Below are 56585 nucleotides of genomic sequence, written 5' to 3' on the forward strand. Positions count from 1 at the left end.
CCGGTGACCGGGCCTTCTGCGTGGGCCAGGACCTGAAAGAGCACGTGGGCGGGCTGCTCGCGGCGCGCGAGTCAGGCGCCGGCAAGGACAGCGGGGGCGTCATGAGCACGGTGCGGGAGCACTACAACCCGGCCCTGCGGGCCCTGGCCGGAGCGGCGAAGCCGGTGGTGGCGGCCGTCAACGGTGTCGCGGCCGGGGCCGGCTTCGGCTTCGCGCTCGCCGCGGACTATCGCATCGTCGCCGATACGGCCTCCTTCAACACGTCGTTCGCCGGGGTCGCGCTGACCGCCGACTCGGGCCTGTCCTGGACGCTGCCGCGCATCGTCGGCCCCGGCCGGGCCGCCGACCTGCTGCTCTTCCCGCGCAACCTCACCGCCCAGGAGGCGTACGAACTCGGAATCGCCAACCGCGTCGTCCCCGCCGCCGAGCTGGCCGCCGAGGCCGTGAAGGTGGCCCGCACACTGGCCGAGGGACCGACGCTGGCGTACGCCGCCCTCAAGGAGTCCCTCTCCTACGCTCTGTCCCACTCCCTGGACGAGGCCCTGGAGAAGGAGGACGAGCTGCAGACCCGGGCGGGTGCTTCCGAGGATCACTTGATCGCGGTCCAGGCGTTCATCAACAAGGAGAAGCCGAAGTATCTCGGCCGATAGGGCAGCCGCGATCAACAGGGGCCGGCGGGCGCGGCTCAGTGGCCGCGTGCCACGCAGTCCGCCAGGTGGTCGTCGACCAGCCCGCACGCCTGCATCAGCGCGTACGCCGTGGTCGGGCCCACGAAGCGGATGCCGCGCTTTTTCAGGGCCTTGGAGAGGGCCGTCGACTCGTCGGTGACCGCCGGTACGTCGGCGAGGGTCTTCGGAGCTGGACGGGAGGCGTGGTCCGGCGCGTACGACCAGATCAGCTCGTCCAGCTCTCCGGGGGACCAGTCGGCCAGCACGCGCGCGTTGGCGACCGTCGCCTCGATCTTCGCGCGGTTGCGGATGATGCCCGGGTCGGCGAGGAGCCGCTCCTTGTCGGCGTCCGTGAAGGTGGCGACTTCGGTGATCTTGAAGCCGGCGAAGGCGGTACGGAAGCCCTCGCGGCGGCGCAGGATCGTGATCCAGGACAGGCCCGACTGGAAGGCCTCCAGGCACAGCCGCTCGTACAGCGCGTCGTCGCCATGGACCGGGCGGCCCCACTCCTGGTCGTGGTACGTCACGTAGTCCTCGGTCGACAGGGCCCAGGGGCAGCGCAGCGCTCCGTCGGGTCCCTTCAGAGCCTCGCTCACCGGTGGTCGTCCTCCGTGTGCTGCTCCAGGGAGGCGTCCCGGGACGCTCTCGCTCCGGCCAGCGCGGACTCCAGGTCGGCGATCCGGGCGTCGCGCTCGGCCAGTTCGGCGGCGAGACGGCCGAGGGCGTCGTCCACGTCCGCCATGCGGTAGCCGCGGACGGTCACCGGGAAGCGCAGCATCTCCACGTCGCCGCGATGCAGCGGGCGGTCCAGGGGCAGGGGGTCCACGAAGCGCTCGGGCGGGGCCTCGGGCAGGGCGGTGCCGTCGCCGCCCACCACGGAGAGGGTCACCGCGCCGACGACCACGACGAGGGCGACGACCAGGAACAAGAACATGAACATCGCTGCGGTCCCCCACGCTCTGCTTCCGGCTGCCGCCGGCTGTTGCCGACGCGCTGCGCGTCGACGCGGAAAGTGTCAGGCTCCGATCGTGCCATGCGACTCTGACAGTTAGGGTCGCAGGCGGCCGATCCAGGCCGCGGGACGGCGACCACTGCGAACGACTGGGAGAGGTCACAGGGGATGCTCAGGCTGGGCGGGCGCGAGTTCGACGCGCATGAGCCGGTGATCATGGCGATCGTGAACCGGACCCCCGACTCCTTCTACGACCAGGGGGCCACCTTCCGCGACGAGCCGGCGCTCGCGCGCGTGGAAGAGGCGGTGTCAGAGGGTGCTGCCATCATCGACATCGGTGGGGTCAAGGCCGGTCCCGGGGAGGAGGTGAGCGCCGAGGAGGAGGCGCGACGCACGGTGGGTTTCGTCGCCGAGGTGCGGCGCCGGTTCCCCGGCGTGATCATCAGCGTCGACACCTGGCGGCACGAGGTCGGTGAGGCGGTCTGCGAGGCGGGCGCGGATCTGCTCAACGACGCGTGGGGCGGCGTCGATCCGCGGCTCGCGGAGGTCGCCGGGCGATTCGGGGTGGGGCTGGTGTGTACGCACGCGGGGGGTACGCGGCCTCGTACACGTCCGCATCGGATCGCGTACGACGATGTCATGGCCGACATCCTGCGGGTCACCCTCGGGCTGGCCGAGCGCGCGGTCTCGCTCGGAGTACCGCGGGAGTCCGTGCTCATCGATCCCGGGCACGACTTCGGCAAGAACACGCGGCACAGTCTGGAGGCCACGCGCAGACTCGACGAGATGGTCGCCACGGGGTGGCCCGTGCTGGTCTCCCTCTCCAACAAGGACTTCGTCGGCGAGACCTTGAACAAGCCGGTCAAGGAACGGGTCCTCGGCACCCTCGCCACGACGGCCGTCTCGGCGTGGCTGGGCGCGCGGGTGTACCGCGTCCACGAGGTCGCGGAGACCCGCCAGGTGCTGGACATGGTCGCGTCGATCGCCGGGCACCGGCCGCCGACGGTCGCTCGGCGGGGGTTGGCGTAGTCCTGGCGGGGTGGCGCCGGGGAGGGTTCTTCGCCCCGCCCCTACCTCCCCGCCTCCTTCGACACCAACGCCACCGCCTCGTCCACGTCGTCCGTCAGGTGGAACAGCAGCAGGTCCTTCTCCGACGCCTTCCCCTGGGCGATGAGCGTGTTCGTGAGCCAGTCCACCAGACCGCCCCAGTACTCCGTGCCGAAGAGGACGATGGGGAAGCGCGTGACCTTCTGGGTCTGGACGAGGGTGAGGGCCTCGAAGAGTTCATCGAGGGTGCCGAGGCCGCCGGGCAGGACCACGAAACCCTGCGCGTACTTGACGAACATCATCTTGCGCACGAAGAAGTAGCGGAAGTTGAGGCCGATGTCGACGTAGGGGTTGAGCCCCTGCTCGAAGGGCAGCTCGATGCCGAGCCCGACCGAGATGCCCTTCGCCTCGCAGGCACCCTTGTTGGCGGCCTCCATGGCGCCCGGGCCACCGCCCGTGATGACGGCGAAGCCTGCCTTCACCAGCCCGTAGCCCAGCGCGACCCCGGCCTCGTACTCCGGCGATCCCACCGGCGTACGAGCCGAGCCGAACACACTGATCGCGGCCGGGAGTTCGGCAAGCGTGCCGAAGCCCTCGATGAACTCCGACTGGATGCGCAGCACCCGCCAGGGGTCGGTGTGCACCCAGTCCGAGGGCCCGCCCGCGTCCAGCAGGCGCTGGTCCGTCGTGCTCGCCTGCACCTGGCCACGTCTGCGCAGCACGGGGCCGAGCTGCCGCTCCTCCGGTGGTCGCTTCTTGCCCTCCGGGTCGCCAGTAGCCATGTCCGCTCCCTCCGCTTGCAGGTCGTTCCGCCCCAGCGTAGATCTACGCTGGTTACGGTGGGGGGACGTCGGCATGTCCGACATGAACCGCCCTCAGGTACGGGGCAGGACCTCATGTACGGGTCAGGACGTCAACCAGGCCCGCAGCCGTTCCTCCCCTGCCAGAATCTTCCCCGTTTCGACCCGTTCATCTCGCTTGTGCGCCAAGTGCGGGTTCCCGGGACCGTAGTTGACGGCCGGGACGCCGAGCGCGCTGAAACGGGAGACGTCCGTCCAGCCGTACTTGGGCTGCGGAGTGCCACCGACCGCCTCGATGAACGCGACGGCCGCCGGGTGGGACAGACCGGGCAGCGCCGCCCCGCTGTGGTCGTCGACCACGAACTCCTCGACCCCGCAGTCCGCGAACACCTCGTGCACATGGGCCAGGGCCTCCTCCTCGCTACGGTCGGGCGCGTAACGGAAGTTGACGGCCACCACGCACTCGTCGGGGATGACGTTGCCCGCCACTCCGCCCTCGATCCGGACGGCATTGAGCCCCTCGCGGTACTCAAGACCGTCGATGACCGGATAGCGCGGCTCGTACGAGGCCAGACGGGCGAGGATCGGGGCAGCCGCGTGGATCGCGTTCGAGCCCATCCAGCTGCGCGCCGAGTGGGCGCGCTCGCCGCGCGTCTTCAGCAGCACCCGCAGCGTCCCCTGGCAACCGCCCTCCACCTGCCCGTCCGAGGGCTCCAGCAGTACCGCGAAGTCGCCCTCCAGCCAGTCCGGATGAGCCTCGGCCACATGCTTCAGGCCGTTCAGGTGAGCGGCCACCTCCTCGTTGTCGTAGAAGACGAACGTGAGGTCTCGATTGGGCTCGGGCACGGTGGCCGCGATCCGCAGCTGCACGGCGACACCCGCCTTCATGTCGCAGGTGCCGCAGCCCCACAGCACGCCGTCCTCGTCCAGGCGCGAGGGGACGTTGCCGGCGATCGGCACCGTGTCGATGTGCCCGGCGAGGATGACGCGCTCGGCCCGCCCCAGACTCGTACGGGCGACGACGTTGTTGCCGTACCGGTCGACCGTCAGATGCGGCAGGGCACGCAGCGCGGTCTCGACGGCGTCCGCGAGTGGCTTCTCGCTGCCGCTCTCCGAGGGGAAGTCGACGAGCTGCGCGGTGAGCCGGGCGGCGTCAAGGGTGAGGTCAAGTGGGGTGTCGGCCATGCCGTCGACCCTAAGCGACCCCGGGGAAGTTCAGGCACGCCCCCGTACGGACCTTCCCGGCGGCCGCTTTGAGACAACCCTCCACACCTTGTTGACTAATTGTCCACAGCCCGGCCACCCGACCATCTGTCCTTCGCTACCTTGATGAGCGTGCACGAACCCATCAGTAACGTCCGTCGCCGCCGCCTCCCCCGTTTCGGAACGGCCCTCGCGATGCTGCTCGCCCTCGCGGCGTACCTCACCTTCCAGTACGTCACCGGGGGCACGGGCGCCCCCCGCTGCACGGTCGTCTCGGGCAGAGGCGACGGCGCGTCGTACGAGTACGAGTTCACAGCGGAGCAGGCGGTGAACGCGGCGACGATCTCGGTGGTAGGCACCAACCGCGGCCTGCCCGAGCGAGCCGTCACGATCGCCCTCGCGACGGCGATCCAGGAGTCCGGCCTGCGCAACATCGACCACGGCGACCGGGACTCGCTGGGCCTGTTCCAGCAGCGGCCGTCGCAGGGCTGGGGCACCGAGACGCAGGTCATGGACCCGACGTACGCGGCGAGCGAGTTCTACGAGCACCTGGCCAAGGTGCCGGACTACCCGGAGCTGCCGCTCACCGTCGCCGCCCAGCGCGTGCAGCGCAGCGGCTTCCCGGACGCGTACGCGAAGCACGAAACCGACGCCGCCCTGCTGGCCGCGGCCCTGACGGGGCGCGCGGCGGGCACGCTCACCTGCGAGGGGCGCCCGGAGATGCGGACCGGTGATACGCGGCCCGGCGGCCCGGACGCGGTGCGCGCCGCGCTGGTACGGGACTTCGGGCAGGACATGTTCCAAGAGGCTGGCGTGGAGCGGAAGTTGGGGGCTGAGGCGAGCCCCACACCGTCGGATTCGGCCACCGGCGCGGGCGGTCCCGCGCGCCCCCGCACCATGACCGTCCCCGTCCCCGACGCCCCGGGCGCCAAGGCCGGGGAGCGGCAGCGCGGCTGGGGTCTTGCGCACTGGGCGGTGGCCAACGCCTCCGCGCTGCACATCAAGCGGGTCTCGTACGCGGGCCAGGTCTGGACAGCCGGGAACACCCGGAGCGAGTGGCGCGCGGACGCCTCGAGTTCCCGGAGTTCCACGGGCGAAGTCCGAATCGTCACCGGGCAGTAGTACGGACCCTCACCCGTTGGAGGGAGCCCGTGCGCGCGATGTCCACGGCGCGCACGGGATTTCGTCCGGCCACTCTCGAATCGACCGAATCCCTGGGGAATCAAGGGCCGTAAGGATTCAGCAGACTTTCACACCGGACACCCTTTGTCCGGTTTTATCCGCAGCCGATAATGCGACGCATTGCCAACTCTTTACGTCGGGCCACCGCAACCTTCGCGGACTTCGAGCGGTAGTCACTGCGTCCGAGCCCGGAACGAGCAACCACGACGATCACCGACCAGTTGGGCGACATCCAGTCGGCCACCGCCAGCTCCCGGGCACGGTCGCACACTTCACCGTTTTCTCCCCGTCTAAGGAGCATCATGTCCCTCCCCCTGACCCGTCGGATCGCCCGTACCGCGCTGCTCGTCGCAGCGGGAGCGGCTGCCGGGGTCGGTGCGGCCGGCTCCGCCAGCGCGGCGCCCCAGGTGCCCGCCACCCCCGACCTCGGCGGGGTGTCCTCGCTGGACAACGCGGGCACCACCGTCGACGGTGCCACGCAGACCACCACCGGCCTCGCGAGCGACGCCGGCAACAAGGCCGTCAAGCAGGCGGCGCCCGTCGCGCAGCGCACCGCCGGGGATGTCGCCGGTTCCGCGAGTGACGTGGCCGGTGACGCCACGAAGCCGGGCGGCGCTTCCCTGCCGACCAAGGGCCTCACCCAGGGCGGTCTCCCGGGCGCGGACACGCTGCCGGCCCAGACCCTGCCGGCGCAGAACCTGCCGCTCGCCTGACGCAACGCTCGTACGGCGAAGGGGTCCAGGTGCACACCACCTGGACCCCTTCGCCGTACCTACGATTTCGCCGCCGTACGAGACCTACAAGCGCCCCACGGCCGCCCGCACCCGCTCGTCCGTAGCCGTCAGCGCCACGCGCACGAACCTCTCGCCCGCCGGCCCGTAGAAGTCGCCCGGCGCGACCAGGATGCCCAGCCCGGCCAGGTGGGCCACCGTGTCCCAGCAGGACTCGTCGCGGGTCGCCCAGAGGTACAGGCTCGCCTCACTGTGCTCGATGCGGAAACCGTGCCGCAGCAGGGCCTCGCGAAGGGCGGTACGGCGGGCCGTGTAACGCTCGCGTTGTTCGCGTACGTGGGTGTCGTCGCCCAGGGCGGCGACCACCGCGGCCTGTGTCGGCGCGGGCGTCATCATGCCGCCGTGCTTGCGGATCTCCAGCAGCTCGCCGAGGACGGTCGGGTCACCGGCCAGGAATGCGGCCCGGTAGCCCGCGAGGTTCGACCGCTTCGAGAGCGAGTGGACCGACACGAGCCCCTCGTGCGAGCCGCCGCACACGTCGGGGTGCAGGACCGAGACCGGGTCGGCTTCCCAGCCGAGCTCGAGATAGCACTCGTCGGAGAAGACGAGGATGCCGTGCTCGCGCGCCCAGGCGACGATCCGGGTCAGCTCGTCCTTGGACAGGACGCGGCCGGTGGGGTTCGACGGGGAGTTGAGCCAGAGGAGCTTCAGATCGGTCGGGTCCAGCTCTGTCGGGTCCTCGTACGAGACGTAATCCGCGCGGGCCAGCCTGGCCCCGACCTCGTACGTCGGGTAGGCGAGGCGCGGATAGGCGACCTTGTCTCCGGGGCCGAGGCCCAGCTGGGTCGGCAGCCAGGCCACCAGTTCCTTGGAGCCGACGACCGGCAGGACGCCTCGGTGGGTGAGGCCGCGCGCGCCCAGTCTCCGCTCGCACCAGCCGGTGAGCGCGTCCCGCAGTTCCGGCGTGCCCCACACCGTGGGATAGCCGGGCGAGTCGGCCGCGGCCACCAGAGCTTTCTGGATCAGCTCGGGCACCGGGTCGACCGGGGTGCCGACGGACAGGTCGACGATGCCCTCCGGATGAGCGCGGGCCGTCGCCTTGAAGGGCTCCAGCTTGTCCCAGGGGAAGGTGGGAAGCCGGTCGGAGACTGCGGACACGGGGTTCACTTTCTGCTTGGGCGGCGGAGCGCCGGGCCGCTCGGGCAAACGCCTCGGTCCCGTACGACGATCAAGGTGATCAGGGCGTACGGGACCGAGGCGGCGCGGATGCGGGCGCGCCGTTTACTGGTTCTGCGGCGGCAGCTCTGCGATGAAGGGATGGTCGCGCTCGATCAGGCCGAGCTTGCTGGCGCCGCCGGGCGAGCCGAGTTCGTCGAAGAACTCGACGTTCGCCTTGTAGTAGTCCTTCCACTCTTCGGGAGTGTCGTCCTCGTAGAAGATCGCCTCGACCGGGCATACCGGCTCACAGGCTCCGCAGTCGACGCATTCGTCCGGGTGGATGTACAAGGACCTGGAGCCCTCGTAGATGCAGTCGACCGGGCACTCCTCGATGCACGCCTTGTCCTTGACGTCGACACAAGGCTGCGCGATGACGTAGGTCACGCTGTCGTTCCTCCTCGGTAGGGCGCTGGCGGGCCTCCTCAGGCTCCGCCGCCTGGCGCGCGGGAGCGCGGCGTCGTCGATGCCCGCACCTAGTATCTCCGTTCCCGGGCGTGATCCGAACAGGAGGGTTGTACGGAGCTGTGGATTTCTCCTCGCGTATACGGCTTGAGGTCCGCGTCACCCCTGCTGACGTGGGCAAACGTGTTTCGGTACGGCAGCTGGACGAAGACGCCCCCAAGGGTGAGAGGTTCACCGACACGGTTGGCGTTCTCACATCATGGGACGACGGTGTGCTGCTGATCACACGGCGGTCCGGGGAACGTGTCCGTATTCCGGAATCCTCCCTGGTCGCGGGCAAGGTGGTGCCGTCGGCGCCTGCCCGTCGCCGGGGCCCTTCGGCGTCGTACGAGGAGCTGGCGCGGGTCGCCGCGCGGGGCTGGCAGCCGGTGGAGCGGGAGCGGCTCGGCGACTGGGAGCTGCGGGCAGCCGCCGGATTCACACGGCGGGCCAACTCCGTCCTGCCGCTCGGCGATCCTGGCGTACCGCTCGACGAAGCGCTGTCGCTCGTACGGGACTGGTACGCGGCCCGCGGTCTGCCCGCGTACGTGCAGACCGCGACCGGGGCCGAGGGCACGCAGGAGCTGCTGTGCGCGGAGCTGGAGGGGCGGGGGTGGACGCGTGAGGTGAGCGCCGAGCTGTGGACCGGTGCACTGGCGCCGCTCGGTGATGTGCCGGACCCTGCCCGTCCGGTGGTCCTCTCCCGCACGGCGGACGAGGCGTGGCTGGGCCGCTACCAGCGCAAGGGCATGAGCGATGTGGCCTTGAAGGTGTTGGGATGGGGGTCCCCCCGCTCGAGCGAAGCCGAGAGTGGGGGAGGGCCTTCGGTGTGGTTCGCGACGGTGCCCGGCGCCGATCCGGGTTCGCCGGCGGCGATCGGCCGCTGCGTGGTGGACGGCCGCTGGGCCGGTTTCGCCGCGGTCGAGGTGGATCCGTCGCTCCGCCGCCAGGGCTTGGCCACTATGGTGATGGGCGCCCTGGCCCGCCAGGCCCTGAGCGAGGGCGCCTCGGCGGCGTGGCTCCAGGTGGAGACGGAGAACGCGGGGGCGCGGGCGCTGTACGCGGGGATGGGGTTCGCGGCGCATCACGCGTACCACCACTACCGCGCGCCGGAGGCCCTGGAGAGCGACTCCGGCGGGCGCGCCGGAGCCCGGTAGTGCGGTGAAACTGGTGGAAGCAGCGCGCAGCGGTATCGATCGGCGTGAAAGGGCACGAGGCAGTTATGGGTCCCCCTCATCCTCCTGGGCCGGAGCAGAGTGCCGTATGGCGGCGGCGGTTCGCTGATGAGGCGCGGGCCGAGCGGCCTGATCTGGCGACGCTGTGCCTTCTCATCGGCGCCGAAGCGGACGGGTCCCTGGACGAGGCAGGCATGGACGCCGCTCAGATCGAACTGGACCGGCTGGCCGGGGAGTTGCCGTTCCGGCCGGGCGGGCCACGGGCCTGGGCGACGGCGCTGGCCGAGCATCTCGGCGGGCACCAGGGGTTCCGCGGTACGCCCGGTGACTATCAGCGGCTGGAGTCCTCGCTCCTGCACGCGGTGCTGCGGCGGCGGCGCGGGCTGCCCATCCTGCTCTCGGTGGTGTGGATGGAGGTCGCCCGCAGGGCCGGGGCACCCGTGTACGGGGTCGCCCTGCCGGGCCACTTCGTGGTCGGGTTCGGGGACGCGGAGGAGCAGGTGCTCGCCGATCCCTTTGATGGGGGACGGGTGTTGAGCGGGGGTGATGTGGAGTTGATGGTCGCGGGTGCGACGGGAGCCGCGCTGCATCCGTCGATGTTGGCGCCGGCTGATCCGTTGGAGGTGGTCGTGCGGATTCTCAACAACGTGCGGGCCTGGGCTGCGGCTCGGCCTGAGCGGTCGGATGTGGCGTTGTGGGGGGTGGAGCTGTCGTTGCTGTTGCCTTCGCATCCGGCTCGGTTGCGGTATGAGCGGGCGCAGTTGCTGGTGCGGCGGGGGGATTTCCTCCGGGGTGCGGCTGAGTTGGAGGCGTATGCGGAGGTGATCGGGGCAGTGGATGCAGCTGCTGCTGAGAAGGTGCGGGGGCAGGCGCATGAGGCTCGTGCCATGTTGAACTGAATGGGCGGGTGCGGGTGCGTTGGGGCTGGTCGCTCCCCCACTCTCGAACAGGCTCGAGCGGGGGGACCCCCATCGCGGCGGAGCCGCATATTGATACAGCCCCGCGCCCCTGGGGACGCTGCCCCTAGCCTGCGTTTTAAAGCCAGCCCTTCTCCCTTGCGATCCTCGCTGCCTCCGCCCTGTTCCGCACCGCCAGTTTCTGGATCGCCGTCGACAGGTAGTTGCGGACCGTGCCCTGCGACAAGTGCATAGCTTTCGCCAGCTCCGCGTTCGTCGAGCCGTCCTCCGCCGCTCGCAGCACCTCTCGCTCGCGGTCCGTCAGCGGGTTCGCGCCCTCCGCCAGTGCCGCTGCCGCCAAGGTCGGATCGATGACCCGCTCCCCCGCCAGTACCTTCCTCACCGCCTCCGCCAACTGGGCCGCCGGGGCGTCCTTGACGAGGAAGGCGTCGGCGCCGGACTCCATGGCGCTGCGGAGGTAGCCGGGGCGGCCGAAGGTGGTGAGGACGACCAGTTTTACGGCCGGGAGTTCCCGGTGGACCTGAGCCGCCGCCTCGATGCCCGTCATGCCCGGCATCTCGATGTCCAGGAGGGCCACGTCGACGTCGTGGGCGCGGGCCGCCGCCAGCACTTCGTCGCCTCTTGCCACTTGGGCGACGACCTCGATGTCGTCCTCCAGGCCCAGCAGTGCGGCCAGTGCCTCGCGGACCATCGACTGGTCCTCGGCCAGCAGGACCTTGATCGTGCGGCTCATGTGCCGGATCCTACGTCGGTCGTCCGGCCGGCGGGGGCCCGGGCGACCAGGCGGAAGCCGTGTCCGACGCGGCCTGCCTCGAGGCTGCCGCCCGCCTTCTCCAGGCGTTCGGTAAGGCCCGTGAGGCCGTGGCCGGGACTGCCACCGGGGCTGCCGGAGCCGTTGTCCTGCACGGAGAGTTCGAGCATCGGGCCGTCGAGGGTCTGGCGGAGGAGGAGTTCCACCGTGCAGCGGTGGGCGCCGCTGTGGCGTACGACGTTGGTGACCGCCTCGCGCAGGGCCCAGGCGAGGGCTGTCTCGCTGTCCTCCGGGACGCCGGTGAGGTCAGGATCGGCGGGCGGCAGGTCGACGGTGATTCCGGCGGTGGTCAACGCGACCTGGGCGCCTGCCAGTTCGGCGACGAGGCGGGGACGGCGGTAACCCGACACCGCCTCGCGTACGTCGACGAGGGCCTGGCGGCTGACGTGTTCGATGTCGGCGACCTGCTGGGCCGCCTTGTCGGGGTGGGCGGGGAGCATACGGCCGGCGAGTTCGCTCTTCAGCGTGATCAGGGACAGGGAGTGGCCCAGCAGGTCGTGCAGGTCGCGGGCCAGGCGCAGGCGTTCCTCGTTGGCGGCGAGTTGGGCGACCGTGGTGCGGGCCTCGCGCAACTCGATGGTCGTACGGACGAGTTCGCGGATGCCGGTCATGGAGAAGCCGCCGAGGAGGGCCGGGAAGAGCAGTCCGGCCAGGTAGGACGTGCCGCCGGGGACGGCGAGGGCGACGCCGGTCAACAGGGCGGACACGGCCGGGATGGTCCAGCGGGCGAGGTGGAACGAGAGGGCCGCGCCGGAGGAGATGGCGACGTACACGAACAGGACGAGCCATTCGCGGCCCAGGGTGAGCGAGAGGACGGTCGACTGGGTGGCCAGGACGGCCACCGAGCCGAGGACGACGCCGTTGGTCTCGCCGCGTCCGGTGCGGAAGATCAGGGCGAAGTACCAGGCGACGAAGGCGACCAGGCCGATCCAGCCGAGGACGCGGACGCCGTCGCTGTGGCCTCCGTGCAGCAGGTCGGAGACGGGCGCGCTCAGATAGGCGAGCCAGATGCCGATCCACAGCAGCTTGACGGCCTTCTGCCGGCGGTTCTGCGGGCGCTGCCCGATGCCGATGCCGCTCACGCCTTCAGCGTGTCCTTCCGGTACAGCCAGGCCGCACCGCCGGTGAACAGGGCGAAGAAGACGGCGAGGACGGCGATGTCCTTGGCGTGCGGCGCCTGGCTCTGCTCGATCGCCTGCCCCAGGGCAGCGTACGCGTGCGTGGGCGCCCACTTGGCGATGTCCTGCAGCCAGTCCGGGAAGGTCGTCGTCGGCATCCACAGACCGCCGAGGATGGACAGCCCGAAGTACGTGATCATCGTGATCGGGCGGACCGCGTCCCCGCTCGCGAGATAGCCGATGGCCACGCCGAGCGCCGCGAAGACGAGGCTGCCGGCCCAGATCGCGCCGGTCAGGGCGAGCCACTGCCAGGCGTCCAGACGTACGCCCTTCACGGTCGCGGCGACCACGAAGACGATCACGATCGACGGCAGACTCACCACGGCCGCGCTCGCCGTCTTCGCGAGGACGTACCCGCGGCCCGGCAACGGCGTCAGCCGCAACTGCCGTACCCAGCCGCTCTCCCGCTCCTTGGCGATGCGCTCGCTGTTGCCCATGAGGACGGCGGTGAGGGCGCCGAAGGAGGCCATGGAGACCATCATGTACGTCGGGAGCGTCAGGCCCGTCCCGTCGACCTTCGTGGTGCTGTCGGCGCTGCCCGCGATGAGCAGGAAGAGGACCGACGGGTACAGCACGGAGAAGAACAGGAACTTGCGGTTGCGCAGGGCGCGGGTCAGCTCGAGCCCGATGAGACTGTTCATCGCGTACGGGCCTCCTCGGCCTCGGTGATGGCCACGAACGCCTGCTCCAGGCCGAGCCCGGCGACTTCGAGGTTGCGGGGGTAGGCGCCGAGGCCGTAGAGGGCGTGGACGGTGGCGTCGGCGTCGGCGGACTGGATGCGGACGGTGTGGCCGGACACGTCGAGATGCGTGAGGAAGGGCAGCGCCCGCAGCGCGGCCTCGTCGATGGAATCCCGCAGGTCGAAGGAGATCCTCCGTGCTCCAGCCTTCGCCTTGATCTCGGCCGCCGTGCCGTCGGCCAGCAGCCGGCCCCGGTGCAGCACCAGCACCCGGTCGGCGATGGCGTCGGCCTCTTCGAGGTAGTGCGTGGCGAACAGCACGGTCCGACCCTGGTCGGCCTGCTCGCGCATGGTCGCCCAGAAGGCCTGGCGGGTGGTGACATCCATGCCGGTGGTCGGCTCGTCCAGGACGATCAGGTCGCTGTCGCCGGCGGTCGCCAGGGCGAAGCGGACGCGCTGGGCCTGGCCGCCGGAGAGCTTGTTGACCTTGCGGTCGGCGATCTGCGCGATCCCGGCGCGGGCGAGGACGTCGTTCGCCGGGTACGGCTTCGGGTGCAGCGCGCAGGCCAGCCGCACCAGCTCCGCGACCATGACCTCGTCCATCAGCCCGCCGCTCTGCAGCATCGCGCCCACCCGCCCGGCGACGATAGCCTCACGCGGCCCCGTCCCGAAGACCCGGACCGTGCCGCTGTCGGGCTGCTTGAGACCGAGCAGCAGATCGAGCGTCGTCGACTTACCGGCACCGTTGGGCCCCAGCAGCGCCACGGTCTCCCCCGGGTGCAGGGTCAGGCTCAGTCCGTCCACGGCCCTGACGGTGCCGTATGTCTTGCTCACCTGGTCGAATGCGACCACCGAGGCTGTTGTAGTCATACGGCCATGGTGGCTTCGGGCGTGCGGCCGCGGGCAGTGTCGGCCGTCCGGAGTGCCGCGTGACAGATGTCAGGTCGTGCCCTGACCGACCCGCCGTGGTGCGCGCCTACACAGGCAAGAACTCATGGCATGGACACGTAAACGCAGATAGCTTGATCACCACTCGGCCCGACCCGCCGGGCAAAACCACCACACAAGGGGGAATCTGTGATGCGCAAACTCCTCGCCGGCGCCGCCACCACCATGGTCGCCGTGGCCAGCCTCGCCTTCTCTGCTCCGGCGCAGGCTGCGTCGTCCGACACGGTCTCGGTCCAGGCGATCAACTGCATTGCCAAGGAGAGCGTACGGATCCGGAAGTCGAAGTCGACCAGCGCGACCTCCCTCGGGCTCTTCCCCAAGGGGGCGGGGGCGGAATGCGGCGGCTCTACGGAGGGGGGAACCTACACCGCCTGCGGCCACACCAACGGATTCTTCTGGATCGCGATCAACTACCAGGGCATCAAGGGCTACGTGGCTCTGTACTGCATCACGCGTCCGTGACCGTGTGAAGCCCGTGCAGGCCCGTCCTCCCAGGACGGGCCTGCACGCGTTGGCGGAAGTCAGTTCGGATTGGTGTCGATGACCCCGACGCGCTCCGCCTCCGTCTTGCCGCGCAGCGCCTTGCGCAGCGCCGAGACGACGTCCTGCGGCAGCACGTCGCGCTTGCCGGTGGCGGTGGTGATCTGCACGCCGTCGAAGGTCGTGCCGTACGCCTCCTTGAGCGCCTCGAGGTCGTACGTCTCCACGAGCTTGCCGTCTATGGCCTTGAAGCTGAGGATCTTCGGCAGGGACACGGGGCCGAACGGGATGGAGTGCGCCGCGTCGGTCTGAATGGTGACCCGCTCGGACATCGCGGGCTCCGCGAACTCCTTCATCACCCGGTCGACCTCGGCGTTAGACACCGCCGGCTCCTTCGTCGTGGTCGGAACCTGAACGGTGCCCGGCTTGCCGGTCTCCACCTGCGTGCGGTACGCCTCCTCGACGGCCTTCGTCGACTGGGCGACGGCGATGCCCTTGCCCGCCTTGCCGTACACGGGGACGGCCTTGCCCGACTCGAACTTGATCGTGCCCTCGGTCGCCGTTCCGGCGCCGCCCGCGGCGCGCTCCAGGGCGGCCCGCAGCTTCTCCCCGTCGACGGGCATCTCGGGCTGGACGACACGCTCGCCGCCGAACAGCGAACCGATCACCGACACGGGGTTGTAGTCAGCGCCCGCCGCGCCACGCACCGTGGCCTGGGTGTCGAACTGGAGGCCCGCCTGGTCCGGCTGGAGCGACACCGTCTCGCCGTCGACGGACAGCTTCAACGGAGCGTCCGTACTTTTCCCGAAGGCCTCGTCGAGCTTCTGGACCGCCTCGTCGCGGGTGCCGCCGCCGATGTCGACGCCGAGCACGGTGGTGCCCTTGGGCACGTCGGAGTGGTTCATGAGCAGCCCGGCGCCGTACGCGATACCGGCGACGCCCACCACGCCGACCCCCAGGAGCACCAGCTTGTTGCGTCCCTTCTTCTTCGGCTTCGAGGCCGCGGGCACGGTCGGCGAGACCGGCTCGGGCAGCTTCGGGGGCTGGTGCGTCATCGCTCCGTCGGAGGGCGCGCCGGGTCCGAACGGCGAGTTCTGGTGCGACGGTACGACGGGAATGCCGCTGGTCAGGGTGTGCCCGGAGACGTTCTCGCCGGGTCCGCCTGCATAACCGGGCGGTTCGGGTGCCGGCTTCTGCGGGGTGAGGATCGCGGTGTCGTCGCTCAGGCCGCCGCTGAGGTGAGCGGGGCCACCGGCTGGGGCGCCGGGTCCACCGGGCCCTCCGGGAGCACTCGGCCGACCCGGTCCACCGGAAGCACCATGGCTGCCCGGGACTCCCTGACCGCCAGGCCCGCCGGGACCACTGATCCCGCCAGGACCACCGAAACTGTCAGGGCCTCGCTGGCCCCCCGGCCGCCCGGCACCGGCAGGCGCCGCCAACGGCCCGTCGCCCGTGACCGGGCCACCGGTCGGCCCCGAGGGACCGCCCGGTCCACCTGGGCCACCCGGACCGCCTGGGCCGCTCTGGCCACCGCGGCCCCCTTCGGAGAAGTACGGCAGATCATCGCGCCGCGACACGTCGTCACCGGAACCGGCACCGCCACCGTTCGCGTCCCCAGGGCCATCCCCGCTACCGGCCGCCCCCAACGGCCCAGCCGCCAGCACACTGGAAACGTCGAAGGACCCGGTACCGCCACCATGCCCCGGCGCCACAGCACTGGTACCGCCCGCACCGGGCAGCCCCGCACCGTTCGTACCGTTCGCCTTCCCACCACCGGGCCGAGGCGTTCCACCAGGACGCGCACCCGCACCGGGACCGGGACGAGTACCGGCAGCACCCGCCCCACCGGAGGCACCCGGACCCGAGCCCGTACCCGCCGAACCGACGGAGATACCCGCCCCGTTGCTCGGGCCACCGCCCTGACCGCCCTTGGGCGCGCCGGACCTACGAGGGGCGAACCACTCGCTCGTCTTCTCCTCGGCGGGAGCGCCGGAGCCGGAAGAGGCCGCGGGCGCGGGATCCGAGGACCTGGGCGCACCCGGGGAAGCGCTCGGCCCGGCGTCGGCCGCGGCCGACGCCGGTCTGGCCGACGCGGACCCGTGGGCACCGTTCGTACTCGTCGTGCTAGTCGACGAGCCGCTGTCGGAACTCTCCGAGTCCGCGACGGGCGTCCGCATGACGACCGGCGGAATGGGCCTTGATCCAGGGATGTTGATCCGGATCCGCGTCGTCAGCGTGGTCTCGGTCTTGATTTCCTCCGGCCGTTCACCGGCGGAACGCCCCGCGTCGGCACCGTCTTCGGAAACCGTGGGGGTCCCGTACGGCGGCGTGCCCGACGGGTAGGCGGTTCCGCCGCGCCCGTTGGGCCCGGAGGACGAACTGTCAGTTTCACGACTCAAGGCAGGTTCTCCCGGTTGGCTCCGCCGCCCGTGTACTCGACCTCAACCTCGTTTCGGGCGGCTCGGCGGCGCGCACCACCATACTGGCCATCACTGGTGCTTATCCGGCGACCGCTGAGGAAACCCACACCGGACCCCCACCCGCGTTCTGCGGCGAAGTAGTACGTCACTTGGCAAGTCGGGCGCCGGAGCCATCCGGTTGCCGCCCCGAGCCAAGGGTGGCGCACATCACAGCAACAGCCATCCCACCGAGCAGAAAGAGGTAGGAGCCGGCTCCCGCGGCGAAGAGGAAGTCGCCCTCCGGGCGGCTGGCGGTGAGCAGGATGACGGCGACCATCCACCCGGCCGCGGGCGCCACCGCCCCGGCCCGGCTGCCGACGGCCCGCGCCCCACCCAGGAACAGCCCGGCCGCACCCACGAGCGCGAGCAGCAACCCGCCCGGGAACCAGCCGGACTGGACCAGCCCCCCGGCCGCCCCGACCACGGCACCCAGCACGAACAGCCCCAGGTAGGCGGCGATCCGTACGGCCGACGGCGGCCCCAACGGCTGGGCGAGCATGCTCCCCGCACCTGCGGCGCTGCGCGCACTCGATCTGTTCGCCGTACTCATCACGCACCCACTCCAGAAGTCCCTGATGTCCCGGATGTTCCCGATATCCCTGATATCCCCGCGAACAAGTCCGTCTCCCGCTCCTCTGAACGCGCACCCCGTACCAACTCGTAACACTCGACGAGGAAAATCGGCTGCGCGAGCTGATTCGACAGCGCGAACCACGGCTCGACGACCTCGATCTGCGTGGCATGCGCCCGCATCGCCGCGGCCTTGGCGGCGGCGTGGGCCGTGCCGTCGATCTCCGTCGTGATCAGGGTGTCGTCCACCACGCCCGGCACGTCGTCGACGGCGGCAGATGCGGGGAAGGGCAGTTCGTCCAGTACGTCCTTCAGGCGCGCGAAGGCCTCTTCGGCCACGGAGCGCGGTACGCGGTTCCAGTAGATCTTCGTGATCGTCCACGGTGCGCCGAGGTCGTCCGGGCGGAAGCCCGGCTCGGCGGCCAGGTCCGCGGCACGCATCGCGACCCGGTGGGCCTGGATGTGGTCGGGGTGGCCGTAACCCCCGTCGGGGTCGTAGGTGACCAGCACCTGCGGGCGTACCTCGCGGATCACCCCAACAAGCTCCGCGGCGGCCTCGTCGAGGTCCGCCTGCCAGAAGCAGCGCGGGTCGTCGTTGTCGGCCAGGCCCATCATCCCGGAGTCCTGGTGGCGGCCGGGGCCGCCGAGGGAGCGGAAGTCGTGCACGCCGAGCGCGTCCATGGCCGCCGCGAGTTCCGTGCGGCGGTGGCTGCCGAGGGCCTCGCCGGTCAGATGGGCGAGCCCGGGCGGGATGACCTCGCCGCGCTCGCCCAGCGTGCAGGTCACCAGCGTGACATGGGCGCCCTCGGCCGCGTACCGGGCCATGGTCGCGCCGTTGTTGATCGACTCGTCGTCCGGGTGCGCGTGCACCAGGAGCAGCCGGCGGCCGGGCAGTTCCGTCATGGGCCCACCTTATGAGCCTCGGCCGTACGAGGCTCCCTGAACCCCGGTCGTACAAGGCTTCCCGGCCGCCTGTCGCCCCTCCTCCTGGCACTCCTCGTCGTCAAACCCGGTGGGTTCCGGGCTTGGGCGCGGGAATCAGACGTCTTCTTCCATGAAGATCTCTTCGGCGGACGGCGCGGTGACGGCTCGGGTGAGCCACAGTCGGAGGAGGTCCGGGTCGTCGCAGCCGATGATGCGTTCGCGGATCTCGTCGGGGACGTCGAGGCCGCGTGCCGCCAGGACGAGCAGGATGTCCTCCGCACGCCCTTGGACACGCCCTTGGACACGCCCCTCGTCACGGATCTCTTCGGAGATGTACGACTTGTAGAAGGAGAGGTCCACGGCCACCAGGTTCCTCCAGAGTTCTCCGGCCCGGCGGTTGGCACCGAGGCCTTGTGCGGTGAATTCGATGATGGGGTCTGCGACTGCTTCGGGCACGTCCTGCAGAGCGGTGGACAGGGCCTTCAGTATCCCACCGACATCCGGATCCTTCGCGTGGGTGATGGCGGACAGCGTGGCCAGCGCCAGGTCGGCGCGGGCCTCTTCCGGGTCGGTGATCAAAGGCATGTTGTGCGGACCGGCCACGAGCGGGTGCACGGTGAGGGCGGCCCACCACCGAGGGCCGATGGGTACGGGCTGGGCGGCCCACTCGGCTGTGGTCCGGTCCTGGCAGACGACCAGCAACACGGGCGGGATCTTGTACTTCGTATAGAGGAAGGACAGGTAGTAGGCCCAGCTGGCGGGTTTGTTCGGGTCCTTCGCACTCTGTGCTTCGACGGCCAGCAGCATCGGCTCGGCGCCGTCGAAGCGCAGGAGCGTGTCGACGCGGCGTTCAACAGGCTGAATCTCTGTCAGATCGGTCGGCAGAACCGTGACAGACGTGGGCTGGATGAACGGGAGGCCGAGGACCTTGGAGACGCCAGTGAACAGGCCGGGATACTCCTGGAAGATGCGGTGCATCGCCTCGTGGGGCGAGTTGACCATGAGGGTTCCCTGTGGGAGGGGGCGGACGGAAAGCTGATGGAAGTCACCTTTGGCACATGCCATAGGCAAGTTCCGTGGCGAGCGTAAGGCCACAACACGCCCTAGACAGAGCCCAGTTGGTGATATTCACCCGCAGGGGTGAGCCTGCGGCGTTCCGTCAGAGGGCCGTGAGGGCGGGTGGCCGGGCTTGGCGCTCGCGGCAGTTGCGGCAGTGGGTGCCGGGTTCGGGAGCGCGGAAGGCGGTGTCGCAGCCGTCGCAGTTGCAGAGGGGGCGCCTGGCGGGCGGACTGGAGGTCGCGGACGATCTCCTCGGCCAGCACCTCGCCGAACTGCCCGGCTCTGACGTAGGCGGCATTCGGGTCGGCCAGGGGCGGAGCCCCGCCCCCCACAGGGCCCCGGCGCATGCCTATGAAGCGCGACTCATGAGGCCGCTCAGAACTTGATGTCCCCGATCATGCCCGCGATGTTCGACGTCACCTCGCTGATCGTGGGCGCGATCGTCGAACTGGCCAGATAGAAGCCGAACAGGACGCAGACGACCGCATGCCCGGCCTTCAGCCCTGACTTCTTGACCAGTAGGAAGACGATGATCGCCAGCAGCACCACCGCCGAAATCGAGAGTGCCACGGCGGTTCACCTCCAAGGTTCCCAGGGACGCGTTCGGTCAGTACGGGTCAGTCAGTACAGGTCAGTACGGCAGCCAGCGGGTTCATACCCAGGCAGCGCCATTGATCATAACTATTCCCACCTGCGCATCGATCGGCGCACGGCCGCACAAGGGGGCGCATGGCCAATATGGTCGGGGCATGACGACCGAGCCTCTCTCCTTTCCGCGCAGGCAGGCGCGCACCCTGCGCTTCACTCTCGGCGCGCCCCGCGCGTTCACCGTGGCACCCGACGGTTCCCGGGTGGCGTTCCTGCGGTCCCGTTCGGGTACGGACCGGGCGAATCTGCTGTGGATCCTCGATGTCGCGGACGGTACGGAACGCGTCGCCGCCGACCCGCAGGCGCTGCTCGGCGGCGCCGACGAGCGGCTGTCGGCCGAGGAGAGGGCGCGCCGGGAACGCAGCCGGGAGGGCGGCGCGGGCATCGTCGGCTACGCCACCGACACGGCCGTGGAGTTGGCGTCCTTCGCGCTGTCCGGGCGGCTTTTCACGGCCGAGCTGCGGGCCGGTACGGCACGTGAACTGCCCGTTCCCGGCCCGGTGTTGGACCCGCGCCCGTCCCCCGACGGGCGGCTCGTGGCGTACGTCACCGGGGGCGCCCTGCGGGTCGTGGGCGCCGAGGGCGAGGACGACCGGGCGCTCGTGGAACCCGAGTCGGAGACGGTCACGTACGGCCTGGCCGAGTTCATCGCGGCGGAGGAGATGGGCCGTTCGCGCGGCTTCTGGTGGTCGCCCGACTCGGACCGGCTGCTGGTCGCGCGGGCCGACGACGCGCCCGTACGCCGCTGGTGGATCGCCGATCCCGCGCGGCCGGACCAGGATCCGCAGCAGGTCGCGTATCCGGCGGCCGGAACCGACAACGCGGACGTACGCCTCTTCGTGTTCGCGCTCGACGGGGCGCGTACGGAGGTCGTGTGGGACCGGGCGCGCTACCCCTATCTGGCACGAGTGCACTGGTCAGCGGCCGGAGCGCCCCTCCTGCTCGTGCAGGCGCGGGACCAGCGGAGCCAGCTCTATCTGGCCGTGGATCCGGACAACGGGGCGACCCGGATGGTGCACGCGGACGAAGATCCACAATGGCTGGATCTTTTCCCCGGCGTACCGTGCTGGAGCCCCGGCGGACACCTCGTGCGGATCGCCGACGAGGGCGGGGCGCGAGTGCTCGCGGTGGGTGAACGCCCGCTGACGGGGCCGCAGTTGCATGTACGCGCGGTGCTCGACGTCTCGGACGACGAGGTGCTGGTGTCCGCGTCGGCGGGCGAGGCGGCGGCTGCTCCCGAGATCGGTGAGGTTCACGTCTACCGGGTCAGCGACCTCGGCGTGGAACGGCTGTCGCAGGAGCCCGGGGTGCACTCGGCGGTGCGTTCCGGCCCCGTGACGGTGCTCGTCTCGGCGGTGCCGGGCCGGCCGGGGGCTCAGGTGCGGGTGCTGCGCGAGGGCCGCGAGGGCAAGACGGCGGCGACTGTGGCCTCGTACGCCGAAGACCCCGGACTGAGCCCGCGCGTGAGCCTCACGGAAGCGGGCGAGCGCCGCGTGCCGTGCGCCGTCCTGCTCCCCACGGGCTACACCGACGGCGACGGTCCGCTGCCGGTCCTGATGGACCCGTACGGCGGCCCGCACGGCCAGCGGGTACTGGCGGCGCACAATCCGTACCTCACCTCGCAGTGGTTCGCCGACCAGGGCTTCGCGGTGATCGTCGCGGACGGGCGCGGGATGCCGGGCCGCTCGCCGGCCTGGGAGAAGGCGATCAAGGACGACATGGCCGCGCTCGTCGTGGACGACCAGATCCACGCGCTCCAGGCACTCGCCGAACGCTTCCCGCTGGACCTGAACCGGGTCGCCATCCGCGGCTGGTCGTTCGGCGGCTACCTCGCGGGACTCGCGGTGCTGCGCCGCCCTGACGTCTTCCACGCGGCCGTCGTGGGCGCCCCGGTCACCGACCAGCGCCTGTACGACACCCACTACACGGAGCGCTACCTGGGCGACCCGAACCGCCAGCCCGAGGTCTACGCCGCGAACTCGCTCATCGACGACAACGGCCTTGTCGGCGCCGCTGAGCCGGCCCGCCCGATGATGATCATCCACGGCCTGGCCGACGACAACGTAGTGGTGGCCCACAGCCTGCGCCTGTCTTCGGCGCTTCTGGCCGCCGGCCGCCCTCACGAGGTGCTGCCACTCTCGGGCGTCACGCACATGACCCCGCAGGAACAGGTGGCCGAGAACTTGCTGCTGCTCCAGGTGGACTTCCTGAAGCGCTCACTGGGCGTGGCCTGAACGTGCGACCGGCCGGGGAGACATGGCGCGCCCCGGCCGGTCTACGGCACCCGCACGGCCGTACGCTGTCGAGCTTGACGCGTCCGTATATCGGTATCGGGTCAGCGAAGTTGCTTGCGTGTTAACGCGGTTGATGCGCATTTGCGTCGCTATGTCGCCGTGCCAAGCGCGAGCGTCCGCTCGACCTTCTCGGCGCGGGTACGCCCCTTTCCGTACGGGACCCGAAGGGACGCTTCCGAAGGGGCGCTTCTAGGGAACAGCGGCCACCGTCTTGGGGGCGGTGGCCAACCGCAGACCGACCTCCACAAGGGTCCACCCGAGGCGGGTACGGAGATCCCGGGGACGCCGGGCCGCGACGGCGAGGCGGTACGAGTCGGCTTCGGCACGGAGCTCGGCTGCGCGGGCGTGGTGCAGGGCGAGGTGGGTCTCGGGGTGCATCGGGCGGCCTCTCAGTCCGTGCGGGTGGGGATGATGTGGGTGTGGACGCGGACCTGCTCGGCGTCCGGGGTGCCGTCGTCGGGGGCCAGCGCGCGGTAGCTCTCCACGAGGTCGTGCATCTTGTTGTTGAGTTCGAGGGCGAGTTCGGGTGTGAGGTCCAGCGTCCAGTCGCTCATGTCCGAGGCGCGGCGCCACGCCTCGGACCAGTCGTCGCGAGTGCCGATCCAGGTCGCCAGCTCCCGGGTGTGCTGGTTGGCGAGCTCATGCATGAACACGTCAGCGGCTCCGCGCACTTCGGGGTCACGGTCCATGAACAGTTCCTCGTCGAAGTGCACGCCCATGTGGACCGACTTCCACCACCGCTCGCGCCCCTTGCCGTGCTCCGGCGCGTCCTCGACGAAGCCGTATGCGGCGAGCTGACGCAGGTGGTAGCTGGTGGCACCGCTGGACTCGCCCAGTTTCGCGGCCAGTTGCGACGCGGTGGCCGGCCCGCCACGCCGTAGCGCGTTCAGCAGCCGCATACGCAGCGGATGTGCGAGTCCACGCAGCGAGCGGGCGTCGAGGCTGTGGACTTGCGGGTCCTGTGGCTCGTTCATGCGTACAAAGATAGCCTTGCAAAGGATGCGTTGCAACGACTTCTTTGCAACGCATCCTTTGTAGGCGGCTGCGCCTCTCAGCGACCCGGTGCAGTGACGTCACACCCAAGGGCACAGGGCACACGCCCACCGGTCGGCAGCGAACCTTTCGATCCCAGCACCAGCCACGTCTAGCCCAACTCGCCCCGCTCCACACAGAATTCGTTGCCCGCGGGGTCGGCCAGTGTGACCCAGCCCCGGCCGTCCGGCCGGGTGTGGTCCGCGATCAGCCGGGCCCCGAGCCTGATCGCCCGCTCGACCTCCTGCGCACGGGTGCGCCCCTGCGGACGCAGGTCGAAATGCACCCGGTTCTTGACGGTCTTCGGCTCGGGCACGCGGACAAACAGCAGGCCCGGACCACCGGCGGGATCCGCGATGAGCGCCTCCGGATCACCGGGCTTGTCGTCGTCGGCCAGCGGCCGCCCGAGCAACTCGCTCCAGAACAGCCCGAGATCGTACGGATCTCCGGTGCAGTCGAAGGTGATGTGGCGGATCGTGGGGTTCAACTGGCTTTCCTCGTCTCTGTTCCAGTCCTCTGTTGCAGACGAGCTAGGCACCGGTGTGTCCGTCCAGCAGTTCCCGTACGACGTCCAAGTGGCCGTTGTGGCGGGCGGTTTCCTCGATCAGGTGCAGGACGATCCAGCGCAGGTTCACGTGCCGGCCGTCGCGGATCGGGCGCTTCGCCGTCGCCTCCAGGTCGTGGGAGGCCACCAGTTCGCGGTAGCGGGCGCTCTGTGCCTCGTACTCCGCGAGGAGGTCCACGAGCGGGATGTCGACCGCGATGCGCATCTCCCGGTCGGGGTCCTCGTCCGTCCAGGGCCCTTCGTCCTCCTCACCGAGGAACACCACCTGGAACCACCAGTACTCCACCCATCTCAGATGGCTGATCAGTCCGCACAGGGTCATCAACGGGGAGCCGGGCAGCGGCGCCGTGCGGGCGTTCTCCGCCGAGACGCCCTCACACTTGGCCCGGGCGGTGTCGCGCGCGTAGTCGAGGAAGGTGGTCAGCTGCGTGCGCTCGCCCCACGAGGGGGGCGTATCAGTTCGAGTCATCGGGGTGAAGCATCCCCGCCGCCCGTTCCGGTGTCGACCGATTTAGCGGCCGCATCAGCCGCTGACCGTCTCTGGCGGCCGCTTAGGATCTGTCCATGATCGCTGACCTGCAATGCGTGGTGCTGGACTGCTCCGATCCGGCGGAACTCGCCGACTTCTACCAGTCGTTGCTCGGCGGGACCGTCAACCAGCAGGACCCACGGTGGGCACTCGACGACGACTGGGCGACCCTGCACACACCGTCCGGTCTCGTCCTCGCCTTCCAGCGGGCAGCGGACTACCTGCCGCCACGGTGGCCGGACCCCGCCCGGCCTCAGCAGTTTCATCTGGACTTCGGTGTCACTGACCTGGACCGGGCTCAGGAGCAGGTGCTGGCCCGGGGAGCGACGGTACTGGACGACGATTTCGCCGGACGGAGCTGGCGCGTCTACGCCGACCCGGCAGGGCATCCATTCTGTCTGGTCCGTCATTAGGGTCTGTCGGCCGGATACCGAGCCTGAGGTTGTCCTCCAGCTCTCGCCGCAGTTCTTCGACAGCCTGCTGGGCGACCAGACCGAGCATCTGGAGACGCTTTGCCGCCGAGGCCGTGATCACGGCGATGGCTCGGCTCACTCCTGGCTGCCTTTCTTGATCTCTGCAATGAGGTCGAGCCCCTCCTGCAGCGCCTCGTCGAACTCGGGATCGCTGAAGGCGCGGATGCTGCCGGCATAGATCTTGATGACGTCGGCGACCTGGTGGAAGTCAGTGGCCGTGGAAGTGTCCAGGGCGCGAGCGAGGTCGGCCTCAAAGCTCTCGGCGTCGCCTGGGAAACCCCGCCCGTCCCGGAGCGCGGCGCGGATATCGGCCACGGTCCTGAGGTGTGGCAGTGATGGGTGCGGTGTCTCGGCGTGCTGCGCACTCATGAGTCCTCCTTGGGCCAGGTATGCGCTTACGACCATGGTCGCGCTCACGGGGCGATCACGAGTTGGATGGCCGCACTCATACGTCCTCCACCCTTAGAAACGATGGCTCCCGGCACCGAAACCGGTGCCGGGAGCCAAAGCCAATACAAATCAGACCGCGTGCACGACGTCCTTCTCCTCCGCGAAGTGGCACGCCGACTCGTGCGCCACCGGGGAGTCCAGGCCCTTGAAGACCTCGGGAACCGCGAGCAGCGGGACCTCCTCGGCGCACTTGTCCTGGGCCTTCTGGCAGCGCGTGCGGAAGCGGCAGCCGGACGGCGGGTTGGCCGGGGAAGGCACGTCGCCGGTGAGGATGACCCGCTCCCGGCCCTCACGGGCATCCGGGTCCGGAACGGGCACGGCGGAGAGCAGCGCCTGCGTGTAGGGGTGCGTCGGGTGGTCGTAGATCTGCGTGTCCGTGCCGATCTCGGCCATCTTGCCGAGGTACATCACGCCGACCCGGTCGGAGATGTGCCGGACGATCGACAGGTCGTGCGCGATGAAGATGTAGGACAGGTTGAACTCGTCCTGCAGTTTCTCCATCAGGTTGATGACCTGCGCCTGCACGGAGACGTCCAGGGCCGACACCGGCTCGTCGCAGATGATGATTTCCGGGTTGAGCGCGAGGCCGCGGGCGATGCCGATGCGCTGGCGCTGACCGCCGGAGAACTGGTGCGGATACCGGTTGATGTACTCCGGGTTGAGCCCGACGACGTCCAGCAGTTCCTGGACCTTCTGCCGGCGCGAGCCCTTCGGGGCGACCTCGGGGTGGATCTCGAAGGGTTCCCCGATGATGTCGCCGACCGTCATCCGCGGGTTCAGCGAGGTGTACGGGTCCTGGAACACCATCTGGATGTTGCGTCGTACGGCCTTCAGCGCGCGCCCGGACAGCTTGGTGATGTCCTGGCCCTTGTAAAAGACCTCGCCGGCCGTCGCCCGCTCCAGGTTCATCAGCAGCTTGGCCACGGTCGACTTGCCGCAGCCGGACTCGCCGACGATGCCGAGCGTCTCGCCCTGGTAGAGGTCGAAGGAGATCCCGTCCACGGCCTTGACCGCGCCGACCTGGCGCTTGAACAGGATGCCCGTGGTCAGCGGGAAGTGCTTGACCAGGTTACGTACCTGAAGAATCGGCTCACCGCGCTCGACCGGCGCCTCGATCGCCGCGACCGCCTCCTCCTCGGAGTGGGCGTCGACGACGTCCACCTCGGAGACGTTGGGGGTGGCGTCCACGGGCTCGTCCGTCTTCTTGAGCTCAGCCATGGATCGTCTCCTTCCAGAAGTGGCAGGCGCTGCCGCGGCCGGCCAGCTCGCCGCCGTCCCGCTCGGTGACCGGGAACAGCTGCGGAATGTCCGTACGGCAGATGTCCTGCGCCTTGGGGCAGCGTGGGTTGAAGGCGCAGCCCGGCGGGGTGCTGGTCAGGTTGGGTGGCAGGCCCTTGATCGCGTACAGCTCCTGGCCCTTCTGGTCCAGGCGCGGGATGGAGTCGAGCAGACCACGCGTGTACGGGTGCGCGGGGCGCTTGTAGAGCTCGTGCACCGGGGCGGTCTCCACGATCCGGCCCGCGTACATCACCGCGATCTTGTCGGCGACGTCCGCGACCACACCCAGGTCGTGGGTGATGAGGATCAGACCCATGTTGAACTCGCGCTGGAGATCGGCGAGCAGCTCCATGACCTGGGCCTGGACCGTCACGTCGAGAGCCGTGGTCGGCTCGTCGGCGATGATCAGGTCGGGCTCCAGGGCCAGCGCCATGGCGATCATGATGCGCTGGCGCATACCGCCCGAGAACTGGTGCGGATAGTCGCCGACCCGGGCGGCCGCGGCGGGGATCTTCACCCGGTCCATCAGTTCGATGGCCTTGGCTTTGGCCTCCTTGCGGGAGAGGGCGCGGTGCACCCGGAACATCTCGCCGAGCTGGTAGCCCACGCTCAGCACCGGGTTCAGGGACGACAGGGCGTCCTGGAAGATCATCGCGATCCTGGAACCGCGGATCTTGCGCCGCTCCTCGCCGGACATCTTCAGCATGTCCTCGCCGTGGAACAGGATCTCGCCCCGGGGGATGGTGGCCGGGGGCATGTCGAGGATGCCCATGATGGCCTGGGCGGTCACGGACTTGCCGGACCCGGATTCACCGAGCACGGCGAGGGTCTCGCCGGCGCTCACGGAGTAGTTGACTCCGTTGACGGCCCTGGCGGTGCCCTCACGGGTGTGGAATTCGACGTGCAGGTCCCGTACTTCGAGCAGCGGGACGCCGTCGCTGCCGGCCTCGCGGGGCGCCGGCACATCTGCGGTTTTGTCGATGATGGTCACGTACGCCCTCCTCAGCGCAGCTTGGGGTCGAGGGCGTCGCGTACCGCGTCGCCGAGCATGATGAAAGCGAGCACCGTGATGCTCAGGAAGAGCGACGGGAACAGCACCATGTGCGGGGAGATCAGGAAGCGGGACTGCGCGTCACTGATCATCAGTCCCCAGGAGATGTTGGGCGACTGCACGCCGATGCCCAGGTAGGACAGCGCCGCCTCCGCCGAGATGTACACACCCAGGTTGATGGTGGTGATGACGATCACCGGGGCGACGGCGTTGGGCAGCACATGACGCATCGCGATCCGCCAGGTCCCGGCACCGAGCGCCTTGGCAGCCATCACGTAGTCGTTGTGCTTGTTGGCGAGCACCGCACCACGCATGATCCGGAACACCTGCGGCCAGCCGAGAACGGCCAGGACCAGCGCGACCGTCACCACGTTGCCGGTCTGGAAGATGGAGGCGACCAGCAGACCGCCGAGCATCAGGGGCAGCGCGAAGAAGATCTCGGTGAACCGGGACAGCACGGAATCCAGCCAGCCGCCGCGCAGGCCGGCGATCATGCCGAGCAGGCTGCCCACGAGCGTGGTGAGCACGGTGGTGAGGATACCGACGATGATCGAGTTCCGGGTGGCGTAGATGGTCCGGGTGTAGACGTCACAGCCCAGCGTGTCGAAGCCGAACCAGTTCTCCGAGCTGGGCTTGGAGGCCGAGTCCGAGAGCTGGCAGAAGCCCTTTTCGAAGGGGCTGCGTTCGGTGAACAGACCGGGGGCGGCGGCCAGCACCAGCAGGAACAGGATGATGATCGCCGAGACCACGAAGATCGGGTTGCGGATCAGGTCGTGACGGGCGTCGGACCACATGCTCGCCACGCGCTCGGGCTTCGCCTTCCCCGTGTCCTTGCCGCCCCCGTCCTCGGTCGAGGGGCTCGGCGGGATCGCCGCCGGTGCGGGCACCTTGTCAGTGATGTCAGGCATAGCGAATCCTCGGGTCCAGCACCGCGTAGAGCAGGTCGACGATCAGGTTGGCCGCGATGTAGATCAGGATCAGACAGGTGACGATCCCGATCACGACGGGCTGCTCGCGCAGGTACACCGACTGTGCCAACTGTCCACCGACGCCGGGGATGTTGAACAGTCGCTCGGTGATGATCGCGCCCCCCATGAGCGCCCCCAGGTCCGCACCCAGGAAGGTGACGATCGGAATCAGCGCGTTGCGCAGGGCGTGCCGTACGATCACGCGTCGCCGGCTCAGCCCCTTCGCGATCGCCGTACGGACGTAGTCCGCGCGCAGGGTCTCCATCATGCTGGTCCGGGTGAGCCGGGTGATGTACGCCATGGAGGCGGCGGCGAGCACGATGCCGGGGAGCAGCAGACTCATCGGGTCGTTCTCGTCGTAGGAGATCGGCAGCAGGTCCCACTGGACGCCCAGTGTCAGCTGGGCGATCGAACCGAGCACGAACACCGGTACGGACACCAGGAGCAGCGTGCTGATCAGGACGATGTTGTCCAGGAACTTGCCACGGCCGAGGGCCGCGGAGACGCCGGCCGCGACGCCGATGACGGCCTCGACGGCGAAGGCGATGAGCGCGAGCTGCACGGTGACGGGGAAGCGCTCCGACATGATGTCGGCCACCGCCCGTCCGGTGTAGGTCTCCCCGAAGTCACCGGTGAGGACCCCGCCCATGTAGTGCAGATACTGCTGGTACAGCGGATCGTTGAGGTGGTACTGCTCACGCAGGATCGCCGCGATGTTGGGGTCGGCCCGCTTCTCGCCGGCCAGCATCTGGATGGGATCACCAGGCAGCGCGAAGACCAGGCAGAAGATGAGGAAGGTGGCGCCGAGCAGGACGGGGATCGCCTGCACCAGCCGCCGGATCAGATAACGACCCATGAGGTCTCCAGTGGTACGGGTGCCGGGCCGCAGGGACCGGGAGGGGTGGCCCGTTCGGCGCCGGACTGATTCAGGGGGAACGGCAGAGAGGGGCGCTGGGGGAAACCCCCAGTCACCCCACTCCGCTTGTTCAGTCGGTCAGCTGGCGAATCCTCATGAGGGCTCGACGGTGCTCCAGTCGACCTGTCCCAGGGAGTCGATCGTCGCGGCCTTCAGGTCCTTGCTCAGACCCGCGTCACGTGTGTAGAAGTACACCGGGATGTACGGCATGTCGGCGAGGATCTGGTCGTCGGCCTTCTGGTAGTTCTCCAGCGCCGTCTGCTCGTCCGGTGCCTGGTCGGCCGTGTCGAGGAACTTCTCGACGTCCTGGTTGATGTAACCCGAGTAGTTGGAGCCGTTGGTGATGGCTTCCTCGGAGAAGAGCGGGCGCAGGTAGTTCTCGGCGGACGGGTAGTCCATCGACCAGGCCATCCGGAAGGCGCCCTTGTACTTCTTGTCGCCCAGTTCGTCGAGGATGGTGGCGAACTGCTCCTTGGGCTCGACGGTGACCTTGAGCCCCAGGTTCTCCTCGAGCTGGTTGGCGACCGCCTCCATCCAGGTCTTGTGGTCGCCGTCCGCGTTGTAGGCGAGGTTCAGCGTGTCGCCGGCGAAGCCCTTCGAGCTTTCGTACAGCTTCTTGGCCGCGGCCGGGTCGAACTTGCAGGCGTCGCCACAGGCGCCCTCGCGGTAGCCCGGAACCAGCGGGTTGATGAAGTCGTCGGCCGGAGTCTTGGAACCGAGGAAGACCTTCTCCGCGATGGCCTCGCGGTCGATGGCCATGGAGAGGGCCTTGCGGGTGTTGACGTCCGTGGCCTTCAGCGTGGTCGGGTCGAAGCCGACGTAGGCGACGGCGGAGTCCACGCCCTTCAGGTAGCGGTCACCCAGGTCCGCCTTGGCGGTGGCGAGCGCCGAGACCGGCAGGGTGTCGTTGATGTCGACCGCGCCACCCTGGAGGTCGCGGTACGCGGTGTCCAGGTCGGTGTAGATCTTGAAGGTCACACCGGCGATCTTGATGTCTTTCGCGTCAGGGTGCTTGTCGAACTTGACCGTCTTGATCTGGACGTTGTGCTCGAACTTGCCGTCCATCTTGAACGGGCCGTTGCCGACCGGAGCGGTCTCGAACGCCTTGGGGTCGTCGAAGAAGGCCTTCGGCAGCGGGTAGAAGGAGTTGAAGCCGAGCATGGTCTTGAACGCGCTGAACGGCGCGGACAGCGTCACCGTGAAGGTGAGGTCGTCGACGACCTTCAGACCCTTCATCTTGTCCGTGGTGGGCTTCTTGCCCTCGCCCGGGTTCAGGTCCGCGTAGCCGTCGATCTTGGCGTACAGCGGGTTGGTCTCCTGGGCGTTGTCCTGGTTGGCGCCGTAGTTCCAGGCGTTCACAAAGGACTCGGCCGTGACCTTCTCACCGTTGTGGAAGGTGTAGCCGTCCTTGAGCTTGATCGTCCAGACCTTGTTGTCCGGGCTCTCGATCGACTGGGCCAGGTCAAGCTGGGTCTCGTTCTTCTCGTCGTACCGCACGAGGGCGGTGAACAGCGCGTTCATCACCTCGGAGCCCTCGGACTCATAGGTGTTGGACGGGACGAGACCGTGCTGCGGCTCACCCAGCTCCATCACAACCTGGGGCGTCGACGCGCTGTCATCGTCGCCACTGTCGCTGCCGCCACAGGCCGTTGCCGCCAGGGCTACGACGGTTGCCCCCGCGACCCACTTGGCGCTCCTGGCACCGCGCATGGGTTCCTCCTCATGAGTCCACTGATTCACCATTGGGGGCATGAAGAACCCACCGACGCCAGTGACGCCGGAGGGTACCTGCCCTGAGTGTGCTCGTGAGTCGGCGCTCCCCAACGCGCATGACTCATTGACCCGAGCTCAACGAACCCAACTATTAAGTAACCCCGCAGCGTTAACCACACCTAAGGAGTCTCATTTTGGTCACATCATCAACCCGAGTAGACCCGAAATCTGGACAAAATGAGCCCAGACAGACACACGCGAAACGGACTGTTAACACAACTTGCGGTGATGGCTCACCGATAAACGGACGCCAGGCTCGAATAACCGGGTTGACAGAGGGTTATCCCTCGGTCTGTCGAATTGGCCCCTGGGAAACGCACCGGAGCCCGCCCCGAGAAGTGAACGGGGGCGGGCTCCAGGTGAGACTAGTCGTAGCGGCCCACCGCGACCAGATGTCGCGAGCGGACCACAACTGGCAGAAATCCAGGGCCCCGTGGGCCTAAGGGGCCGTCAGTCAGCCGTGCTTGGCGCGGCTGGCAGCCCGCGCCCGCTCCCGGCCGTCCAGCTTCACCTTGCGGATGCGGGCGGACTCCGGGGTCACCTCGACGCACTCGTCGTCGCGGCAGAACTCCAGGGACTGCTCCAGGGAGAGCTTGCGCGGCGGGACGATCGCCTCGAACGAATCGGCCGAGGCCGACCGCATGTTGGTGAGCTTCTTCTCCTTGGTGATGTTCACGTCCATGTCGTCGGCGCGCGAGTTCTCGCCGACGATCATGCCCTCGTACACCTCGGTGCCCGGCTCCACGAAGAGCACGCCGCGCTCCTGAAGGTTCGTCATCGCGAACGCGGTGACGGCGCCGGCGCGGTCGGCGACCAGTGAACCGTTGTTACGGGTCTGGAGGGCGCCGAACCACGGCTCGTGGCCCTCGTGGATGGAGTGGGCGATGCCCGTGCCGCGCGTGCTCGTCAGGAACTCCGTACGGAACCCGATGAGACCGCGGGACGGCACGACGAACTCCAGCCGCACCCAACCGGAGCCGTGGTTGGACATGTTGTCCATGCGGCCCTTGCGGACGCCCATGAGCTGCGTGACCGCGCCCATGTGCTCCTCGGGGACGTCGATCGTCATGCGCTCGACCGGCTCGTGGACCTTGCCGTCGATCTCCTGGGTGACCACCTGAGGCTTGCCGATGGTCAGCTCGAAGCCCTCGCGGCGCATGGTCTCGACGAGGATCGCGAGCGCGAGCTCACCACGGCCCTGGACCTCCCAGGCGTCCGGGCGCTCGGTGTCCAGTACGCGCAGCGAGACGTTGCCGACCAGCTCGCGGTCCAGACGGTCCTTCACCTGGCGGGCCGTCACCTTGCGGTCCTTGACGGCCGCCTTGGCGTCCGCGCCCTTGCCGGTGCCGCCGCGGCCGACCAGCGGCGAGGTGTTCGTACCGATGGTCATCGAGATCGCGGGCTCGTCGACCGTGATGAGCGGCAGCGCGACGGGGTTCTCGGGGTCCGCGAGGGTCTCGCCGATCATGATGTCCGGGATACCGGCGACGGCGCAGATGTCACCGGGGCCGGCCTTCTCGGCGGGCTTGCGGGTCAGCGCCTCGGTCATCATCAGCTCGCTGATGCGTACGCTGCTGACGGTGCCGTCACGCTTGATCCAGGCGACGGTCTGGCCCTTGCGCAGCTCGCCCTGCTCGACGCGGAGCAGCGCGATACGGCCGAGGAAGTTGTCGGCGTCCAGGTTGGTGACGTGCGCCTGGAGGGGGGCCTCCTCGTCGTACACCGGGGCCGGGACGTGCTCCAGGATCGTGGAGAAGAACGGCTCCAGGCTGTCGCTGTCGGCCGGGACGGTGCCGTCCTCCGGCTTGGTCAGCGAGGCGACTCCGTCACGCGCACACGCGTAGACGATGGGGAACTCGATCTGGTCCTCGTCGGCGTCGAGGTCCAGGAAGAGGTCGTACGCCTCGTTCACCACCTCGTCGATGCGGGAGTCCGGGCGGTCCGTCTTGTTGATGCACAGGATGACGGGCAGCCGGGCCTGCAGCGCCTTGCGCAGCACGAAACGCGTCTGCGGCAGCGGGCCCTCGGAGGCGTCGACGAGCAGGACCACCGCGTCGACCATCGACAGACCGCGCTCGACCTCACCACCGAAGTCGGCGTGGCCGGGGGTGTCGATGATGTTGATGGTGATGACGTCGCCGCCGGCCTTCGGGTGGTACTTCACCGCCGTGTTCTTGGCGAGGATCGTGATGCCCTTCTCACGCTCCAGGTCGTTCGAGTCCATCATGCGGTCGTCGAGCGACTCGGCGGCGTGCGCGGCGAAGGAACCGGCCTGCTTGAGCATGGCGTCGACCAGAGTGGTCTTGCCATGGTCGACGTGGGCGACGATGGCTACGTTGCGGATGTCGTGGCGCGTGGCCATAGTGAGGCGCTTCTCCCGGAGTGAGTGAACGGCCGACGCGCAGATCTTGTTTACGCGGGCCCTGCCGGGCTGAACGTGCCACGGCCTTACCCCATCGTACGGGGCCGCTGGCCGCTGGGGCTCGACGGGTGCTGGCGGTGCCCACAGCGCGGGTCCGTTTGGGCTGGTCGCGCAGTTCCCCGCGCCCCTTGAAGGAAGGCCTGCGGCCTCCTTCAAGGGGCGCACCCGATCACGACACTCGCTTCACGCCCTTCTTCAGGTACCCCATGTCCTCGTACACCGGTGTCTCGAAGCCGAAGGCGCCCGCGTTGACGAGGTTCGGGCGGGCCGCTACGAGCTGGGGGCGCTGGTAGAGAGGGATCGAGCCGGCGGCGGCCCAGATGCGGGCGTCGGCCTTGCGGACCAGGGAGCGGGACTCGCTCTCGTCCAGTTCGGCGACGGCCTGGTCGAAGAGCTGGTCGACCTGGTCGGTGCCGACGCGTGTGTAGTTCTGCTCGACGTTGAGGGAGCCGTCCGCGGCCGGTACCGGCTTGGCGTAGATGGGGCGGGCGTCGGTGGCGGGGAAGGCGGAGGCGGGCCAGGAGTACAGCGCCAGGTCGTACTGGCCGGAGGCGATGTGGTCCTTGAAGTAGCTCGCGTCGGAGACCTTGGAGATCTCCGTACGGACGCCGATACGGTCCAGCATCCGCGCGATGCGCTCACCGACCGCCCGCAGCGGCTCCGTGCCAGGCCCTGACGGGAGCACGAAGCGCAGCGACAGGGCCTTGCCGTCCTTGGCCAGCGGCCTGGCCGCGGCACCCGCGGGAGCGGCGGTGCCCTTCGGCGCGTACGCACCTGGCCCCCCGCCGTCCTTGAGCTTCCCGTCCCGCGCCGGCTCCTGCTTCTCCTCATCGGCTTTGTCGGCCTCGCTGCGCTCGGCCTGCGCGGCGGCCTGGTCGAGGAGCGCCGTGCGCAGCTGGGCGATGGGCGCGGGCACGAGCACGGTGGAGGTGCCGTGGCCGCCGGGCTTACTGTCGTCGCCGACGCCCTCGTCGGAGGCCGGGTCGTACACCGCACCGGACTTGTCCTCCGCGCCGACGATGTACGTACCGTCGTCCGGCTTCTTGGAGGCCTCGCTGCCGGCCCCCTTCGCCGCCTTCTCTTCCTGCTTCGCCTTCTTCTTGACGGGCCCGCCCCGTACCCAGCCCGCGTCCGCCAGCAGTGCCTGCGCCTCCTCGGTGTCCTGTTCGCCGAGGGCTCCGCTGTTGTCGGCGTACGCGGCCTGTCCGGCGAGGGCGAGATGGCTGCCGACGGGTTCGGCGGGCAGGCCGAGGGGCTGGAGTACAACCCTGGCGAGCTCGTCGCGGTCGAGGGCGCGGGCCACGGCCCGGCGGACGCGCTCGTCGGCGAGGGGGCCCTCGGCGCCGTTGAGGGCGAGCTGGGTGTAGGCGGGTTCGAGGGACTTGCGGACCACGAGACGGCGCAGGACCGACTGCTCCTTGTTGTACTTCGCGATCGCCTTGCTCCGCTTCTCGCGGGCGGTGGTCTCCTCGTCGGCCGCCCCCTTGTCGGAGCCGTTCGCGATCGCCCAGGAGCGCAGCGCCTGGGCGGGCGTGAGCGCGGCGTCGGGGCCGTGGGCGAGCGGCGCCCCGGCGGAGCCCTTTCCGCCGGCGGCGGTGGTGATGCGCCGTGCCGCGGAGGGGTCGATCTCGGCCAGATCGAGTCGGCCGGCGGCGAGCGCGGCGGCGCGCTTGTCGCGCGGTACGGCGCGCAGCACCAGCTCGGAGAGCTTGGGCTTGTGGCCCCACCAGCGCGGGTTGCGCTTCAGCCTGACCTCACGGGCCTTTCGGTTGATCTTGTCGATCGCGAAGGGGCCCGCGGTGACCTTCAGCTTGCGGCGGGCGCCGTCGTTGAAGGTGTTCGGGGTGCCCATCACGTCCTTCGGGTACAGCGGCGAGAACAGCGACTGCCAGTCCGCGTACGGCTTGCGGAAGGTGATCCGCACCTCGAGGTCGCTGTCGCCGCGCTCGATCTTCTCGATGCGTTCGTAGCCGGCGTTGCGGGCCGTCCAGTACGCGGTGTCCTTGCCGGACAGGGCGCGCCACTGGGCGGCGAAGTCGGCGGCGCCGATCTCGCGGCCGTCGCTCCAGACGGCCTGCTGGTTGAGCTTGTAGAGCACGACCTGCTGGGGCTCGCGCTCGACGATCTTCGCGGACTCCAGGTAGTCGGCGTTGCGCTCGGGCCGGCCCCTCTCGTCGAGCCGGTACATCGAGGGCAGGACCGCACCGGCGACCCGGGAGGTGGTCGCGTCGGCGTCCGACTGGAAGGTGTTGAGGGTCTCCGGGACGGTGTCCACGGCCCAGCGCACGGTGCCGCCGTCGGCGATCCGGTCACGGTCGGCGGGGGCGATGTCCTGACCGGCGAGGGGCCGGGTGTCCGGGTCGTCCTCGCTGCACGCGGCGAGAGAGGACACCGCGAGCACGCCCGCCGTGAGGAACGCGGCCGAGCGCATGACCGCGCGTGGTCCGACGCCGTGGTGGGACATGACTGAATACCTCCGGGGCGGTTCTGATCACGTGGACTGATCGCGCATACCGATCACGCGGAATGTCGCATTTGGGTTAGCTAGATCACTTTTGGGCTATAATGGAGTTGATCAGATCTATCGCCCTACTGAAGGGCCAAGCCCCCGAGTTGGAACGGCGCCACGGCGATGGGTACGCGAAAGCTCACCCATGCGGCCCAAGAGACGGCGCGCTGCCGACGGCGGGGGCGCGCGCCTGGTGTAAATGCGCGACACGATCGGTTAATCCATGCAGATCCCTTCACAGGGGCCGATGTGACGCGCGACACTCGCAGGCGCATGAACGTTGCCGCCTTGGGCCGCTGGGTCCGCGGAAGTGAGGGCAAGTCATGTCCGTGCAAGACGACCTGACAACAGTCCAGCGCGCTCTCGACGACCTGTACCGGTCAGTGGGGCGCCTGGAACAGCAGATCGGTGGCGGTCTGGAGATGCGCCGTGTGCGCACCGACGCCGACCACCTGCGCGAGAGCGTGGCGCTGCTGCGCGAGGCCGCCCCCGGCCTCAAGACAACGCGGCGCCCCGACCTCGTGTCCATCCCCGACACCCCGTACGACAGCACTCTGTGGACGGACTCGGACGACGAGGGTCTCGGCGCCCGCGACCGGCACGCACCCTGATCCGACTGGAGTCCACCCCCTTGGCCACTGGTACGGAACCCGAACTGAACAGCGGCGGCGTAAGAACTCCCACGCGCGCCGCGATCGCCGCCCCGCATCTGCGGACCGACCGCTGGTGGCTGCAGCCCGCCGCCACCGCGGGCGGTCTGCTGGCCTTCATCGTCTACTCGACGTGGCGGGCGTTCGCGAACACCGACTACTACGCGGCGCCGTATGTCTCGCCGTTCTATTCGCCCTGCCTGGCGGAGAACTGCGAGCCGATGCGGGCGGGCCCGAACTGGGAGATCTTCGGCGGCTGGTGGGGCCTGTCCCCCGCCCTGCTCATCCTGATCTTCCCGCTGGGCTTCCGGCTGACCTGCTACTACTACCGCAAGGCCTACTACCGGGGCTTCTGGGCCTCACCCCCGGCCTGCGCGGTCGCCGAGCCGCACAAGAAGTACACCGGCGAGACCCGCTTCCCGCTGATCCTGCAGAACATCCACCGCTACTTCTTCTACGCCGCGATCCTGGTCGCCGGCATCCTCACGTACGACACCGTGCTCGCCTTCCGCGACGAGCACTACGAGTGGGGCCACATGGGTCTCGGCACCCTGGTCTTCCTGGTCAACATCGTGCTGATCTGGGCGTACACCCTCTCCTGCCACTCGTGCCGGCACATCGTCGGCGGGCAGCTCAAGCACTTCTCCAAGCACCCCGTGCGCTACCGGATGTGGCAGTGGGTCGGCAAGCTCAACGCCCGGCACATGCTGCTCGCCTGGGCCTCGCTGGTGAGCGTGGCGCTCGCCGACTTCTACGTGTATCTGGTCGCGTCCGGTGCCTTTGACGATCCGAGGTTGTTCTGATGCCCGTAGTTGACCGGCAGGAGTGGGACGTCGTCGTGGTCGGCGCGGGCGGCGCCGGGCTGCGGGCCGCCATCGAGGCACGTGAGCGCGGGGCGCGTACGGCCGTGATCTGCAAGTCGCTGTTCGGCAAGGCGCACACGGTGATGGCCGAGGGCGGCATCGCGGCGGCCATGGGCAACGTCAACTCCGGCGACAACTGGCAGGTCCACTTCCGCGACACCATGCGCGGCGGGAAGTTCCTCAACCAGTGGCGGATGGCCGAGCTGCACGCGCAGGAGGCCCCCGACCGGGTCTGGGAGCTGGAGACCTGGGGCGCCCTCTTCGACCGCACGAAGGACGGGCGGATCTCCCAGCGCAACTTCGGCGGGCACGAGTACCCACGGCTCGCGCACGTCGGCGACCGTACGGGCCTGGAGCTGATCCGCACGCTCCAGCAGAAGATCGTGTCCTTGCAGCAGGAGGACTTCAAGGAGACCGGGGACTACGAGTCGCGGCTGAAGGTCTACCAGGAGTGCACGGTCACGAGGATTCTGAAGGACGGGGAGCGGGTCTCGGGGACCTTCTGCTATGAGCGGGAATCCGGCCGTTTCTTCGTCCTCGAAGCCCCTTCAGTCGTGATCGCCACCGGTGGCATCGGCAAGTCCTTCAAGGTCACGTCGAACTCGTGGGAGTACACGGGCGACGGGCACGCACTGGCGCTGCTTGCCGGGGCACCCCTGCTCAACATGGAGTTCGTGCAGTTCCACCCGACGGGCATGGTCTGGCCGCCGTCCGTGAAGGGCATCCTCGTCACCGAGTCGGTGCGCGGGGACGGCGGGGTGCTGCGGAACTCCGAGGGCAAGCGGTTCATGTTCGACTACATCCCGGACGTGTTCAAGGAGAAGTACGCGCAGTCCGAGGAGGAGGGCGACCGCTGGTACGAGGACCCGGACAACAACCGGCGTCCGCCCGAGCTGCTGCCGCGTGACGAGGTGGCGCGGGCCATCAACGCGGAGGTCAAGGCGGGCCGTGGTTCGCCGCACGGCGGGGTCTTCCTCGATGTGTCGACGCGGATGCCCGCCGAGGTGATCAAGCGGCGGCTGCCGTCGATGTACCACCAGTTCAAGGAGCTCGCCGACGTCGACATCACCGCCGAGGCGATGGAGGTCGGGCCGACCTGCCACTACGTGATGGGCGGGATCGCGGTCGAGTCGGACACGGCGGCGGCGCGCGGGGTGCCGGGGCTGTTCGCGTCCGGGGAGGTCGCGGGCGGTATGCACGGCTCCAACCGGCTCGGCGGCAACTCGCTCTCCGACCTGCTGGTGTTCGGCCGCCGGGCCGGGCTGCACGCGGCGCGGTACGCGACCGGTCTGGGCGAGCGGCCCGCGGTGGACGACGGCCAGATCGACGCGGCGGCGGCGGAGGCGCTGCGGCCGTTCTCCGCGGAGGGACCCGAGGCGGGTACGGAGGAGACCGGACGGCCGCCGGAGAACCCGTACACCCTCCATCAGGAGCTCCAGCAGACGATGAACGACCTCGTCGGCATCATCCGCCGGGAGGCGGAGATGGAGGCGGCGCTGAAGAAGCTGGCGGATCTGCGCGTACGGGCGCGGCGGGCCGGAGTCGAGGGGCACCGGCAGTTCAACCCCGGCTGGCACCTCGCGCTCGACCTGCGCAACATGCTGCTGGTCAGCGAGTGCGTGGCGCGCGCCGCCCTGGAGCGTACGGAGTCGCGCGGCGGCCACACCCGTGAGGACCATCCGACGATGGAGCGGGAGTGGCGGCGGATCAACCTGCTCTGCCAGCCGACCGACCCCACGGGCGGCTTGGCGGCCACGGATCCGGTACGCGGCCAGATCAGGCTCGTCCGCGAGACCACCGAGCCCATCCGCCAGGACCTGCTCGCCCTCTTCGACAAGGAAGAGCTGGTCAAGTACCTCGCCGAAGAGGAGCTGTACGAGTGAGCAGCTATGAGGCCCGCTTCAAGGTGTGGCGCGGGGACGCCGAGGGCGGTGGCCTGGAGGACTTCAAGATCGAAGTCAACGACGGCGAGGTGGTGCTGGACATCATCCACCGACTCCAGGCGACCCAGACCCCGGATCTGGCCGTGCGCTGGAACTGCAAGGCGGGCAAGTGCGGTTCGTGTTCGGCGGAGATCAACGGCCGGCCGCGGCTGATGTGCATGACGCGTATGTCGGTGTTCTCGCGCGAGGAGACGATCACGGTGACTCCCTTGCGGGCGTTTCCCGTTGTACGTGATCTCGTCACGGACGTCGGCTTCAACTACACGAAGGCGCGGCAGGTGCCGTCGTTCGTGCCGCCCGCCGACCTCGGTCCCGGCGAGTACCGGATGATGCAGGAGGACGTGGACCGCTCGCAGGAGTTCCGCAAGTGCATCGAGTGCTTCCTGTGCCAGGACACCTGCCATGTCGTGCGGGACCACGAGGAGAACAAGACGGCGTTCGCGGGGCCCCGGTTCTTGATGCGGGTGGCGGAGCTGGACATGCACCCGCTGGACGCGGCGTCCGAGAGCGGCCTCGACCGCAAGACCACGGCCCAGGACGAACACGGGCTCGGCTACTGCAACATCACCAAGTGCTGCACGGAGGTCTGTCCCGAGGGCATCAAGATCACGGACAACGCCCTGATTCCCTTGAAGGAACGGGCGGTTGACCGCAAGTACGATCCGCTGGTGTGGCTGGGGTCGAAGATCAGGAGGCGTACCTCCTAGATCTCCTGGATGGCCCCCGGGACCTCCTAGAACAGGCTCAGCAACGCCTCCGCCGGGTCCGTGAGGCCTGTGGTGCCGTTCGGCAGGGGGAGTTCGAACCAGACGGTCTTGCCGCGCGGCGTGCGGCGCGAGCCCCACGCCGCGCTGAGCAGCCCGACGAGCTGGAGGCCCCGGCCGCCTTCGTCCGTGTCGCGGGCGCGGCGGCGGCGGGGCTGGACCAGGCCGGCGTCCCAGACCTCGCAGACCATGGTGCGGTCGAGGAGGAGCCGGAGCCTGATCTCGCCCTCGCCGTAGCGCAGGGCGTTGGTCACCAGCTCGCTGACCAGGAGTTCCGCGGTGTCGACGAGTGGTTCGAGGTCCCAGCTGATGAGCTGGCCGCGGGCCAGCTCGCGTGCGCGGCCCACGCTGCGCGGCTCACGCGGCAGGGTCCAGTCGCCGACGGACTCGGCGGGCAGCCCCTGGACACGTGCCATCAGGAGCGCGATGTCGTCCTCGCCGTGATGGGTGTCGAGGGTGTTGAGGACGTGGTCGCAGGCGTCCTCCAGCGATCGGGAGGTGTCGGCGCGCCGCGCCGTCGCCCCGGGGTGGCCGGGTGACAGGTGGGACGGGTCCGTCAGGGCGCCCACGAGGGCCTGCAGGCCCTCGTCCAGCGGGTGATCGCGCGATTCGACCAGTCCATCCGTGTAGAGCGCCAAAAGCGAACCTTCGGGGAGTTCGACCTCCACCTCCTCGAACGGCTCGCCGCCGACACCGAGCGGCATGCCCGGCGGCACGTCCAGCATCAGCGCGTTCTCACCGGGCTCGACCAGTACGGGCGGCAGGTGGCCCGCGTTGGCGAAGGTGCAGCGGCGCGTGACGGAGTCGTAGACCGCGTACACGCAGGTGGCGAGGTACACCTCGGAGAGGTCGGCGTCGCGCTGCGACTGGCGGCCCGCGGTGCGGGTGGCCTGCTGGATGCCGCCGGGTGTGCCGAGGCCGCGGGCGATCTCGTCCAGGGCCGAGAGGACCTCGGCGGGTTCGAGGTCGAGCAGCGCCAGGGTGCGTACGGCCGTACGGAGTTCACCCATGGCGACGGCGGCGCGCAGACCGCGGCCCATCACGTCGCCGACGACCAACGCCGTGCGGTGGCCGGGGAGTTCGATGACGTCGAACCAGTCGCCGCCCACCTCGGTCGCCGCGTTCCCCGGAAGGTAGCGGCAGGCGATGTCCAGCCCTGAGGCCTCCGGGTCGCCCGGGGGCAGCAGGGAGCGCTGGAGTATCAGCGCGCGTTGGTGCTCGCGGCGGTACAGGCGGGCGTTGTCGATGCAGACGGCGGCGCGCGCGGCCAGCTCGACCGCGAGCCCGCGGTCCCGGTCCCCGAACGGCTCACTGCCCTTCGTACGGGAGAACTGGACGAGGCCGACGACCGTGTCGTGCGCGACCATCGGGACGGCGAGCGTGGACTGGATCAGGCCGCCCTCCTCGCCGGGGACGGCCTTCGGGCGGGCGGTGCGCAGGGCGTCCGCGCACTCCGAGTTGAACGCGAAGTGGTGTACGGCGCCGACGTTCACGGGCTCGGGGCCGCCGATGAAGGGCGCGTCTGAGACGGCGCTGGCGAAGGCGACCCGGCGCAGCTCGGCGCTGCCGTCGGCGAGCCCGGGCGGGGTCTCGTCGCCGGCGAGAAGCCCCTGGTAGAGGTCGACGGAGGCGAGGTCGCAGAAGCCGGGGACGGCCACGTCGAGGAGTTCGCGGGCCGTGGTCTCCAGGTCGAGGGAGTTGCCGATGCGCGCCCCGGCCTCGTTGAGGAGGGCGAGATTGCGCCGGGCGGCTGCGGCCTCGCGGGCGGCGGCGCGACGCGAGGTGACGTCCGTACCCAGCCAGGCGATTCCGATCGGCCGACCGGCACCGCTGTGTACGCGATAGAGGTTGATGGACCAGTTGCGGCGCTCGGAGGAGCCGGGCACGGTGCCCGTGACCTGCATGTCGGTGACGGATTCGCCGGTCTCCAGGACGCGGCGCAGCGTCGCGGCGACCCGCTCGACCTCGCCCCCTGTCAGATAGTCCCTGACAGTGCGCCCGCGGTGGTCGTCGACGGTGCCGCCGAAGGTCGAGGCGAACCGTTCGTTGGCACGACGAATCTTCAGCTCTGTGTCGAGCAGCAGGAAACCGAACGGGGATTGACCGAAAATCGACTGAGAAGCGGCAAGATCCGCCTCGATCCCGCGCAGGGTGCGGACGTCGACGACGATGCACAGGGCGGCTCGCTCGCCCTCCTCCGTGCGCGTCGGCATGACGTAGACCTCGGCGAGTCCCTCCGTACCCGCACCGGACTCCGCGTCGTCCGGCACACGGAAGGGGACGGCGCCCGTCCACTCCCGGCCGTCGAGGATCTCGGCCATCTTCCGCTGGCCCTGCTCACGCAGGTCGGGATCGACGAAGGCCTCGATGGGATCCATGCCCACGGCCCGCTCGGCCTTGACGCCGAAGAGCTGCTCCGCGCGCAGACTCCACTGGTCGACGAGGCCGTCCGGGCCGATCGAGAACGAGGCGACCTTGATGTAGTCGTAGATCGAGCCGGGTGGACTGCTCTGCCAGACCACGCCGTCGGCCTCGCCGTCGCCGTCACCGACCGGCACACCGGCCATCGCGCCGCCCACCGGGTTCTCGGAGTCCATGGACTCCGCAGCCTCCGTGGCCTTCGCTGGTATCTCGCTCACGCGAACCGTCCCCTCCAGCTCACCGCGTCCGGCATCGGTCACCGGGGGCGGCTGCCCGCAGTATCCAGCAGTACGGCGCCGCACAACACGGTGTTCACGATCACAGCACGGTCCCGATGCATTTTGGACCGGCCGCGACACACACTCCCAGTCTTCTAACCAGGGCGCACCCCGTCGAATCCCAGTCTCCTGCAAGCCGTCATGAAGCCGGTATCAAGCCGTCATGGCCGAACTCCGGTAAACCCTTGCGACCCAACGGCCCCGGGCGGCCCGCAAGCCGCTCCCGCTCAGCCCGGCAGGGCCAGTTCGAACCACACCGTCTTGCCCGTCGCGCCGGGCCGCATACCCCAGCGCCTCGAGGAGCACGCCACCAGCTGGAGCCCGCGACCGCCCTCGTCCTCGGGGCGCGGGGCCCGCTCGTGCGGCAGGTCCGGCAGCGGGTCGGAGACTTCCACGAGCAGCCCGCCGGGCGGCTCCGCAGGGTGTACGAGACGTACGCCGATGGGTCCCGTGGCATGCCGCAGGGCGTTGGTCACCAGCTCGCTGACCAGCAGCGCGGTCACATCACCGAGAGATTCGAGGCCCCAGGCACGCAGCTGGCTCCGCACGACGGTACGGGCGGTTCGCACGGAACCGGGATCCGCGGGGAAGGTCCACTCGGCGACTTCGCCATCGGTGTGGATCACGCAGATCACTCCCGGGCCTGAAGCGGACTGTGTCCGATTTCATGGGGTTAATGGGGACATACCCGGTATGCGGGGTGGGGTACCGCACGCACCGCATGCCGGGGCTCGCTGCGGCACGAACGGTGCACGGGGCGGGATGGGGGCGGGAGCCTCGGGCGTCATCCACGCCTCGCGCTCCCTGCACCCGCGGGCCCCCGGAGGTGGGTATCGCGCGCCCCGCGGCGTTGTGCATGTCACAGCTGCGGCGGCATCCGCGTACCCCTTGCCGCGGGCCTCACGCCTCCGGTGTCGGGGTTCCCCAGGCGTGGCGGACTACCTCCATGACGGCCGGTACGTCCTGATCCAGCCAATCGACGTCCCAGAGCTCGTCCGGCGTCAGCCAGCGCAACTCGTCGTGATCTTCAAGGGGTTTGGGGTCGCCGGAGCCGGGGAGCAGGCGAGCCGTCCAGACCTGGAGGGTGTACGGGGGCTTCAGGGGCCACTCCCCCGGGATCCGTGCGACCGGCTCCGCCTCTACGCCGAGTTCTTCGCGCAGCTCGCGCACGAGAGCGTGCTCGGGGGTCTCGCCGGGCTCGATCTTGCCGCCTGGGAGTTCCCAGCGGCCGGCCAGGTCCGGGGGTGCGCTGCGACGGGCGGCGAGTAGGCGGCCGTCGTTCAGTACGGCGGCTCCTACCACCATGATCCGTTCCGTCATGCGGTGGAGCCTACGGGCTTCCGTTCTGGCCGTTCTGTTCGATGCGCTCGATCAGGTACAGCTGGTGGGGGCCGTGGCCGTCGAGGCGGTCCGCGATCTTCTCGGCTTCGGTTCTGGTCGCGCACCTGCTGACGGTGTAGCGGTTGCCGTTGTCTTCGCGGCGCACGACGAGCCAGGGCAGGGTGATGGTGCCGTCGCTCATCGCGCTTCCCCTCCGCGTTGCGCTCCGCTGCTTGAACCGCTCCATAAGGAAACCGCAATCCGCATATGCCCGAGCCTACGCCTAACCTTCACGCTGCGCGTACGAGTTTTTACTTTCGGGTGCGGATTGCCTCCGGCGGTTGGGCGGGGCGCCTACGGGGGTGGTGAGTTCGGTTCATGGGCGAGTGCGGGTGCGTCGTGGCTGGTCGCGCAGTTCCCCGCGCCCCTGAAAAACCAAAGCCTGCGGCTCCACTCACCGCCAGCCCCGACGGACCCGCCACTTGCCCTCCGGCGGGAGGGGTCGTGGGCCGGTGCGTCGTATGCCCGTCGCTTAGCTCCGGTCTCGGAGAACCCGCACCCTGTACCAGCCCAGAGCCGTACGCCCGCCCTGCGACGGGCTGACGCACCGGCCCACGACCCCGCACCCCCCACCCACCCCAGGGGCGCGGGGAACTGCGCGACCAGCCACAACGCACCCGCAGTCGCCAACGGACCGAACCCACCCACCCGGCAGGCGCCCCGCCCAACCGCCGGAGGCACCCGTAGCCGACTACCTCACCGGCAGGTGGTAAGACACCCGGTACCGGTCAGCCGGTACCACCACGTCCGCCGTCTCCACCGGCCGGCCCGACGCGAAGAACGTGCGCTGGATAACCAGGACCACGTGGCCAGGAACACCGCCCAGAGCGGCCAGCTCCTCCGCGAGACCAGGCCGCGCGGCGACTTCCTCCGTGACGTTGTCCACGATGACGTTGATGGCCGCCATGCGTTCGGCCACGCCCATGCCGCCGAGGGGGCCCTCCTCGGGGAGCATCACGGGGGTGCGGCCCGTGACGGCCAGCGGTTCCCAGGACGTGGAGAGCATGATCGTCTCGCCTGCGTCCCGGAAGACGTACTGCGTGCACATCACGCGGTCACCCGGAGCGATGGCCAGCCGCGAGGCGATCGCGGCGCTTGCCTCGGCCTGGCGACTGTGCGACTCCCAGGTGCCGCGCGCCTCGGCGTCGGCCTGCTCCTGGCGGAACGGGGTGGCGCCGCTCTCCGGCCTGTATCCGGAGCGGGCGATGCGGCGTGGCACGGGGCGTGCGCGCACATACGTACCGGATCCCGAGCGGCCCTCGACCAGCCCCTCGGCCATCAGCACCTTGCGGGCCTCCAGGGCCACCGTGTCCGAAACGCCGTACTCCTGGCGGATTCTGGCCTGGGACGGGAGCCGGGTGTGGGGTGGCAGCGAGCCGTCGACGATCTTCTTGCGGAGATCACCCGCGACACGGAGGTACGCCGGCTGCTCACCGAATGCCACTGGCCGCTCCCATCAGGTTGTACAGACAGCAACAGCGTGGCAACCCAGGGTTGCATCAAGCAAGTAAAGGCCAGAGAATCACTCGATGTGATGACAGAGGGTGGGGCAGGTCTTTACCAGGCGCTTTCTCTCCGCTATGGACGCCGGGATCTGCGTATGCCCGGCTGTCACACCTCGGCGCCGCCACCCCCGGTGCTGCCGCCGCTTTCGCCAGGCTCCTCGTCGTAGGTCGGCGGGGTCGTGGCGAGGCCCAAAGCCTTGCGTGCGGTGATCGTCCCCTTGGGGTCGGTGAGGCTCTCGGCCTTCACGTAGTGCTCGTAGTAGGCGTCCAGGTCAGCTGCCGTGCCGGCCTTCTGCCACTCCTTCTGGGCCGCGTCGAGGTCCTTGACCAGCGCGGTGACCGGGCCTTGCGCGTCGGCGCCCCAGTCATGGCCGCGGAGTATGCCGACCTGCTCGGTCAGGGCGCCTGAGACCCGCGTCGCCCACTGCTTGTGGCCGGGCAGGTCGTCCTCGATGTTCCCCTCCAGGGGCACCGACTCCATCGCCTCGTTGTGGACCTGATCCGCCTTCAGGTACGCGATCTGGTCGGCGTCCAGCGTGGTCTCGTCGCTGCGCAGCGAGCCGGTCAGGCCGGCCGACGCGTCCACGTTGCCGAACAGGCAGCTGATCTCGCGGTCACCCAGGTCCCAGCTCTGCCGGGTCGGGGTGAAGTAGTAGATGTCGACGTCGTCCGGCAGGGCCCAGGAGTCCATGGCGTACGTGTGCTGAAGCGTGTAGCACTTGTCGTCGGCGGCCTCGGTGATGGCGGTGTCACCCGGGTAACCGCCGTTGTCCAGCTGGAAGTTCGCGAAGACCTCGCCGTCGTGCTCGCCCGCGCACGGCACCTCGTCGACGTCGTACGCCACGCCTTCCAGCGAGCCGCCCGGCGCATCGAAGCACTCGCCCTTGTCGACGGAGAAGGTCGCGCCCTCCCGCGCGCCCTCCTTGAAGCCCTCCCAGAACTCGGCCGCGCCGCCGCTCGCGAACGCGAACACGAGGAAGGCGGTGCCGATCCCCGAAAGGATCATGCCGGCGATCGCCATGCCCTTGCCGCGCTCGCCCTTCCTCCTGATCTGCGCCAGCGCGATGAGGCCGAGGATCAGCCCGATCAGCGGCAGGAAGCAGAGGATGCCGAGCACCAGGGCGGCGATGGCGAAGCCGTTGACGGGAGGAGGGGGAGCGGGAGGGGGGTACGGGGAGTGCGGAGGGTAGCCCTGGCCCCAGGACTGATAGCCGTACGGGGCCGGTCCCTGGCCCTGGCCGGGTGGAGCGCCGTACGGGCCCGGAGGCGGGTACTGGCCGCCTTGGGGCTGCTGGGGCCCAGGGGGCGGAGGTATGTCCACTACTACCGTGCTCCTCGTCCGAGCGGTGCGAGAACTGACGTACGACAGGCGCATGGTATGCGGGGGGCGGATGGGGGCGGAACGCGGATGGCGGACGGCGCCGCTCGCGCCTCGTCCTCGCGGCGGGCCGGGTCACGGACCCGAAGCCGTACCGCGAGGACGAGGGTTGAGGATGGATGAGGCTGAGGACGGGGGTTACTGGCGGCGAGGGCTCAGAACTGCAGTGCCCACGAGTCGATCCGCCCGGTGTCCTGCGCCGCGTTGTCGCTCACTCGGAGCTTCCACGTGCCGTTCGCGACCTCCGACGAGGCGTTCACGGTGTACGTGGTGTTGATGTTGTCGGCGGAGCCGCCCGTGCCGTACGCCTTCAGCGTGTAGGCGGTCCCGTCGGGGGCGATCAGCTGGACCTGGAGGTCGCCGATGTACGTGTGGACGATGCTGACCGGCACGCTCAGGGCCGAGGGTGCGTTGCCCGTGACGCCGGTGACCGCGAGCGGTGACTCGACGGTGGCGTTGTCGGCGATCGCGTAGTCGCCGCCGTTCTCGAAGCGGGAGCCGGTGGGCGGCGGGGTGGTGCCGCCGCTGCCGACGCGCAGGAGGCGGTTGGGCGAGCCGGTGCCGGGGCTGGTGACGACTCCGGTGGTGGCGGAGTTGACCAGCGCGGTCTGGACGGCGGCCGGGGTGGCGGTGGGGTTGTCCGCCAGGTAGAGGGCGGCGGCTCCGGCTACGTGTGGGGTCGCCATGGACGTACCGGAGATGGTGTTCGTCGCGCTGTCGCTCGTGGCCCAGGTGGAGGTGATGGAGGAGCCGGGGGCGAAGAGGTCCAGGACGGTGCCGAAGTTGGAGTAACTGGCCTTGGCGTCGGTGCTGGTGGTGGCGCCGACGGTGATGGCCTCGGTGACGCGGGCGGGCGAGCGGGTGCTGGCGTTGACCGTCTCGTTGCCGGCCGCGACGGCGTAGGTGACGCCGGAGGCTATGGAGTTGCGTACGGCGGTGTCGATCGCGGTGTCGACGGTGCCGCCGAGGCTCATGTTGGCGACGGCCGGCTTGACGGCGTTGGTCGTCACCCAGTCGATGCCCGCGACGACCTGGGCGGTCGTGCCGGAGCCCGAGTTGTTGAGGACGCGGACGCCGACGATCTTCGCTTTCTTGGCAACACCGTACGCGGTGCCCGCGACCGTACCGGCGACATGTGTGCCGTGGCCGTGGCCGTCCTGGGCGGTGTTGTCGTTGTCGACGGCGTCGTAGCCGTTGGCGGCCCGGCCGCCGAAGTCGGTGTGGGTGATGCGGACACCGGTGTCGATGATGTAGGCGGTGACGCCCTCACCTGCGGTGTCGTCGTAGGTGTAGCTCTGGTTCAGCGGGAGGGCCGCCTGGTCGATGCGGTCCAGGCCCCAGGAGGGCGGGCTGGGCTGGGTCGCCTCGATCGAGAAGACGCGGTTCTGGACGACGGAGGCGACGGCCGGGTCTGCGGCGAACTTCTTCGCCTCGGCCTCGGTCGCCTCGACGGCGTAGCCGTTCAGCGCCTTCTTGTACGTACGCTCGATGGTGGCGCCGTACTCCTTGGCGAGTGCCCTGCCCTCGGCGGAGCCCGCCTTCGCGGCGTCCGCGTCGAGGGTCACGATGTAGCTGTTCGCGATCGTCCCGGGTGCGCCCGCGTACTGGACGGAGCCCACGGGATCCGCGGCGGCCTGGGCGGGGAGAGCGGCGACGAGGCCGGCGACAAGGGCCGTCGCACTGATTCCGGTGGCGATTCCGGCAAGTCTTCGCCGGGCATGACGCATCACTGCCATCTGAGGGATCCTCCTCAATAGGTGGCGCGCTGGTGGGGGGTGGTGCCGGTGGAGCACACGCAGGTGGTGCGGGCTGGTGCGGGCACACAAAAGAAGACAGGGTCATGCCAAGTTCGGTGACAACCCTGTGCGTCAGCCGAAAGATTGAGGCTTCCACAGGAATTGCACAAGAGCCCTGCACGGACGTAACACAGGCGCCATACGCCAGTCATGACACAACGTCATAAACCGCGCGAGCTTACGTGACGGCAGCCAGCCGCTGCTGCTCCTCCTCCACTATCCGGCGGGCGAGGGTGCCGTCCGAGACGTCGACGGCGTCCGGGGTCGCCTCGGCGACATCGCTGCGGCGGGCGTACGCGTCGAAGAGTCGGGCCTTGTTCTCCAGGATGCGCAGCAGCCGGTCGTCCACGCTGTCCGTGGCAAGCAGGCGGTGCACCTGGACCGGGCGGACCTGGCCCATACGGTGGGCGCGGGCCACGGCCTGGTGCTCCAGGGTGGGCTTGACCTGCGGTTCGCACAGGATCACCACGGACGCCGCCTGGAGGTTGAGGCCGACGCCACCGGCCTCTATCTGGCAGAGCAGCACGGCGTGGCCGTCGGCAGCCGTGAACTCGTCGACCAACTGTTGTCGGCGGACGGCCGGGACCCCGCCGGCCAGCGGCCCCAACGCGCCATCGCCCAGGGCCTGTTGGACGACGGTGAGTACGTCTCGGAAGTACGAGAACACGACCACCTTGAGCCCGTTCTCGGCCGCCTCGGCCACCAGCTCGCGCAGGCGTTGCAGCTTCGCGGACTTCTCGGCGTCCGCGTACGCGGCTCTGCGCATCGCCATGAAGTTCCCGGCGGCGACCGCCTCGCGGTAGGCCTCCTGGTCGGCGGCGCTGAACTCCTCCCACTCGTCGACCTGGAGCAGCGCGGGCAGTTCGGTGAGTACGTCCTGCTGGTTGCGGCGCAGGTAGGCGGGGGCGACGGACTTGCGGAAGGTGTGCGGGCCCGCGACCGCGTCCCCTCCCTGGATCTGGGGCACCAGCTCGGGCTGGAGGTAGCGGACGAGCGTACGGAACTCCTGGACGCGGTTCTCCATCGGCGTACCCGTGAGGAACAGGACGCGCTCGCACCGGTCGGTCCAGGCGGCGACGGCACGGGAACGGCGGGCGTCGGGGTTCTTCACGTAGTGGGCCTCGTCGACGACGAGTGCGGCCGGGGGTGCCGTCGCTCTGTCCGGCGCGGGCAGGCTGTGCAGCACGTCGAAGGTGGTGACGGCGACTCCGCCACGCTCACGCCACTCCGCGTACGCGTGCCGACGCTCAGGGCCGTGCACGGGCATCGTCCGCAGGGTGCTGCGCGAGCGGATCTCGCGGGTCCAGTTGATCAGTACGCTCGCCGGGCAGACCACCAGGAAGTGGCTGTGCCCGTGCGCCGCCAGGTGCGCGAGCACGGCGATGGCCTGGACCGTCTTGCCGAGCCCCATCTCGTCACCGAGCACCACCCGCCGCTGTGCGAGTGCGAACCGCGCACCGAAGGACTGGTAGCCGCGCAGCGAGACCCGGCGGTGGGTGTCGTCCAGCCCCTGCGCGTGCACCCGCTCGGCGACCTCCGCCGGCAGGAAGCCCTCGGCGGCCGCGACGTCGGGAGCGCTGCCGGCGACTTCGGCGAGCTGGCTGTAGTACTCCGTGGAGCGCAGCTCGAAGTCGACCCATGCCTCGGCCTCGGAGGCGGACTCGCGCAGCAGATCGGTGGAGGCCTGCGCCAGCAGCAGTCGTACGTCCTCGGCGTCTGCGGTGAGTTCGTGCAGCTCCGCGACCGCTACGAGCGCGCTCTCCCGCCGGGCTCTCGTGGACAGCGCCATCCGCAGCCGCCCACCGGCGGGCTTGGCCGCCGGAAGCAGCACCTTCAGCTTCCGTTCAAGCCGCTCGGCGGCGTCCACGGCGCGGCGCAGCTCGGGCCCCGCCTCGACCAGCCGCCGCAGCGCGATCACGAGAGCGGTGGTCCGGGGCTCCGGGTGATCGACGTCGATCCGTACGGACACGGTCTCCTCGACCGCCCGGGCGATCTGCCGGGCCGCGGCAAGCGCCTGATCGGCGGTCTGCGCCCCGACCCCCGGGATCTGCCGCAGCTCGAACCGGCTCGCCTCGTACACCTCGCGCACGGACCCGACCCCGGCCGCTTCCAGAGCCGCGATCCGCAACCGCCCCTCGGTGGCGTCCTTCAGCCGCGAAACGGGAATCCCCGCCAACTCCTCGACGACGAGCCCGGCCTGGATCGGCGCGAGGGCGCCGCGAACCTCATCGACCGCCCGCCGGTGGTCGTCGAGCACTGCCAGAGCGTCCCCGTGCAGCCGCTCGCCCCGCGCCAGCACGTGCCGCGCCTTCCGGCCCACCGGCGCGAACACGGTCCCGCCGCCCACCCCCTCACCGACTGCCATGCCGCCCCTCTTGCCCCGTACTTGTGCCGCTTCTGTACCGCTTGTGTGCTGTCTGCCGCGGTGGAGGCACATCTTTCCATGGGGGACTGACAGCGGCGGGGTGGTCTGGGGGGCGGGGGCGGGGGCGGTACGTACCCGTGATTCCGGCGGCACGTTGGCGAAGTACAGACGCAGCTGGTCGGTGCGGTGCCGCGCGAGTGAGCCCCGGCAGGTTGCGCCGGGGCTCACTCGGAGTGGTGTGTCAGCGGTCCATCAGTACGAAGACGCCCCACCCGAGGTACTCGCGCTGGTACCTGGCGTGCTGGACGGGTGACACGGTGAGTTCCGCGCGCATCTCGTCGGCGAGCTCGTCGTCGGGGTTGGCATCCAGCCAGCGGCGGATGTTGAGCCACTGCGCCGCGACGTACCGGTCCCAGCTGTCCTGGTCGGCGAGGACCATCTCGACGACATCACAGCCCAGGGCGCCGAACTGTTCGAGCAGTTCCGGCAGCGGGAGCAGCTCATCCTTGCGGGCCATGTGGCAGCCCTCGACGGTGGCCTGGTCCTGAGGCTCGCGGCGCCAGTACGGTTCGCCGACCAGCATCATGCCGCCGGGTACGAGGCTGCGGCGCAGGAGTTCGACGGTGCCCGGCACACCGGGGCCGATCCAGGTGGCGCCGAGGCAGGCGGCGATGCCGACCGGATCGTCGGCGACATGGCCCGACGCGTCCGCGTGCACGAAGCCGACCCGGTCGGCCACGTCCAGCTCCACGGCCCGCGCGCGGGCGGCGTCGAGGAAGACGGTGCTGATGTCCACCCCGGTGCCGGTCACACCGTGGTCGCGTGCCCAGGTGCACAGCATCTCGCCCTTGCCGCAGGCGAGGTCGAGCATGCGCGTGCCCGGCGACGGGCTGATGGCCTGACCCAGGACGGCCAGTTTTTCGCTGGTGAACGGGTTGGAGATGCGATGTCCGCTCTCGCGGATGGTGAAGCTACGTGGCAGATCCACTACTGGGATTCCTTCGGTCCGAGGAGGTCAGAACGGCTGGGGAAGGCGGCTGGCGGAAGCTGGCCGCGATTACCTGGACCGTCATCAAATGCACCTCTTCGGACGCGAGAAGGCCGAGACCGGTCGAAGGTACGGCCGCTGAGATCGTCGTGTCCATCGCATTTCGCGTCCTGCCGGGACACGCCTCGTGCACCAATCGGGGTGGGCCTCAATAGCGCGGCATGTTCGGGATCGCCTTCTCGGCGAGCTCGATGAGCGCCTCGACCTTCTTCAAGTCGGCGGCAACCTCCTCGGGCGTCACGGACGGAGCCTCCGACGACCGGTACTCGACTTCGTTGCGCCGCGCCCGCATGCGGTTGAAGGGACGCAGTATGGACCCGAGCGGCGGGTCGAGCTGCGCCCGCACGGCCTCATAGATAACCGTATGCCCGCCCCGACTGGTGGCACGTAGCCCCTGATTCTGCAGTACCGCGGCCAGCGCTCTGCGCGCGGCGTCATAGGCGAGCGTGTACGCACCCTCCGGGTCCGTGGCCGACAGCTGCCGTGCGGAGCCGATATGCGTACGGGCCCGGACCAGTTCCGCTTCGGCGGCCTGCCGGGAAGCGGGTACGCGTTCAAGCTCGCCACTGCCGATGAGCGAGTCGACCGTCGATCGCCCTTGATTCCAACGCGTCACTGCGCCTCCGGGGCAAGGTTCAACTGGACCAGCGGACGTTCGCGAACGCTGGTGAGGAACGGATCGTCCGTGCGGGCCTCCCACGCCTCGGCAGGCACCCGATGGACGTTGACCTCACGATGGAGCCGGCGGGACACCGCCTCGGCAAGGTCGAAGAGCGCGTCGGCATCGGGATCGCCCACAACGAGGACGTCCACATCAGCGGGCGGCGGCCCTGGCTCGCCGCTGTATCGGGCGGCCCAAGAGCCGTAGATGTAGGCCCGCTGGGCGCCTTCGAGTTCCGCCAACGCCTCGGTGAGCAAGGGCATCGGGCCGAAGGAGACGGCCATGAGGTCGCTCAGCGGACGGTAGAGCGGGGTATCGGTACGAGCCCTGACGAGGCGGCTGCGCCCCACGCGCCGATCGGTCAGGATGCCACCGCCGGTCAGCCGGTCGACCTCGCGCAGGACAGCCGTAGGCGTCACTCCGAGATCAGCGGCCAGCTCGGTGAGGCTGTACTCGCGTTCCGGATGCAGGAGCACGAGCGCGAGTAGCTCGCCTTGCATACGGGATCGGAGGATGGGGAGCAGGACCGGCGAAACTTTCATTGGGCGCAGGATATCATGCGCCCAATGAAAAATAACAACCAGTAGCGAACTGCTCACCCTGACAATCCGGCGGGATTGACATCACGACGAACCTGGCGCTGACCATTCCGTTGGGCGACGCACATCTCCCGGATCGGGCCGCCGGTCGGCGCCGGTGTCCAGCCGCGCGGTGATCAACACGGTGTCCGGCGACGTGTACACAGGGGACACGCGGCACACTTGAGCGCGTGACGCAGCCACTGTTCAGGGAGTCCATCCGAGACCGCGCGCACCTGGCCGCGGTCGTGGAGCGGACCGAGCACGACGACGTGCCCACAGTGATCGCACGCCGAGGCAAGGAGGTGGCCGCGGTGGTGTCCATCCAGGTGCTTCGGCAGTACCAGGAATGGGAAGAGCGCGAGATCAACCGGATCATCGACGAGCGCACGGCGAACCCGTCGGCCGGTATCCCCATCGAAGACGTCATGAGGGAGACGCTGTCGCGCAGCCAGTGAGTACCGCACCACTTCCGGCCCGAGGCTCACGCCAAACTCCCGAAGATCCCTCGGGCCATCTCCCCCTCGGCCCCCAACACCACCACACTCGTGTCGCAACCCGAGACCATAGATCGGTGCTGGATTTGGATATGCAGACGAGGAGTGTCGCATGGGCAAGACGCTGATCGAGATCGATGAAGAGTCACTGGCCGTGGCGCAGGAGGCGTGCGGCACCAAGACGAAGAAGGACACCGTCAACCGCGCCCTGCGCGAGGTCAGCGACCGGGTCAAGCGCCACGAGGCCCGCATGGCGGCCGAACATATCGCCGCCGCAGCCCTGGACCTCGAGGACCTGACGGACAAGGCTGTCTACCGCCCTGGCCGTACTGCCGGCGACGACTAGGAACAGGCTGCGCGAGTGGCCACCACAAGGCAGGCACCGCCCCTCCTAGAATCGAGCCATGGACAGAACCGACCGCGCCAGCAGGGTGATCGCGGCACCACCGGCGACTGTCTACGGCGCCCTCCTCGACCGGGATTCCATCGAGGCCTGGCTGCCGCCGGACGGCATGCGCGGGCGGGTCGAGCGGTGGGACCCCCGGCCCGGTGGCGGGTTCCGGATGGCCCTCACCTACCTCGACGCCTCCGACAGCCCCGGCAAGACTTCGGATGCGACGGATGTCGTCGACGTCGGGTTCGCCGATCTGGTGCCACCGGAGCGCGTGGTGCAGCGGGCGGTGTTCGAGGCTGACGACCCGTCGTACGCAGGCACCATGACGATGACCTGGCACCTCGCTGCCAACGGTGACGGAACCGAGGTGACCGTCACCGCCACGGACGTGCCACCCGGCATCGACCAAGCGGCCCACGAGGCCGGGATCGCCTCCTCGCTGGCCAACCTGGCGTCGTATGTCGAAGGGGCCGACTGACCCAGGCAGGCGAGGTGCCGCTCGCACCCTGCGCGCGCCGGGTGCGGCTTTACCGCCCTGGCCACAGCCGACCCTGCCTCCGCCCTCGTCGCGGCCCGCATCACTGCGGTGCGGAGCTGGCACGGCCATGAGCCAACCTGATTAGGTAACGCGACGCACCACCTGATCAGGTTTTCCATGGAACGGAGCGCTTCTTGCAGATCCCCGCCAAACCGAAGCGGGTGGTCCACCGCGAGCGCGAATGGGCGACGCGGGCCTTTCACGGGCAGCCGGCGCGTGATGCGGCAGGCGGTGAAGCGTTCGCCCGGTGGTTCGTCCATCCAGCAGGCATCCGGCGACGGGACCGGAACGTGCGGCCAGGGCGGCGCGAGGGCCGAGCTGTCAGGGATTCGGCGGTTTCCCCATAAGGGGCGGCGGCAGGCCGGCCCGTGGGATCTGTCCCCCGTGCGAGCTACGCGCAGGTGTCCACCGAGTGGTGACGATTCCGGGCCGTCGGATCCATAGCTTTCTGCACAGCCCGCGGCACTCCGGTCGCGGATCTGGCGTAGGAGTTCTCATGAGGCTGGTCTGGCAACTCGTGGCCGTCGCGGCGGTCGCTTTCCTCGGTGGTCAGGGGCTTGCCGCGGCGGAGGACAAACCGTGGCTCCAGCTGGCCGTCGGCGTCCCGACAGCCGTGCTCGCGGTGCTTGTCTACGGGTGGGTGGTACGGCGGACCGAGCGCCGCCCGTCCACGGAGGTGGCCCTGGAAGGTGCCCCGGCCGCGACAGTCCGCGGAACGCTGATCGGCGCCGCGCTGTTCGGGGCCGTCATGGTGAACCTCTTCACCTCCGGGTACTACGAGGTCGACGGCCTGGGCTCGGTGACGGGCGCGGTGGGGCTGTTCGGCTTCATGGCCGCCGCCGCGGTGACGGAGGAACTGATGTTCCGCGGCGTCCTGTTCCGCATCACCGAAGAACGCATCGGCACATGGATCGCGCTGGTGCTGACCGGTGCGCTGTTCGGCCTGTCGCACCTGCTCAATCCGGACGCCAGCCTGTGGGGCGCCACCGCCATCGCCATCGAGGCCGGCGGCATGCTCACCGCCGCGTACGTCGCCACCCGCAAGCTGTGGGTACCGATCGGCCTGCACTTCGGCTGGAACTTCGCCGCGTCCGGCATCTTCAGCACCGAGGTCTCGGGCAACGACACCCCCCAGGGACTGCTGGACTCCGCGACGTCGGGCCCGGCGCTGCTCAC

55 protein-coding genes (1 of these 55 cut by a window edge) are annotated in these 56585 nt (G+C 69.5%); 17 read left to right on the plus strand and 38 right to left on the minus strand.

Annotation, left to right across the window (positions count from 1 at the left end; genetic code table 11):
- On the plus strand, positions 1-650 hold a 650-nt coding region (chcB, locus tag IEZ21_RS06320; protein WP_246567302.1), incomplete at its 5' end, for a 2-cyclohexenylcarbonyl CoA isomerase.
- Between the two features lie 35 nt (positions 651-685).
- On the opposite strand, the gene IEZ21_RS06325 is transcribed toward chcB, so the two are convergent.
- Complete coding sequence (locus tag IEZ21_RS06325) at positions 686-1264, minus strand: DNA-3-methyladenine glycosylase I (protein WP_033319959.1); 579 nt, start codon at positions 1262-1264, stop codon at positions 686-688.
- Complete coding sequence (locus tag IEZ21_RS06330) at positions 1261-1608, minus strand: DivIVA domain-containing protein (RefSeq protein WP_189320839.1); 348 nt, start codon at positions 1606-1608, stop codon at positions 1261-1263. Before IEZ21_RS06330 ends, IEZ21_RS06325 begins: the two co-directional genes overlap by 4 nt.
- 180 nt (positions 1609-1788) lie before the next feature.
- On the opposite strand from IEZ21_RS06330, the gene folP reads away from it, so the two are divergent.
- Positions 1789-2649: a dihydropteroate synthase gene (gene folP, locus IEZ21_RS06335; protein ID WP_189320840.1), complete on the plus strand. Its 861-nt coding sequence runs from the start codon at positions 1789-1791 to the stop codon at positions 2647-2649.
- 41 nt (positions 2650-2690) lie between these two features.
- Here folP and IEZ21_RS06340 read toward each other — a convergent pair whose 3' ends face one another.
- Together IEZ21_RS06340 and dapE are read right to left on the minus strand one after the other, a co-directional pair.
- Complete coding sequence (locus IEZ21_RS06340; protein WP_189320841.1) at positions 2691-3449, minus strand: LOG family protein; 759 nt, start codon at positions 3447-3449, stop codon at positions 2691-2693.
- 123 nt (positions 3450-3572) lie between these two features.
- On the minus strand, positions 3573-4652 hold the full coding sequence (gene dapE / locus IEZ21_RS06345) for a succinyl-diaminopimelate desuccinylase (RefSeq protein ID WP_189320842.1): 1080 nt from the start codon (positions 4650-4652) through the stop codon (positions 3573-3575).
- Positions 4653-4796: 144 nt separating this feature from the next.
- Between dapE and IEZ21_RS06350 the strand changes: the two genes are divergently transcribed.
- Together IEZ21_RS06350 and IEZ21_RS06355 are read left to right on the plus strand one after the other, a co-directional pair.
- Complete coding sequence (locus IEZ21_RS06350; RefSeq protein WP_246567304.1) at positions 4797-5792, plus strand: VldE C-terminal domain-containing protein; 996 nt, start codon at positions 4797-4799, stop codon at positions 5790-5792.
- Positions 5793-6154: 362 nt separating this feature from the next.
- Positions 6155-6565: an ATP-binding protein gene (locus IEZ21_RS06355; protein ID WP_189320843.1), complete on the plus strand. Its 411-nt coding sequence runs from the start codon at positions 6155-6157 to the stop codon at positions 6563-6565.
- Between the two features lie 84 nt (positions 6566-6649).
- On the opposite strand, the gene IEZ21_RS06360 is transcribed toward IEZ21_RS06355, so the two are convergent.
- Together IEZ21_RS06360 and fdxA are read right to left on the minus strand one after the other, a co-directional pair.
- Positions 6650-7741, minus strand: a complete 1092-nt coding sequence (locus IEZ21_RS06360) for a bifunctional succinyldiaminopimelate transaminase/glutamate-prephenate aminotransferase (protein ID WP_189320844.1) — start codon at positions 7739-7741, stop codon at positions 6650-6652.
- 123 nt (positions 7742-7864) lie between these two features.
- Positions 7865-8185: a ferredoxin gene (fdxA, locus tag IEZ21_RS06365; protein WP_033319951.1), complete on the minus strand. Its 321-nt coding sequence runs from the start codon at positions 8183-8185 to the stop codon at positions 7865-7867.
- A 140-nt stretch (positions 8186-8325) separates the two neighbouring features.
- On the opposite strand from fdxA, the gene IEZ21_RS06370 reads away from it, so the two are divergent.
- Positions 8326-9399, plus strand: a complete 1074-nt coding sequence (locus tag IEZ21_RS06370) for a GNAT family N-acetyltransferase (protein ID WP_189320953.1) — start codon at positions 8326-8328, stop codon at positions 9397-9399.
- Between the two features lie 65 nt (positions 9400-9464).
- Entirely contained in the window at positions 9465-10316 is an 852-nt protein-coding gene (locus IEZ21_RS06375) for a transglutaminase family protein (protein ID WP_189320845.1), read from the plus strand.
- Positions 10317-10452: 136 nt separating this feature from the next.
- On the opposite strand, the gene IEZ21_RS06380 is transcribed toward IEZ21_RS06375, so the two are convergent.
- Genes IEZ21_RS06380 through IEZ21_RS06395 form a run of 4 tightly spaced genes read right to left on the minus strand, consistent with a single transcriptional unit; the run spans position 10453 to position 13872 of the window.
- Positions 10453-11067 (minus strand): response regulator transcription factor, encoded by a 615-nt coding sequence (locus tag IEZ21_RS06380; RefSeq protein WP_189320846.1) that lies wholly within the window; start codon positions 11065-11067, stop codon positions 10453-10455.
- The gene (locus IEZ21_RS06385) at positions 11064-12227 is read right to left on the minus strand and encodes a sensor histidine kinase (RefSeq protein WP_189320847.1); all 1164 of its coding nucleotides are present in this window, start codon (positions 12225-12227) and stop codon (positions 11064-11066) included. The genes IEZ21_RS06380 and IEZ21_RS06385 overlap by 4 nt, the downstream gene beginning before the upstream one ends.
- The gene (locus tag IEZ21_RS06390) at positions 12224-12964 is read right to left on the minus strand and encodes an ABC transporter permease (RefSeq protein WP_189320848.1); all 741 of its coding nucleotides are present in this window, start codon (positions 12962-12964) and stop codon (positions 12224-12226) included. Before IEZ21_RS06390 ends, IEZ21_RS06385 begins: the two co-directional genes overlap by 4 nt.
- Positions 12961-13872: an ABC transporter ATP-binding protein gene (locus IEZ21_RS06395; RefSeq protein ID WP_189320849.1), complete on the minus strand. Its 912-nt coding sequence runs from the start codon at positions 13870-13872 to the stop codon at positions 12961-12963. Before IEZ21_RS06395 ends, IEZ21_RS06390 begins: the two co-directional genes overlap by 4 nt.
- Positions 13873-14082: 210 nt before the next feature.
- On the opposite strand from IEZ21_RS06395, the gene IEZ21_RS06400 reads away from it, so the two are divergent.
- The gene (locus IEZ21_RS06400; protein WP_189320850.1) at positions 14083-14412 is read left to right on the plus strand and encodes an SH3 domain-containing protein; all 330 of its coding nucleotides are present in this window, start codon (positions 14083-14085) and stop codon (positions 14410-14412) included.
- A 59-nt stretch (positions 14413-14471) separates the two neighbouring features.
- Here the strand turns inward: IEZ21_RS06400 and IEZ21_RS06405 are convergent, their stop codons facing one another.
- The 5 genes from IEZ21_RS06405 to IEZ21_RS06425 form a co-directional block, all read right to left on the minus strand.
- On the minus strand, positions 14472-16829 hold the full coding sequence (locus IEZ21_RS06405; protein WP_189320851.1) for a hypothetical protein: 2358 nt from the start codon (positions 16827-16829) through the stop codon (positions 14472-14474).
- Between the two features lie 166 nt (positions 16830-16995).
- Entirely contained in the window at positions 16996-17439 is a 444-nt protein-coding gene (locus IEZ21_RS06410; protein WP_246567306.1) for a DUF6113 family protein, read from the minus strand.
- Positions 17439-18362: an N-acetyl-1-D-myo-inositol-2-amino-2-deoxy-alpha-D-glucopyranoside deacetylase gene (gene mshB / locus IEZ21_RS06415; protein WP_189320853.1), complete on the minus strand. Its 924-nt coding sequence runs from the start codon at positions 18360-18362 to the stop codon at positions 17439-17441. The genes IEZ21_RS06410 and mshB overlap by 1 nt, the downstream gene beginning before the upstream one ends.
- A 135-nt stretch (positions 18363-18497) precedes the next feature.
- Positions 18498-19385: an RpnC/YadD family protein gene (locus IEZ21_RS06420; protein WP_189320854.1), complete on the minus strand. Its 888-nt coding sequence runs from the start codon at positions 19383-19385 to the stop codon at positions 18498-18500.
- A 432-nt stretch (positions 19386-19817) separates the two neighbouring features.
- Positions 19818-20012 carry a DUF2304 family protein gene (locus IEZ21_RS06425; protein WP_033319939.1) on the minus strand — a complete coding sequence of 65 codons (195 nt, stop codon included), beginning with the start codon at positions 20010-20012 and terminating at the stop codon, positions 19818-19820.
- 179 nt (positions 20013-20191) lie between these two features.
- On the opposite strand from IEZ21_RS06425, the gene IEZ21_RS06430 reads away from it, so the two are divergent.
- Positions 20192-22324 carry a S9 family peptidase gene (locus tag IEZ21_RS06430; protein WP_189320855.1) on the plus strand — a complete coding sequence of 711 codons (2133 nt, stop codon included), beginning with the start codon at positions 20192-20194 and terminating at the stop codon, positions 22322-22324.
- 249 nt (positions 22325-22573) lie between these two features.
- Here the strand turns inward: IEZ21_RS06430 and IEZ21_RS06435 are convergent, their stop codons facing one another.
- The 4 genes from IEZ21_RS06435 to IEZ21_RS06450 form a co-directional block, all read right to left on the minus strand.
- Positions 22574-22762 carry a hypothetical protein gene (locus IEZ21_RS06435; RefSeq protein ID WP_189320856.1) on the minus strand — a complete coding sequence of 63 codons (189 nt, stop codon included), beginning with the start codon at positions 22760-22762 and terminating at the stop codon, positions 22574-22576.
- An 11-nt stretch (positions 22763-22773) separates the two neighbouring features.
- On the minus strand, positions 22774-23358 hold the full coding sequence (locus tag IEZ21_RS06440; RefSeq protein WP_189320857.1) for an ArsR/SmtB family transcription factor: 585 nt from the start codon (positions 23356-23358) through the stop codon (positions 22774-22776).
- Between the two features lie 170 nt (positions 23359-23528).
- On the minus strand, positions 23529-23903 hold the full coding sequence (locus tag IEZ21_RS06445; RefSeq protein WP_189320858.1) for a VOC family protein: 375 nt from the start codon (positions 23901-23903) through the stop codon (positions 23529-23531).
- 43 nt (positions 23904-23946) lie between these two features.
- Entirely contained in the window at positions 23947-24450 is a 504-nt protein-coding gene (locus IEZ21_RS06450) for a DinB family protein (RefSeq protein WP_189320859.1), read from the minus strand.
- A gap of 95 nt (positions 24451-24545) precedes the next feature.
- Between IEZ21_RS06450 and IEZ21_RS06455 the strand changes: the two genes are divergently transcribed.
- Positions 24546-24923, plus strand: a complete 378-nt coding sequence (locus tag IEZ21_RS06455) for a VOC family protein (protein WP_189320860.1) — start codon at positions 24546-24548, stop codon at positions 24921-24923.
- Positions 24924-25058: 135 nt separating this feature from the next.
- Here IEZ21_RS06455 and IEZ21_RS06460 read toward each other — a convergent pair whose 3' ends face one another.
- The 8 genes from IEZ21_RS06460 to IEZ21_RS06495 form a co-directional block, all read right to left on the minus strand.
- Positions 25059-25352, minus strand: coding sequence for a hypothetical protein (locus IEZ21_RS06460; RefSeq protein ID WP_189320861.1), 294 nt, complete (start codon positions 25350-25352; stop codon positions 25059-25061).
- A gap of 150 nt (positions 25353-25502) precedes the next feature.
- Complete coding sequence (locus tag IEZ21_RS06465; protein WP_246567308.1) at positions 25503-26651, minus strand: ABC transporter ATP-binding protein; 1149 nt, start codon at positions 26649-26651, stop codon at positions 25503-25505.
- Complete coding sequence (locus IEZ21_RS06470; RefSeq protein ID WP_189320862.1) at positions 26644-27702, minus strand: ABC transporter ATP-binding protein; 1059 nt, start codon at positions 27700-27702, stop codon at positions 26644-26646. The genes IEZ21_RS06465 and IEZ21_RS06470 overlap by 8 nt, the downstream gene beginning before the upstream one ends.
- 11 nt (positions 27703-27713) lie before the next feature.
- Positions 27714-28670, minus strand: coding sequence for an ABC transporter permease (locus tag IEZ21_RS06475; RefSeq protein ID WP_189320863.1), 957 nt, complete (start codon positions 28668-28670; stop codon positions 27714-27716).
- Positions 28663-29586 carry an ABC transporter permease gene (locus IEZ21_RS06480; RefSeq protein WP_189320864.1) on the minus strand — a complete coding sequence of 308 codons (924 nt, stop codon included), beginning with the start codon at positions 29584-29586 and terminating at the stop codon, positions 28663-28665. Before IEZ21_RS06480 ends, IEZ21_RS06475 begins: the two co-directional genes overlap by 8 nt.
- Positions 29587-29739: 153 nt before the next feature.
- Entirely contained in the window at positions 29740-31356 is a 1617-nt protein-coding gene (locus IEZ21_RS06485) for a peptide ABC transporter substrate-binding protein (RefSeq protein WP_189320865.1), read from the minus strand.
- Between the two features lie 517 nt (positions 31357-31873).
- Positions 31874-33781, minus strand: coding sequence for a translational GTPase TypA (typA, locus tag IEZ21_RS06490; RefSeq protein ID WP_189320866.1), 1908 nt, complete (start codon positions 33779-33781; stop codon positions 31874-31876).
- Positions 33782-34010: 229 nt separating this feature from the next.
- Positions 34011-36305, minus strand: a complete 2295-nt coding sequence (locus IEZ21_RS06495) for an ABC transporter family substrate-binding protein (RefSeq protein ID WP_189320867.1) — start codon at positions 36303-36305, stop codon at positions 34011-34013.
- Positions 36306-36673: 368 nt separating this feature from the next.
- Here IEZ21_RS06495 and IEZ21_RS06500 point away from each other — a divergent pair, with 368 nt between their 5' ends.
- Genes IEZ21_RS06500 through IEZ21_RS06515 form a run of 4 tightly spaced genes read left to right on the plus strand, consistent with a single transcriptional unit; the run spans position 36674 to position 40513 of the window.
- Positions 36674-36961, plus strand: coding sequence for an Rv0250c family protein (locus IEZ21_RS06500; protein WP_033319925.1), 288 nt, complete (start codon positions 36674-36676; stop codon positions 36959-36961).
- Between the two features lie 20 nt (positions 36962-36981).
- On the plus strand, positions 36982-37803 hold the full coding sequence (sdhC, locus tag IEZ21_RS06505) for a succinate dehydrogenase subunit SdhC (protein WP_033319924.1): 822 nt from the start codon (positions 36982-36984) through the stop codon (positions 37801-37803).
- Positions 37803-39746, plus strand: a complete 1944-nt coding sequence (locus IEZ21_RS06510; RefSeq protein ID WP_189320868.1) for a fumarate reductase/succinate dehydrogenase flavoprotein subunit — start codon at positions 37803-37805, stop codon at positions 39744-39746. Before sdhC ends, IEZ21_RS06510 begins: the two co-directional genes overlap by 1 nt.
- A complete protein-coding gene (locus tag IEZ21_RS06515) occupies positions 39743-40513 on the plus strand; it encodes a succinate dehydrogenase/fumarate reductase iron-sulfur subunit (RefSeq protein ID WP_033319922.1) in 771 nt (256 codons plus the stop codon). Before IEZ21_RS06510 ends, IEZ21_RS06515 begins: the two co-directional genes overlap by 4 nt.
- Before the next feature lie 26 nt (positions 40514-40539).
- Here IEZ21_RS06515 and IEZ21_RS06520 read toward each other — a convergent pair whose 3' ends face one another.
- The 11 genes from IEZ21_RS06520 to IEZ21_RS06570 all read right to left on the minus strand — a co-directional run bounded on the left by IEZ21_RS06520 (position 40540) and on the right by IEZ21_RS06570 (position 53944).
- Positions 40540-43209, minus strand: coding sequence for a SpoIIE family protein phosphatase (locus IEZ21_RS06520; RefSeq protein ID WP_373302178.1), 2670 nt, complete (start codon positions 43207-43209; stop codon positions 40540-40542).
- 287 nt (positions 43210-43496) lie between these two features.
- Entirely contained in the window at positions 43497-43904 is a 408-nt protein-coding gene (locus IEZ21_RS06525; RefSeq protein ID WP_189320869.1) for an ATP-binding protein, read from the minus strand.
- Positions 43905-44169: 265 nt separating this feature from the next.
- Complete coding sequence (locus IEZ21_RS06530; RefSeq protein WP_189320870.1) at positions 44170-44589, minus strand: (deoxy)nucleoside triphosphate pyrophosphohydrolase; 420 nt, start codon at positions 44587-44589, stop codon at positions 44170-44172.
- 10 nt (positions 44590-44599) lie between these two features.
- A complete protein-coding gene (locus IEZ21_RS06535; RefSeq protein WP_189320871.1) occupies positions 44600-44791 on the minus strand; it encodes an SPOR domain-containing protein in 192 nt (63 codons plus the stop codon).
- Between the two features lie 549 nt (positions 44792-45340).
- Positions 45341-46093 carry a GntR family transcriptional regulator gene (locus tag IEZ21_RS06540; protein ID WP_189320872.1) on the minus strand — a complete coding sequence of 251 codons (753 nt, stop codon included), beginning with the start codon at positions 46091-46093 and terminating at the stop codon, positions 45341-45343.
- 167 nt (positions 46094-46260) lie between these two features.
- Positions 46261-47475, minus strand: coding sequence for a DUF4190 domain-containing protein (locus IEZ21_RS06545; protein ID WP_246567309.1), 1215 nt, complete (start codon positions 47473-47475; stop codon positions 46261-46263).
- A gap of 212 nt (positions 47476-47687) precedes the next feature.
- The gene (locus IEZ21_RS06550) at positions 47688-49268 is read right to left on the minus strand and encodes a S8 family peptidase (protein ID WP_189320874.1); all 1581 of its coding nucleotides are present in this window, start codon (positions 49266-49268) and stop codon (positions 47688-47690) included.
- Between the two features lie 238 nt (positions 49269-49506).
- The gene (locus tag IEZ21_RS06555; RefSeq protein ID WP_189320875.1) at positions 49507-51693 is read right to left on the minus strand and encodes a DEAD/DEAH box helicase; all 2187 of its coding nucleotides are present in this window, start codon (positions 51691-51693) and stop codon (positions 49507-49509) included.
- Between the two features lie 241 nt (positions 51694-51934).
- Positions 51935-52681 (minus strand): SAM-dependent methyltransferase, encoded by a 747-nt coding sequence (locus IEZ21_RS06560; RefSeq protein ID WP_189320876.1) that lies wholly within the window; start codon positions 52679-52681, stop codon positions 51935-51937.
- 208 nt (positions 52682-52889) lie between these two features.
- Positions 52890-53357, minus strand: coding sequence for a hypothetical protein (locus IEZ21_RS06565; protein ID WP_189320877.1), 468 nt, complete (start codon positions 53355-53357; stop codon positions 52890-52892).
- Entirely contained in the window at positions 53354-53944 is a 591-nt protein-coding gene (locus tag IEZ21_RS06570) for an ArsR family transcriptional regulator (protein WP_189320878.1), read from the minus strand. Before IEZ21_RS06570 ends, IEZ21_RS06565 begins: the two co-directional genes overlap by 4 nt.
- Positions 53945-54171: 227 nt before the next feature.
- On the opposite strand from IEZ21_RS06570, the gene IEZ21_RS06575 reads away from it, so the two are divergent.
- The 4 genes from IEZ21_RS06575 to IEZ21_RS06590 all read left to right on the plus strand — a co-directional run.
- Positions 54172-54438, plus strand: coding sequence for a type II toxin-antitoxin system prevent-host-death family antitoxin (locus tag IEZ21_RS06575; protein ID WP_189320879.1), 267 nt, complete (start codon positions 54172-54174; stop codon positions 54436-54438).
- A gap of 151 nt (positions 54439-54589) precedes the next feature.
- The gene (locus tag IEZ21_RS06580; protein WP_189320880.1) at positions 54590-54823 is read left to right on the plus strand and encodes a type II toxin-antitoxin system VapB family antitoxin; all 234 of its coding nucleotides are present in this window, start codon (positions 54590-54592) and stop codon (positions 54821-54823) included.
- Between the two features lie 58 nt (positions 54824-54881).
- Complete coding sequence (locus IEZ21_RS06585) at positions 54882-55349, plus strand: SRPBCC family protein (protein ID WP_189320881.1); 468 nt, start codon at positions 54882-54884, stop codon at positions 55347-55349.
- 556 nt (positions 55350-55905) lie between these two features.
- Positions 55906-56585 carry the 5' portion of a CPBP family intramembrane glutamic endopeptidase gene (locus IEZ21_RS06590; protein ID WP_189320882.1) on the plus strand. It continues 157 nt past the right edge of the window, so the window shows 680 of its 837 coding nt (coding positions 1-680); the start codon lies at positions 55906-55908; its stop codon lies beyond the right edge, outside the window.

Source organism: Streptomyces flaveus, assembly GCF_014647675.1.
Lineage (GTDB): Bacteria > Actinomycetota > Actinomycetes > Streptomycetales > Streptomycetaceae > Streptomyces > Streptomyces flaveus.

What these genes read in the sequence shown, in the direction of transcription:
- IEZ21_RS06330 (WP_189320839.1), bottom strand. Translation starts at nt 1,608, where the DNA reads ATGTTCATGTTCTTGTTCCTGGTCGTCGCCCTCGTCGTGGTCGTCGGC.
- folP (WP_189320840.1), top strand. Translation starts at nt 1,789, where the DNA reads ATGCTCAGGCTGGGCGGGCGCGAGTTCGACGCGCATGAGCCGGTGATC.
- IEZ21_RS06340 (WP_189320841.1), bottom strand. Translation starts at nt 3,449, where the DNA reads ATGGCTACTGGCGACCCGGAGGGCAAGAAGCGACCACCGGAGGAGCGG.
- dapE (WP_189320842.1), bottom strand. Translation starts at nt 4,652, where the DNA reads ATGGCCGACACCCCACTTGACCTCACCCTTGACGCCGCCCGGCTCACC.
- IEZ21_RS06350 (WP_246567304.1), top strand. Translation starts at nt 4,797, where the DNA reads ATGAGCGTGCACGAACCCATCAGTAACGTCCGTCGCCGCCGCCTCCCC.
- IEZ21_RS06355 (WP_189320843.1), top strand. Translation starts at nt 6,155, where the DNA reads ATGTCCCTCCCCCTGACCCGTCGGATCGCCCGTACCGCGCTGCTCGTC.
- IEZ21_RS06375 (WP_189320845.1), top strand. Translation starts at nt 9,465, where the DNA reads ATGGGTCCCCCTCATCCTCCTGGGCCGGAGCAGAGTGCCGTATGGCGG.
- IEZ21_RS06380 (WP_189320846.1), bottom strand. Translation starts at nt 11,067, where the DNA reads ATGAGCCGCACGATCAAGGTCCTGCTGGCCGAGGACCAGTCGATGGTC.
- IEZ21_RS06390 (WP_189320848.1), bottom strand. Translation starts at nt 12,964, where the DNA reads ATGAACAGTCTCATCGGGCTCGAGCTGACCCGCGCCCTGCGCAACCGC.
- IEZ21_RS06395 (WP_189320849.1), bottom strand. Translation starts at nt 13,872, where the DNA reads ATGACTACAACAGCCTCGGTGGTCGCATTCGACCAGGTGAGCAAGACA.
- IEZ21_RS06400 (WP_189320850.1), top strand. Translation starts at nt 14,083, where the DNA reads ATGCGCAAACTCCTCGCCGGCGCCGCCACCACCATGGTCGCCGTGGCC.
- IEZ21_RS06410 (WP_246567306.1), bottom strand. Translation starts at nt 17,439, where the DNA reads ATGAGTACGGCGAACAGATCGAGTGCGCGCAGCGCCGCAGGTGCGGGG.
- mshB (WP_189320853.1), bottom strand. Translation starts at nt 18,362, where the DNA reads ATGACGGAACTGCCCGGCCGCCGGCTGCTCCTGGTGCACGCGCACCCG.
- IEZ21_RS06420 (WP_189320854.1), bottom strand. Translation starts at nt 19,385, where the DNA reads ATGGTCAACTCGCCCCACGAGGCGATGCACCGCATCTTCCAGGAGTAT.
- IEZ21_RS06430 (WP_189320855.1), top strand. Translation starts at nt 20,192, where the DNA reads ATGACGACCGAGCCTCTCTCCTTTCCGCGCAGGCAGGCGCGCACCCTG.
- IEZ21_RS06435 (WP_189320856.1), bottom strand. Translation starts at nt 22,762, where the DNA reads ATGCACCCCGAGACCCACCTCGCCCTGCACCACGCCCGCGCAGCCGAG.
- IEZ21_RS06440 (WP_189320857.1), bottom strand. Translation starts at nt 23,358, where the DNA reads ATGAACGAGCCACAGGACCCGCAAGTCCACAGCCTCGACGCCCGCTCG.
- IEZ21_RS06450 (WP_189320859.1), bottom strand. Translation starts at nt 24,450, where the DNA reads ATGACTCGAACTGATACGCCCCCCTCGTGGGGCGAGCGCACGCAGCTG.
- IEZ21_RS06455 (WP_189320860.1), top strand. Translation starts at nt 24,546, where the DNA reads ATGATCGCTGACCTGCAATGCGTGGTGCTGGACTGCTCCGATCCGGCG.
- IEZ21_RS06460 (WP_189320861.1), bottom strand. Translation starts at nt 25,352, where the DNA reads ATGAGTGCGCAGCACGCCGAGACACCGCACCCATCACTGCCACACCTC.
- IEZ21_RS06465 (WP_246567308.1), bottom strand. Translation starts at nt 26,651, where the DNA reads ATGGCTGAGCTCAAGAAGACGGACGAGCCCGTGGACGCCACCCCCAAC.
- IEZ21_RS06475 (WP_189320863.1), bottom strand. Translation starts at nt 28,670, where the DNA reads ATGCCTGACATCACTGACAAGGTGCCCGCACCGGCGGCGATCCCGCCG.
- IEZ21_RS06480 (WP_189320864.1), bottom strand. Translation starts at nt 29,586, where the DNA reads ATGGGTCGTTATCTGATCCGGCGGCTGGTGCAGGCGATCCCCGTCCTG.
- IEZ21_RS06485 (WP_189320865.1), bottom strand. Translation starts at nt 31,356, where the DNA reads ATGCGCGGTGCCAGGAGCGCCAAGTGGGTCGCGGGGGCAACCGTCGTA.
- typA (WP_189320866.1), bottom strand. Translation starts at nt 33,781, where the DNA reads ATGGCCACGCGCCACGACATCCGCAACGTAGCCATCGTCGCCCACGTC.
- IEZ21_RS06495 (WP_189320867.1), bottom strand. Translation starts at nt 36,305, where the DNA reads ATGTCCCACCACGGCGTCGGACCACGCGCGGTCATGCGCTCGGCCGCG.
- IEZ21_RS06500 (WP_033319925.1), top strand. Translation starts at nt 36,674, where the DNA reads ATGTCCGTGCAAGACGACCTGACAACAGTCCAGCGCGCTCTCGACGAC.
- IEZ21_RS06510 (WP_189320868.1), top strand. Translation starts at nt 37,803, where the DNA reads ATGCCCGTAGTTGACCGGCAGGAGTGGGACGTCGTCGTGGTCGGCGCG.
- IEZ21_RS06530 (WP_189320870.1), bottom strand. Translation starts at nt 44,589, where the DNA reads ATGACGGAACGGATCATGGTGGTAGGAGCCGCCGTACTGAACGACGGC.
- IEZ21_RS06535 (WP_189320871.1), bottom strand. Translation starts at nt 44,791, where the DNA reads ATGAGCGACGGCACCATCACCCTGCCCTGGCTCGTCGTGCGCCGCGAA.
- IEZ21_RS06550 (WP_189320874.1), bottom strand. Translation starts at nt 49,268, where the DNA reads ATGGCAGTGATGCGTCATGCCCGGCGAAGACTTGCCGGAATCGCCACC.
- IEZ21_RS06555 (WP_189320875.1), bottom strand. Translation starts at nt 51,693, where the DNA reads ATGGCAGTCGGTGAGGGGGTGGGCGGCGGGACCGTGTTCGCGCCGGTG.
- IEZ21_RS06570 (WP_189320878.1), bottom strand. Translation starts at nt 53,944, where the DNA reads ATGAAAGTTTCGCCGGTCCTGCTCCCCATCCTCCGATCCCGTATGCAA.
- IEZ21_RS06580 (WP_189320880.1), top strand. Translation starts at nt 54,590, where the DNA reads ATGGGCAAGACGCTGATCGAGATCGATGAAGAGTCACTGGCCGTGGCG.
- IEZ21_RS06585 (WP_189320881.1), top strand. Translation starts at nt 54,882, where the DNA reads ATGGACAGAACCGACCGCGCCAGCAGGGTGATCGCGGCACCACCGGCG.